Source organism: Actinomycetospora chlora (assembly GCF_039542135.1).
In the GTDB taxonomy this organism is placed as follows: Bacteria; Actinomycetota; Actinomycetes; order Mycobacteriales; family Pseudonocardiaceae; genus Actinomycetospora; species Actinomycetospora chlora.
On sequence record NZ_BAABHO010000035.1, the window covers coordinates 1 to 57223 of the forward strand.

The 57223-nt window shown below is 71.8% G+C and carries 59 protein-coding genes, 3 tRNA genes and 2 pseudogenes; 61 read left to right on the top strand and 3 right to left on the bottom strand.

The genetic code is table 11. The features are described 5' to 3' along the window. From ABD994_RS20230 to ABD994_RS20245, 4 genes are all read left to right on the top strand, one after another. Positions 1-1258: 1-acylglycerol-3-phosphate O-acyltransferase (locus ABD994_RS20230; protein ID WP_345419161.1), on the top strand; the 1258-nt coding region annotated here is incomplete at its 5' end. Then, entirely contained in the window at positions 1255-2685 is a 1431-nt protein-coding gene (locus ABD994_RS20235; protein ID WP_345419164.1) for a wax ester/triacylglycerol synthase domain-containing protein, read from the top strand. The genes ABD994_RS20230 and ABD994_RS20235, both read left to right, overlap by 4 nt. Before the next feature lie 11 nt (positions 2686-2696). After that, complete coding sequence (locus ABD994_RS20240; RefSeq protein ID WP_345419166.1) at positions 2697-3464, top strand: alpha/beta fold hydrolase; 768 nt, start codon at positions 2697-2699, stop codon at positions 3462-3464. Then, positions 3461-4270 (top strand): alpha/beta hydrolase, encoded by an 810-nt coding sequence (locus ABD994_RS20245; RefSeq protein WP_345419168.1) that lies wholly within the window; start codon positions 3461-3463, stop codon positions 4268-4270. Before ABD994_RS20240 ends, ABD994_RS20245 begins: the two co-directional genes overlap by 4 nt. Before the next feature lie 23 nt (positions 4271-4293). On the opposite strand, the gene ABD994_RS20250 is transcribed toward ABD994_RS20245, so the two are convergent. Continuing rightward, complete coding sequence (locus tag ABD994_RS20250; RefSeq protein ID WP_345419170.1) at positions 4294-5592, bottom strand: competence/damage-inducible protein A; 1299 nt, start codon at positions 5590-5592, stop codon at positions 4294-4296. A gap of 328 nt (positions 5593-5920) precedes the next feature. Here ABD994_RS20250 and ABD994_RS20255 point away from each other — a divergent pair, with 328 nt between their 5' ends. From ABD994_RS20255 to ABD994_RS20280, 6 genes are all read left to right on the top strand, one after another. Beyond that, on the top strand, positions 5921-7450 hold the full coding sequence (locus ABD994_RS20255; RefSeq protein WP_345419172.1) for a putative bifunctional diguanylate cyclase/phosphodiesterase: 1530 nt from the start codon (positions 5921-5923) through the stop codon (positions 7448-7450). 37 nt (positions 7451-7487) lie between these two features. Then, positions 7488-7560: transfer RNA gene (locus tag ABD994_RS20260), tRNA-Thr, on the top strand. 62 nt (positions 7561-7622) lie between these two features. Further along, positions 7623-7698, top strand: a tRNA-Met gene (locus ABD994_RS20265). A gap of 55 nt (positions 7699-7753) precedes the next feature. Beyond that, positions 7754-7918: a 50S ribosomal protein L33 gene (gene rpmG, locus ABD994_RS20270; protein ID WP_116708438.1), complete on the top strand. Its 165-nt coding sequence runs from the start codon at positions 7754-7756 to the stop codon at positions 7916-7918. A gap of 3 nt (positions 7919-7921) precedes the next feature. After that, the gene (locus tag ABD994_RS20275) at positions 7922-8368 is read left to right on the top strand and encodes an FAS1-like dehydratase domain-containing protein (protein WP_345419174.1); all 447 of its coding nucleotides are present in this window, start codon (positions 7922-7924) and stop codon (positions 8366-8368) included. Continuing rightward, a complete protein-coding gene (locus ABD994_RS20280; protein ID WP_345419176.1) occupies positions 8365-8784 on the top strand; it encodes a MaoC/PaaZ C-terminal domain-containing protein in 420 nt (139 codons plus the stop codon). Before ABD994_RS20275 ends, ABD994_RS20280 begins: the two co-directional genes overlap by 4 nt. A 125-nt stretch (positions 8785-8909) precedes the next feature. On the opposite strand, the gene ABD994_RS20285 is transcribed toward ABD994_RS20280, so the two are convergent. Next, on the bottom strand, positions 8910-9788 hold the full coding sequence (locus ABD994_RS20285; RefSeq protein ID WP_345419178.1) for an SGNH/GDSL hydrolase family protein: 879 nt from the start codon (positions 9786-9788) through the stop codon (positions 8910-8912). Between the two features lie 59 nt (positions 9789-9847). Beyond that, complete coding sequence (locus ABD994_RS20290) at positions 9848-11095, bottom strand: pyridoxal phosphate-dependent aminotransferase (RefSeq protein WP_345419180.1); 1248 nt, start codon at positions 11093-11095, stop codon at positions 9848-9850. 178 nt (positions 11096-11273) lie between these two features. On the opposite strand from ABD994_RS20290, the gene ABD994_RS20295 reads away from it, so the two are divergent. The 51 genes and pseudogenes from ABD994_RS20295 to rpmJ all read left to right on the top strand — a co-directional run bounded on the left by ABD994_RS20295 (position 11274) and on the right by rpmJ (position 57210). Then, positions 11274-11346, top strand: a tRNA-Trp gene (locus ABD994_RS20295). 66 nt (positions 11347-11412) lie between these two features. Beyond that, positions 11413-11805 carry a preprotein translocase subunit SecE gene (gene secE, locus ABD994_RS20300; protein ID WP_345419182.1) on the top strand — a complete coding sequence of 131 codons (393 nt, stop codon included), beginning with the start codon at positions 11413-11415 and terminating at the stop codon, positions 11803-11805. A 159-nt stretch (positions 11806-11964) separates the two neighbouring features. Beyond that, the gene (gene nusG / locus ABD994_RS20305) at positions 11965-12903 is read left to right on the top strand and encodes a transcription termination/antitermination protein NusG (protein WP_425550093.1); all 939 of its coding nucleotides are present in this window, start codon (positions 11965-11967) and stop codon (positions 12901-12903) included. Positions 12904-12935: 32 nt separating this feature from the next. Further along, positions 12936-13370 (top strand): 50S ribosomal protein L11, encoded by a 435-nt coding sequence (rplK, locus tag ABD994_RS20310; protein WP_345419186.1) that lies wholly within the window; start codon positions 12936-12938, stop codon positions 13368-13370. An 84-nt stretch (positions 13371-13454) separates the two neighbouring features. Continuing rightward, positions 13455-14165, top strand: coding sequence for a 50S ribosomal protein L1 (gene rplA, locus ABD994_RS20315; RefSeq protein ID WP_345419188.1), 711 nt, complete (start codon positions 13455-13457; stop codon positions 14163-14165). 298 nt (positions 14166-14463) lie between these two features. After that, positions 14464-15099 carry a 50S ribosomal protein L10 gene (gene rplJ / locus ABD994_RS20320; RefSeq protein ID WP_345419190.1) on the top strand — a complete coding sequence of 212 codons (636 nt, stop codon included), beginning with the start codon at positions 14464-14466 and terminating at the stop codon, positions 15097-15099. Between the two features lie 46 nt (positions 15100-15145). Continuing rightward, positions 15146-15538, top strand: coding sequence for a 50S ribosomal protein L7/L12 (rplL, locus tag ABD994_RS20325; protein ID WP_345419192.1), 393 nt, complete (start codon positions 15146-15148; stop codon positions 15536-15538). Between the two features lie 424 nt (positions 15539-15962). Continuing rightward, positions 15963-16970, top strand: a pseudogene (locus ABD994_RS20330) (ABC transporter ATP-binding protein); the annotation flags it as partial. Between the two features lie 1046 nt (positions 16971-18016). Then, positions 18017-18811: an MlaE family ABC transporter permease gene (locus tag ABD994_RS20335; protein WP_345419195.1), complete on the top strand. Its 795-nt coding sequence runs from the start codon at positions 18017-18019 to the stop codon at positions 18809-18811. Positions 18812-18881: 70 nt separating this feature from the next. Beyond that, complete coding sequence (locus ABD994_RS20340) at positions 18882-19718, top strand: MlaE family ABC transporter permease (protein ID WP_345419198.1); 837 nt, start codon at positions 18882-18884, stop codon at positions 19716-19718. Next, positions 19715-21196: an MCE family protein gene (locus ABD994_RS20345; protein ID WP_345419202.1), complete on the top strand. Its 1482-nt coding sequence runs from the start codon at positions 19715-19717 to the stop codon at positions 21194-21196. The genes ABD994_RS20340 and ABD994_RS20345 overlap by 4 nt, the downstream gene beginning before the upstream one ends. Then, positions 21193-22224, top strand: coding sequence for an MCE family protein (locus ABD994_RS20350; RefSeq protein ID WP_345419205.1), 1032 nt, complete (start codon positions 21193-21195; stop codon positions 22222-22224). Before ABD994_RS20345 ends, ABD994_RS20350 begins: the two co-directional genes overlap by 4 nt. Then, a pseudogene (locus tag ABD994_RS20355) lies at positions 22221-23180 on the top strand (MCE family protein); the annotation flags it as partial. The gene ABD994_RS20350 and the pseudogene ABD994_RS20355, both read left to right, overlap by 4 nt. A 398-nt stretch (positions 23181-23578) precedes the next feature. Then, positions 23579-24961, top strand: a complete 1383-nt coding sequence (locus tag ABD994_RS20360; RefSeq protein ID WP_345419211.1) for an MCE family protein — start codon at positions 23579-23581, stop codon at positions 24959-24961. After that, positions 24958-26217 carry an MCE family protein gene (locus ABD994_RS20365; RefSeq protein ID WP_345419215.1) on the top strand — a complete coding sequence of 420 codons (1260 nt, stop codon included), beginning with the start codon at positions 24958-24960 and terminating at the stop codon, positions 26215-26217. Before ABD994_RS20360 ends, ABD994_RS20365 begins: the two co-directional genes overlap by 4 nt. Then, a complete protein-coding gene (locus ABD994_RS20370) occupies positions 26214-27500 on the top strand; it encodes an MCE family protein (RefSeq protein ID WP_345419218.1) in 1287 nt (428 codons plus the stop codon). The genes ABD994_RS20365 and ABD994_RS20370 overlap by 4 nt, the downstream gene beginning before the upstream one ends. Positions 27501-27659: 159 nt before the next feature. Further along, complete coding sequence (locus ABD994_RS20375) at positions 27660-28148, top strand: hypothetical protein (RefSeq protein WP_345419221.1); 489 nt, start codon at positions 27660-27662, stop codon at positions 28146-28148. 30 nt (positions 28149-28178) lie between these two features. Continuing rightward, positions 28179-29423 carry a hypothetical protein gene (locus tag ABD994_RS20380; protein WP_345419224.1) on the top strand — a complete coding sequence of 415 codons (1245 nt, stop codon included), beginning with the start codon at positions 28179-28181 and terminating at the stop codon, positions 29421-29423. A 508-nt stretch (positions 29424-29931) separates the two neighbouring features. Then, a complete protein-coding gene (rpoB, locus tag ABD994_RS20385; RefSeq protein ID WP_345419227.1) occupies positions 29932-33417 on the top strand; it encodes a DNA-directed RNA polymerase subunit beta in 3486 nt (1161 codons plus the stop codon). A gap of 91 nt (positions 33418-33508) precedes the next feature. Continuing rightward, on the top strand, positions 33509-37420 hold the full coding sequence (locus ABD994_RS20390; protein WP_345419230.1) for a DNA-directed RNA polymerase subunit beta': 3912 nt from the start codon (positions 33509-33511) through the stop codon (positions 37418-37420). Between the two features lie 614 nt (positions 37421-38034). After that, positions 38035-38409 (top strand): 30S ribosomal protein S12, encoded by a 375-nt coding sequence (gene rpsL / locus ABD994_RS20395; protein ID WP_345419233.1) that lies wholly within the window; start codon positions 38035-38037, stop codon positions 38407-38409. Then, positions 38409-38879 (top strand): 30S ribosomal protein S7, encoded by a 471-nt coding sequence (gene rpsG, locus ABD994_RS20400; RefSeq protein WP_133829623.1) that lies wholly within the window; start codon positions 38409-38411, stop codon positions 38877-38879. The genes rpsL and rpsG overlap by 1 nt, the downstream gene beginning before the upstream one ends. Positions 38880-38982: 103 nt before the next feature. Further along, positions 38983-41088, top strand: a complete 2106-nt coding sequence (fusA, locus tag ABD994_RS20405; protein WP_345419236.1) for an elongation factor G — start codon at positions 38983-38985, stop codon at positions 41086-41088. A 190-nt stretch (positions 41089-41278) separates the two neighbouring features. After that, positions 41279-42472 carry an elongation factor Tu gene (gene tuf / locus ABD994_RS20410; protein ID WP_345419239.1) on the top strand — a complete coding sequence of 398 codons (1194 nt, stop codon included), beginning with the start codon at positions 41279-41281 and terminating at the stop codon, positions 42470-42472. A 436-nt stretch (positions 42473-42908) separates the two neighbouring features. Further along, the gene (gene rpsJ, locus ABD994_RS20415; protein ID WP_116708461.1) at positions 42909-43214 is read left to right on the top strand and encodes a 30S ribosomal protein S10; all 306 of its coding nucleotides are present in this window, start codon (positions 42909-42911) and stop codon (positions 43212-43214) included. 59 nt (positions 43215-43273) lie between these two features. Further along, positions 43274-43927, top strand: a complete 654-nt coding sequence (gene rplC, locus ABD994_RS20420; RefSeq protein WP_345419241.1) for a 50S ribosomal protein L3 — start codon at positions 43274-43276, stop codon at positions 43925-43927. Positions 43928-44148: 221 nt separating this feature from the next. After that, positions 44149-44799 carry a 50S ribosomal protein L4 gene (rplD, locus tag ABD994_RS20425; protein WP_345419320.1) on the top strand — a complete coding sequence of 217 codons (651 nt, stop codon included), beginning with the start codon at positions 44149-44151 and terminating at the stop codon, positions 44797-44799. After that, positions 44796-45101, top strand: coding sequence for a 50S ribosomal protein L23 (gene rplW / locus ABD994_RS20430; RefSeq protein ID WP_285648705.1), 306 nt, complete (start codon positions 44796-44798; stop codon positions 45099-45101). Before rplD ends, rplW begins: the two co-directional genes overlap by 4 nt. 2 nt (positions 45102-45103) lie before the next feature. Then, the gene (gene rplB, locus ABD994_RS20435; protein WP_345419249.1) at positions 45104-45946 is read left to right on the top strand and encodes a 50S ribosomal protein L2; all 843 of its coding nucleotides are present in this window, start codon (positions 45104-45106) and stop codon (positions 45944-45946) included. Positions 45947-45969: 23 nt separating this feature from the next. Further along, a complete protein-coding gene (gene rpsS, locus ABD994_RS20440) occupies positions 45970-46251 on the top strand; it encodes a 30S ribosomal protein S19 (RefSeq protein ID WP_116708465.1) in 282 nt (93 codons plus the stop codon). Positions 46252-46305: 54 nt separating this feature from the next. Continuing rightward, positions 46306-46716: a 50S ribosomal protein L22 gene (rplV, locus tag ABD994_RS20445; RefSeq protein WP_345419252.1), complete on the top strand. Its 411-nt coding sequence runs from the start codon at positions 46306-46308 to the stop codon at positions 46714-46716. Next, the gene (gene rpsC, locus ABD994_RS20450; RefSeq protein ID WP_345419255.1) at positions 46716-47591 is read left to right on the top strand and encodes a 30S ribosomal protein S3; all 876 of its coding nucleotides are present in this window, start codon (positions 46716-46718) and stop codon (positions 47589-47591) included. The genes rplV and rpsC overlap by 1 nt, the downstream gene beginning before the upstream one ends. 4 nt (positions 47592-47595) lie before the next feature. Then, positions 47596-48012: a 50S ribosomal protein L16 gene (gene rplP, locus ABD994_RS20455; protein WP_133829614.1), complete on the top strand. Its 417-nt coding sequence runs from the start codon at positions 47596-47598 to the stop codon at positions 48010-48012. Beyond that, on the top strand, positions 48012-48248 hold the full coding sequence (gene rpmC / locus ABD994_RS20460) for a 50S ribosomal protein L29 (protein ID WP_345419258.1): 237 nt from the start codon (positions 48012-48014) through the stop codon (positions 48246-48248). Before rplP ends, rpmC begins: the two co-directional genes overlap by 1 nt. 143 nt (positions 48249-48391) lie before the next feature. Continuing rightward, positions 48392-48634 (top strand): 30S ribosomal protein S17, encoded by a 243-nt coding sequence (rpsQ, locus tag ABD994_RS20465; RefSeq protein WP_116708554.1) that lies wholly within the window; start codon positions 48392-48394, stop codon positions 48632-48634. A 49-nt stretch (positions 48635-48683) separates the two neighbouring features. Beyond that, positions 48684-49052 carry a 50S ribosomal protein L14 gene (rplN, locus tag ABD994_RS20470; RefSeq protein ID WP_116708470.1) on the top strand — a complete coding sequence of 123 codons (369 nt, stop codon included), beginning with the start codon at positions 48684-48686 and terminating at the stop codon, positions 49050-49052. Positions 49053-49055: 3 nt separating this feature from the next. Further along, positions 49056-49379 (top strand): 50S ribosomal protein L24, encoded by a 324-nt coding sequence (gene rplX / locus ABD994_RS20475; RefSeq protein WP_345419261.1) that lies wholly within the window; start codon positions 49056-49058, stop codon positions 49377-49379. Then, positions 49376-49948 (top strand): 50S ribosomal protein L5, encoded by a 573-nt coding sequence (gene rplE / locus ABD994_RS20480; RefSeq protein ID WP_345419265.1) that lies wholly within the window; start codon positions 49376-49378, stop codon positions 49946-49948. The genes rplX and rplE overlap by 4 nt, the downstream gene beginning before the upstream one ends. A 2-nt stretch (positions 49949-49950) precedes the next feature. Next, positions 49951-50136: a type Z 30S ribosomal protein S14 gene (locus tag ABD994_RS20485; RefSeq protein WP_116708473.1), complete on the top strand. Its 186-nt coding sequence runs from the start codon at positions 49951-49953 to the stop codon at positions 50134-50136. A 238-nt stretch (positions 50137-50374) separates the two neighbouring features. Beyond that, on the top strand, positions 50375-50773 hold the full coding sequence (gene rpsH / locus ABD994_RS20490) for a 30S ribosomal protein S8 (RefSeq protein WP_345419267.1): 399 nt from the start codon (positions 50375-50377) through the stop codon (positions 50771-50773). Positions 50774-50792: 19 nt separating this feature from the next. Then, the gene (rplF, locus tag ABD994_RS20495) at positions 50793-51329 is read left to right on the top strand and encodes a 50S ribosomal protein L6 (RefSeq protein ID WP_345419270.1); all 537 of its coding nucleotides are present in this window, start codon (positions 50793-50795) and stop codon (positions 51327-51329) included. Next, a complete protein-coding gene (gene rplR, locus ABD994_RS20500; RefSeq protein WP_345419273.1) occupies positions 51329-51748 on the top strand; it encodes a 50S ribosomal protein L18 in 420 nt (139 codons plus the stop codon). Before rplF ends, rplR begins: the two co-directional genes overlap by 1 nt. A 40-nt stretch (positions 51749-51788) precedes the next feature. Further along, positions 51789-52430: a 30S ribosomal protein S5 gene (gene rpsE, locus ABD994_RS20505; RefSeq protein ID WP_285648695.1), complete on the top strand. Its 642-nt coding sequence runs from the start codon at positions 51789-51791 to the stop codon at positions 52428-52430. After that, positions 52430-52621: a 50S ribosomal protein L30 gene (gene rpmD / locus ABD994_RS20510; protein ID WP_345419278.1), complete on the top strand. Its 192-nt coding sequence runs from the start codon at positions 52430-52432 to the stop codon at positions 52619-52621. Before rpsE ends, rpmD begins: the two co-directional genes overlap by 1 nt. Continuing rightward, complete coding sequence (rplO, locus tag ABD994_RS20515) at positions 52614-53069, top strand: 50S ribosomal protein L15 (RefSeq protein ID WP_345419281.1); 456 nt, start codon at positions 52614-52616, stop codon at positions 53067-53069. Before rpmD ends, rplO begins: the two co-directional genes overlap by 8 nt. 208 nt (positions 53070-53277) lie before the next feature. Continuing rightward, positions 53278-54597 (top strand): preprotein translocase subunit SecY, encoded by a 1320-nt coding sequence (secY, locus tag ABD994_RS20520; protein WP_345419284.1) that lies wholly within the window; start codon positions 53278-53280, stop codon positions 54595-54597. Positions 54598-54687: 90 nt separating this feature from the next. Beyond that, complete coding sequence (locus ABD994_RS20525) at positions 54688-55245, top strand: adenylate kinase (protein ID WP_345419287.1); 558 nt, start codon at positions 54688-54690, stop codon at positions 55243-55245. A 99-nt stretch (positions 55246-55344) separates the two neighbouring features. Continuing rightward, on the top strand, positions 55345-56109 hold the full coding sequence (gene map, locus ABD994_RS20530; RefSeq protein ID WP_345419325.1) for a type I methionyl aminopeptidase: 765 nt from the start codon (positions 55345-55347) through the stop codon (positions 56107-56109). A 67-nt stretch (positions 56110-56176) separates the two neighbouring features. Continuing rightward, on the top strand, positions 56177-56659 hold the full coding sequence (locus ABD994_RS20535; protein ID WP_345419290.1) for a DUF1707 SHOCT-like domain-containing protein: 483 nt from the start codon (positions 56177-56179) through the stop codon (positions 56657-56659). A 193-nt stretch (positions 56660-56852) separates the two neighbouring features. Further along, a complete protein-coding gene (gene infA, locus ABD994_RS20540) occupies positions 56853-57074 on the top strand; it encodes a translation initiation factor IF-1 (protein ID WP_030532868.1) in 222 nt (73 codons plus the stop codon). Positions 57075-57096: 22 nt separating this feature from the next. Then, positions 57097-57210 carry a 50S ribosomal protein L36 gene (gene rpmJ, locus ABD994_RS20545; protein WP_018330934.1) on the top strand — a complete coding sequence of 38 codons (114 nt, stop codon included), beginning with the start codon at positions 57097-57099 and terminating at the stop codon, positions 57208-57210. Positions 57211-57223: the final 13 nt, after the last annotated feature.

A 57223-nucleotide genomic window follows, 5' to 3' on the forward strand; every position in this document is an offset into this window, starting at 1 on the left:
CCGCACGGCGTGGGGCTCGCTGCCCGGCGACCTCGCGCTGGTCGCGGTCGCGGGCGACGATCTCACCGCCGTGCGCCGCCTCGTCGAGGGCTGGGCCGGCGACGGCGAGGACGCGGTCGCGCGCCGGGCCCGCACGGTGCTGCGCGACGAGCTCGGCGCGCAGCTGCGCCCGGAGGTCTGGTCGCTGGTCGCCCGGCACCGCCGGGCCGGCCACCGCGTCGTCGTCACCGGCCACGCGCCGCGCCCCGTGCTCGCCCCCCTCGTCGAGGACCTCGGCGCCGACGAGCTGGTGGCCACCGAGGTCGCCGTCACCGACCGGGCGCTCACCGGCGAGGTCGACGGCCCGGTGCTGCTGGGCGCGGCGAAGTCCGAGGCCCTGGCGGGGGCGCTCGCGGGGGCGCCCGCGACGTTCGTCTACGCCGGCGACGGCGCGGAGGCGCTGCTCGCCGCGGGCGACCATCCGCTGCTGGTGACGTCGAGCGCCGGCGGCGACCGTGCCGACCGGCCCGTGCTCACCGTCGAGCCCCGCGGCGGCACCCTCGCCACCCCCGGCGACGTGCTGCGCACCGCCGGCTTCTACGGCGCGCTGCTGGGGGCGGCGAGCACCGCGGCGGTCGTCGGGCTCGCCCGGCGCTCGCGGCGCCAGATGGTCGACCTGACGTGCTCGGTCACCGGCGACCTCGGCCTCGCGCTGGCCGGCATCGACGTCGAGGTCCGCGGCACCGAGCACCTGTGGTCGTCGCGGCCCTGCGTGTTCGTCTTCAACCACCAGTCCAAGATCGACGTCGCCCTGCTGATGAAGCTGCTGCGTGGGGGCTTCACCGGTGTCGCGAAGGCCGAGGCGAAGCAGATCCCGCTGTGGGGCGCGATGTTCTCCCTCGCCGGCGTCGCCTTCGTCGACCGCGGCAACACCCGCCAGGCCAAGGAGGCGCTCGAGCCCGCGGTGCGCAAGCTGCGCGACGAGGGCTGGTCGCTCGCCATCGCCCCCGAGGGCACGCGCTCGCCGACCCCGCGGCTCGGGCGCTTCAAGAAGGGCGCGTTCCACATCGCCCTGCAGGCCGGCGTGCCGATGGTGCCGATCGTCATCCACGACGCCGGGCAGGTCATGTGGCGCGGGCACCAGACGCTGCGCGGCGGCACCGTGCACGTCGACGTCCTGCCGCCGATCGACACCGCCGACTGGTCGACCGAGACGATGTCCGAGCACGTCGAGGACGTCCGCAACCGGTTCGTCGCCGTCCTGGAAGGTGGCGCGTGAGCCCCGATCCCACGCCCCCGCGCACCGCGGACGGGCGCCTGCAGTGGTCCCGCTCGGAGGAGCTGACCGGCTTCGAGGCGCTGATGTGGCGGGTCGAGGCCGACCCGCGGATGCGCTCGACGGTCGTCATCGTCGAGACGCTCGACCTCGAGCCCGACTGGGACCGCTTCGTCGCGGCCACCGACTGGGCGTCGCGGGTCGTGCCGCGCTTCCGGGAGCGGATCGTCACGCCGTTCCTCGGCGCGGGCACGCCGCACTGGGCGCTCGACCCGGACTTCGACCTGCATTACCACCTGCGCCGTCTCCGCCTGCCCGAGGGCACGGGGCTGCCCGGGCTGTTCACCCTCGCCGAGCAGACGGCGATGACGCCGCTCGACCCGTCGCGCCCGCTGTGGGAGGCGACGCTGGTCGGCGGCCTGCCCGACGGCGGCGCGGCGCTGCTGTTCAAGCTCTCCCACGTCCTCTCCGACGGGATGGGGCTGGCCCAGCTGCTGGCCGGGCTGCACTCCCGCACCCGCGAGCCGATGACCGACAAGCCCCAGCCCCCGCCGCCGTCCGGCCCGCCCGCGACGTTCACCCGGGAGCTCGTGCGACAGGCGCGCAGCGACCTCGGGCTCGTCGGCGGCGCCGCCCGCGGGGCGCTCGGCGCGGCCGCGTCGCTCGTGCGGCCCGACCGTGCGGTCCGCGACGCCGTCTCCTACGTCGTCTCCGCGCGCCGCGTGCTCTCGCCGCCGCCCGCGCCGCCGCTGCCCGTGCTGTCGCACCGCAGCCCCTCGTGGCGCTTCCGCACGCTGGACGTGCCGTTCGCCGACCTGCGCGCGGCGGGCAAGTCGGTCGGCGGGTCGGTCAACGACGCCTACGTCGCGGGCCTGCTCGGGGCGTTCCGCCGGTACTCGCAGCGGCGCGGGGAGCCGCTTCCGCCCGACCGGCTCATGCCCGTGACGCTGCCGGTGTCGATCCGCCGCGAGGAGCACGAGCCCGGCGGCAACCACTTCGCGCCGGCGCGGCTGTCGGCGCCCGTGGGCATCGCCGACCCGGCGACCCGGGTGACCGAGGTGCGGCGGCGGATGAAGGCGGCGCTCGCCGAGCCGGCGCTGGAGAGCGTCGAGCTCGTCAGCGCGTGGCTCGCCCGGCTGCCCGGGACCGTCGTCGCCGGGTTCGGGGGCGGCGCGACGAAGAGCAACGACCTGCAGGCCAGCAACATCCCCGGCCTGCGCGACGACGCCTTCCTGGCCGGCGCGAAGATCCTGCGCAGCTACCCGTTCGCGCCGCTGCCCGGCTGCGCGGCGATGATCGCGATGGTGACCCACGGCGAGGTGTGCTGCGTCGCGGCCAACCTCGACGCGGCGTCGTTCACCGACCTCGAGGGGTTCGAGCAGGATCTCGCCGACGGGTTCGACGAGGTGCTGGCCCTGGGGCGGGCGTGAGGGAGCCCCTGGTGCTCCTGCACGGGGCGAGCATGTCGGCGCGCGCCTGGGACCCCGTGCGCCCGGCGCTGGAGGCCCACCACGAGGTGCTGGTGCCGACGATGGCCGGCCACCGCGGCGGCGCCGCGTGGCCGGACGGCACGCCGGTGGGCGTGGCCGGGATCGTCGACGACGTCGAGCGCGTGATGGACGCGGCCGGGATGCCGACCGCCCACCTCGTCGGCAACTCCCTCGGCGGCTGGGTCGCCCTCGAGCTCGTCCGCCGCGGCCGCGCGCGCACGGTCGTGGCGCTCTCGCCGGCCGGCGGCTGGGGCACGCGGTGGGACCTGCGCGTGCTGGTCTGGACGTTCCGGCTGGGCTCGGCGCTCGCCGGGTCCCCGACGCTGCGCGCGGCGGCCCGCCGGTCCTGGGTGCGCCGGGTGCTGCTGTCGCGCGTGCTCGAGCGCGGCGACCGGGTGCCGACCGCGGACGTGGGGGAGCTGTTCGACGACCTCGCCGGGTGCGTGGTGCTGCACGAGCTGCTCGACCGCGCCGCCGAGCACGGCGGCGTCGCCCCGTTCGACGACCTGCCGTGCCCGGTGCGCGTCGCGTGGTCCGGGCGCGACCGCCTCATCCCGTGGCGGCGCCACGGCGTCGGGTTGCGCGAGCGGCTGCCCGGCGCCGAGTTCGTCCGCCTGCCCCGCGTCGGCCACGTGCCGATGTGGGACGACCCCGACCTGGTGGTCGACGCCGTCCTCGGCGTCACCGCCGCCCACCGATCCCTGGAGACGCCTGCATGACCGGCACCGAGACCGACCTGGAGATCGACGGCACCCGCGGCCGCGTCGTCGTCCGCCGCCGGGACCCCGACGGCGCGCCGCGCCGCGTGGTGCTCGTCGCGCACGGCTACGGCGAGCACTCCGGGCGCTACGCCCACGTGCTCGACCGCCTGGCCGCCGACGGCGCCGTCGCCTACGCGCCCGACCACCTGGGCCACGGCCGCTCCGAGGGCGAGGCCGTCCTGGTGACCGACGTCGAGGACCTCGTCGACGACCTCGACCAGGTCCGCCGCACCGCGCGCGACGAGCACCCCGACCTGCCGATCGTGCTGCTCGGGCACTCCATGGGCGGGCTCATCGCCGCCCGCTACGCGCAGCGCTTCCCCGACGTCCTCGCCGGCCTCGTGCTCACCGGCCCGGTCGTCGGCGGCAGCCCGGGCATCTTCGGGCTGCTCGAGTACGACGAGATCCCCGACGTCCCCATCGACCCGGCCGTGCTCTCCCGCGACCCGGCAGTCGGCGAGGCCTACGGGAACGACCCGCTCGTCTGGCACGGGCCGTTCAAGCGCCCGACGCTCGAGGCGTTCGTCGCGGCGGTGGACGCGATCGCCAACGGGCCGGGCTTCGGCGAGCTGCCGGTGCTGTGGGTGCACGGCGAGGACGACCAGCTCGTGCCGCTGGACTCCACCCGCCCGGTGATGGACAAGCTGCGCGGCGGCGACCAGACCACCCGCATCGAGCCGGGCGCTCGCCACGAGGTGCTCAACGAGACGAACAAGGACGAGATCCTCGACGACGTCTCCGCCTTCATCGCCCGGGTCACGTAGGTGCCTGCGGCAGGTGAGCGGACCTAGCCGTCGCCGGTGAGCACCCGCCGGATCAGGTGCATCGCCAGCACGACCGAGCGCTCGCGGATGTCGCCGCGCTCGCCCGGCAGGACGGGGTCGCGGGCCAGGGTCCGGCCGTCGGACGTGCGCACGCAGAAGCAGACGTAGCCGACGGGCTTGGCCTCGGTGCCGCCGCCCGGGCCGGCGACGCCGGTGATGGCGACGGCCACGCTCGCGCCGAAGCGGGCCAGCGCGCCGTCGGCCATGGCCTCGGCGACCTGCGGTGACACCGCCCCGTGGGTCTCGATCAGCTCCCGGGGCACGCCGAGCAGGTCGGCCTTCGCGTCGTTGGAGTACGACACGACGCCGCCCGCCACGTGTCCCGACGCCCCGGCGGGGGCGGTCAGGCGCCCGGCGAGCAGGCCGCCGGTGCACGACTCGGCGGTGGCGACGACCTGGCCGTCGAGCAGGTCGAAGAGCAGCTCGTCGATCGTCTGGCCGGTGCGGGAGAACACCGCGCGCCCGTGCCGGCGGTCGATCTCCGCGACGACGGCGTCGCGCGCGGTCGCGGCGGCCGCGGAGCCGGGCGCGTGGCGCAGGTCGACCTCGAGGGTGAAGTCGCGCAGGCAGGTGGTGATCTCGAGCGGCGCGAGGTCGGTGTGCTCTCCGACGTCGCGCAGGGTCGCGGCGATCTCGGACTCGGGGACGCCGAACAGCCGCAGGTGGGTCTCGTCGTACGGGGCCGTCTGCGCCAGCACCGCCCGGACCGGCTCCGCCGCGATCGCCTCGTCCCACATCGCGCGGACCTCGCGCGGCGGGCCGGGCAGCACCAGGACCGTCGGGCCGCCGCGCTCGGGGTGCGGGGGCACGGCGAGGCCGGGCGCGGTACCGGCCGGGTGGATCGGGGTCGCGCCGCGGGGCACCATCGCCTGCTTGCGGTTGGCGACGGCCAGCGCGTCGGCGTCCCAGCGCAGGCGGTCGGCGAACTTCGCGATGATGTCGCCGACGACCTTCTCCATGCGCTCGTCGAGCTCGAGCGGTCGCCCGGTCTCGGCCGCGACGACCTCGCCGGTGAGGTCGTCGGCGGTCGGTCCGAGGCCGCCGGTCGTGACGACGAGGTCGACGCCGTCACCCGCCAGGAAGCGCAGCGCCGCCGCCATGTCCTCGCCGCGGTCGCCGACGAGCACGAGGTGGGACACCTCGACGCCGAGCTCCCCGAGGCGCTCCGCCACCCACGGTCCGTTGCGATCGGTGATGCGCCCGGTCAGCAGCTCGCTGCCCGTCGCCACGATGCCCGCCCGCACGCCACCCACGTCGGCCACGTCCACTCCCTCGTCCCGCGCCCGTCCCGGGCGCCGTCCCCGCCATCCCACCAGAGCGCACCCCGCCGGGCCGTCCGGCGGACGTCCGTCCCCGGACCGTCGGAGATCCGGCGGGGCGCCGTGGGCCACGGATGGGGTGCGTCGCGCATCGCATCTGCCCCGGTGGGTCATCGTTGAGCGAGGCGAAGGGTGCATGATGGTCCGGAGGAGTGAACTACTCATCGGTCGCTCGCCACCGGTTTGTCGCTCAGGGTGAACGAGACGACGATGGGTCCGCTGCTCCGGGGCGCCCGGCCCGGGGTCGACGGTGATCGGAAGGGGTGGTGGTGTGGCGCTGACCGCCGTCGCGTCGACCGCCCCACCCCTCGCCTCCCCGGCGGCCGGCGCCACCGAGGTCGTCGTGCTCGCGACGATGCTCGCGGTGGTCCTCGCGGTCGCCGTGGTGGTGCTCGTCGTGCAGCGGGTCCGGCGACGCCGGGACGACGCCGCGGCCGCCGAGCTCGCCGAGCGCCTGCGCCGCGACGCGCACCACGACCCGCTGACGGGGCTGCTCAACCGCGAGGGCTTCCTGCGCACGGTCACGACGGGGGCCGGGGCGATCGCCATGGTCGACCTCGCGCTGCTCGGCCAGGTCAACGACACCCTCGGGCACGCCCGCGGCGAGGTCTTCGTGCGCCTCGCCGCCGAGCGCCTGTGCTCGCTGCGGCCGGGCGCGCCCGGTGACGGCGTCCCGGTGGTCGCCCGCCTCGAGGGCGACACCTTCGCCGTGCTGCTGCCCGGTGTCGACGGGCACGACGCGCACCTCGCCGCCGAGGCGCTGCGCGAGAGCCTGCTCGCGCCCTACCTCGTCGAGGGCGTGCGCTTCGAGGCGCCGGTCGTCATCGGCGTCGCCGCCGACGGGCCCTGGCTCGCCGACGTCTCCGCCGGTCCCGACCGCACCGCCGCGCTGCTGCGCCGCGCCGACGTCGCCCTGGCCGCGACGCGCGACGGCGGCGAGCCGGTGCGCTGCTACGAGCCGAGCATGGGCGAGCGGGCGGCCCGGCGGCTGCGCCTCATCCGCGGCTTCTCGGCGGCCGTCGCCCGCCGCGACGTCCGCGTCGACTTCCAGCCGGTGGTCTCCCTCGGGACGCGGACGGTCGTCGGGGTCGAGGCGCTCGCGCGCTGGGACCACCCCGAGCTCGGCCTGCTGCTGCCCGACGAGTTCGTCCCCGTCCTCGAGGCCACCGGCCAGATCGCCGAGCTGACGACGTTCGTGCTCGACGAGTCGCTGGCCGCCGCGCGTCGCTGGCTCGACCGCGGCATGCGCCTGTCGGTGGCGGTCAACGTCTCGGTCGGCAACCTCGCCGTCGACGACTTCGCCGAGGAGGTCGCGGCCCTGCTCGCGGTCCACCGCGTGCCCGCGGAGCTGCTGACCCTCGAGCTCACCGAGTCCGGGGTGTCGTCCGAGCGCGAGGTCGCCCTGCCGGTGCTGCGGCGCCTGCACTCCCTGGGCTGCCACCTCGCGGTCGACGACTTCGGCACCGGTCAGTCCTCGCTGGCCCACCTGCGCCGGCTCCCGGTCGACCAGGTCAAGATCGACAAGAGCTTCGTGCTGGGCATGGGCACCGAGTACGGCGACGTCGCCGTCGTCCGCGCGATCGTCGACCTGGGTCATACGCTGGGCCTCACGGTGGTCGCCGAGGGCGTCGAGCAGGCGGCCGTGCGCGTCGCCCTCGCGGAGATGGGGTGCGACGTCGCGCAGGGCTACCTGGTGTCGCGCCCGCTGCCCGCACGCTGCTTCGACACCTGGCTCGAGTCCCTCGACGTGCACCCCGACGAGCCCGGCGCCGCACCCGGACCCCGGACGCTGATCGCGTGACCCGAGGCGGTACTGTGGTGGCCGCCCCCCGGGGCAGGCCCCTTTAGCTCAGTCGGCAGAGCGTCTCCATGGTAAGGAGAAGGTCTACGGTTCGATTCCGTAAAGGGGCTCTCGGTGAGCAGCCGGCGGACACTGGTCCGTCGGCTTCGTCGTGCGACGACGTGCTCACCGCGGCGGTGTAGCTCAGTCGGTAGAGCAAACGGCTCATAATCGTTGTGTCGCCGGTTCAAGTCCGGCCACCGCTACCAGCACGACGCGGGCGGCCTCGTGGCCGCCGGGAACCATCGCTCGAGAGGAACCTCCGTGGCCACCACCGACATCCGTCCGAAGATCACGCTGGCCTGCGAGGAGTGCAAGAACCGCAACTACATCACGCGGAAGAACCGGCGGAACGACCCCGATCGCCTGACGATCAAGAAGTTCTGCCCGCACTGCGGCACCCACCGCGGCCACCGCGAGACCCGCTGACGCGTGCCCCTCGACGCCTCGTTCGTGGGCCGCACCTGGCCCGCGGAGACCTACGAGGTCTCGCTGGAGAAGATCCGGGAGTTCGCGGCCGCCGTCGGCGCCGACGACCCCGTGCACCACGACCGTGAGGCCGCCCGGGCGGCGGGCCACCCCGACGTCGTCGCGCCGACGACGTTCCCGGTGGTGTTCACCTGGCCCGCCACCCGGCGCGTCGTCGACGACCCGGCGCTGGGGCTCGACTTCACGCGCGTCGTCCACCGCGACCAGTCGTTCGAGCTGGCCCGGCCCGTGCACGCCGGCGACGTCGTGACCACCGTCGTGGCCGTCGACGAGATCCGTGATCTCGCGGGCAACGACGTCGTCACCTTCCGCTGCGACGTCACCGACGCCGACGGCGCCGAGGTGCTCACCACCCGCGCGACGCTCGTCGGCCGGGCGGACCCGGCGTGAGCACGCTCGCCGACGCCGGCGAGGGCGACGCCCTCGAGCCGCGCACCGTCACGATCACCCGCGCCGACCTCGTGCGCTACGCGGGCGCCTCGGGCGACCTCAACCCGATCCACTGGAACGAGCGCACCGCGCTCGCCGCGGACCTGCCCGGCGTCATCGCCCACGGCATGTTCACGATGGCCCTCGCCGCGCGCTACGTCGCCGACCTCGCCGGCGACCCGACGGCCGTCGTCTCCTTCTCGACCCGCTTCACCCGCCCCGTCGTGGTCCCCGACGACGACGAGGGCGCGAGCGTCGAGCTCGGCGGCAAGGTCACCGCCGTCGCCGACGACGGCACCCGCACCGTCGCCCTCACCGCCACCCACGGCGGCAAGGGCGTGCTGGGCAAGGCCGTCGCCGTCGTCCGCCCCGCCTGACCTCCTCCCGCCTGCCGCCACCAGGACTACCGGCGTGCGCCGAACGCGCAGACCTCCGATGAACGAACGGCGCCTTCGCTGCTTCGGTAGTAGCGAAGGCGCCGTTCGTTCATCCAGCGGGTGCCTCAGGCGGGGACGGGGACGCCGAGGGTGGCGAGGACGGCCCGGGAGAGCGCCGCCGAGCCCAGGGCGTTCGGGTGCACCGGGTACGCCGGGGCCGTCGGCACGAGGCCCTCGATCCACCGCGTCCCGGGCGGGGTGCAGACGTCGTGCCCGACGGTCGGCGTCGCGGTGTCGACGTAGGTGGCGTCGCCGTCGTCCGCCGCGTCGGCGATCGCCTCGTTCAGGTCGGTGAGCACGCCGCGCAGGTACTCGACGTCGCCCCCGGTGTAGGGCACGACCGGGTAGCAGCCCGGTCCCTCGGCGGGCAGCACCGACGGGTAGCCGACGAGCAGGACCCGGGCGGCGGGGGCACGGCGGTGGACCTCGTCGAGGACGTCGTCGAGACGGTCGCCGAGCGCGTCGATCCGCGCCTCGAGCTCGTCGTGGCTGCCCTGGACGTAGCGGTCGCGGCACGGCGTGCCGAACGGCGTCGGGCTCACGCAGCCCTGCACGATCTCGGAGAAGCCGATGTCGTTGCCGCCGATCCCGACGGTGACGAGCTGCGTGCCGGCGCCGAGGGCGTCGTACTGCGGCGGGTTCTGCCCACCGCCCGAGACCGGCTGCGGGGCCGACAGGTCCCGGGTCCGCGCCCCGCTGCAGCTCACGTCGGTGAGCTGCGCGCCGGTGGCCCCGGCGACGAGGTGCGGGTAGTTGTTCGTCGAGCGCAGGCACCCCGGCGGCGGCCCGGCGAGCGGGCCGGTCAGCGGCGACGCCGTGTAGGAGTCGCCGAGCGCCACGTAGGACTGCCCGTCAGGCGCCGAAGCCGCCGACGCCACCGGGGTGACCAGCAGGGCCGCGAGCCCGAGCAGTGCGGTCAGGGTCAGGCGCGGGACACGGCCCACCGGCGCTCCTCGTCGTGCCGAAGGTGTACGGCAGGTCTACGGCGTGATCGTCGCGCGGATTACGTCGCCTCGGCCAGCAGGTCGGCCATGCGGGTGACGCCGGTGCGCAGGTCGTCGTCGCCGAGGGCGTAGGACAGCCGGAAGTAGCCCGGGGTCCCGAACGCCTCGCCGGGCACGACGGCCACCTCGGCGTGCTCGAGCACGAGCGCGGCGAGGTCGACGCTGGTCTGCGGGCGCTCGCCGCGGATCTCCTTGCCGAGCAGCCCGGCCACCGACGGGTAGGCGTAGAACGCGCCGCGCGGGGTCGGGCAGGTGACGCCCTCGATGCCCGAGAGCAGCTCGACGATCAGCCGGCGCCGACGGTCGAACGCCTCGCGCATCTCGGCCACCGCGTCGAGCGGGCCCGTGACCGCGGCGAGGGCGGCGCGCTGCGCGACGTTGCAGACGTTCGACGTCAGGTGCGACTGCATGTTGATCCCGGCCGCGACGACGTCCGCGGGCCCGATCATCCAGCCGACGCGCCACCCGGTCATCGCGAACGTCTTGGCGACGCCGTTGAGCACGACGCAGCGGTCGGCGACCTCGGGCACGGCCACCGGCATCGAGACGTGCTCGGCGCCGTCGTAGACGAGGTGCTCGTAGATCTCGTCGGCGATCACCCAGATGCCGTGCTCGGCGGCCCAGCGCCCGACGGCCTCGACCAGCTCGCGCGGAGCGACCGCACCGGTCGGGTTCGACGGCGAGCACCACAGCAGCGCCTTGGTGCGCGGCGTGCGCGCGGCCTCGAGGGCCTCGACGGTGGGCAGGAAGTCGGTGGTCTCGTCGGTGTCGATCTGCACCGGGTTCCCGCCGGCCATGCGCACGGCCTCGGGGTAGGTCGTCCAGTACGGCGCCGGCAGGAGCACCTCGTCCTCGGGGTCGATCAGCGTCGCGAACGCCTCGAAGACGGCCTGCTTGCCGCCGTTGGTGACCAGCACCTGCCGGGCCTCGACCTGCCACCCCGAGTCGCGGGCCGTCTTGGCCGCGACCGCGTCCCGCAGCTCGGGCAGCCCGGCGGCGGGGGAGTAGCGGTGGTTCTTCGGGTCCGAGCACGCGGCGATCGCCGCCTCGACCACCGGCTGGGGCGTCGGGAAGTCCGGCTCGCCGGCGCCGAACCCGATGACGGGGCGCCCGGCGGCCTTGAGGGCCTTGGCCTTCGCGTCGACCGCCAGCGTGGCCGACTCCGCGATCCCGCCGACGCGGGCGGAGATGCGGCGGTCGGTCGCGGACGGGGCGAGCGACGTGGACGACGACGTGACCGATGCCATGCCCCGTATTCTGGCAAACGAGCCCGGGCCGCCCGGTCGGCGGCCGTCCCCCGGCGCCGTCGCCCCCGGGTGCTTGCCGTAGCATGGTTCACCGGGCAGTTCGTCCGTCGCTCCCGCGCGCTCACCGGCGTGCTCGGGACGACGCCGGGCCACCCGGGCGGACCTCCGGGACCGCCACAGGGGCGTAGCTCAATTGGCAGAGCAGCGGTCTCCAAAACCGCAGGTTGCAGGTTCAAGTCCTGTCGCCCCTGCACCGACGCGACGGAATGCCCGCCGGCCCGGCGGGGTTGGGTGACGAGGACGGTGAGGACGGCGCAGTGAGCGAGGACAGCAGCCGGCGTCGGCGCGTGAGCGACGACGACGACGCGCGTCCGGTCACCGCCGCGGGCCGTCGACGGCGCGCCGGGGCGGCCGGCAACGGGACCGGCGGGTCGGACGACACCGCGACGGGGCGGGGCGCGACGGCCGGGAAGGCCACCGCGACGCCGACACGCGATCGCGACCGGACGCCGTCGGAGGGCTCGGTGTTCGCCCGCCTCCGGCGCTTCCTGCGCGAGGTGGTCGCCGAGCTCCGCAAGGTCCACTGGCCGACGCGGCGGCAGATCGTGGTCTACACGTTCGTCGTCCTCGTGTTCGTGGCGTTCATGGTGGCCCTGGTGGCGGCCCTGGACTGGGCGTTCGCCAAGGCCGTGTTCGCCCTCTTCGGCTGACCGTTCCGCCGAGCGGCCGGCCGGGCACCGCGCAGCGGTGCCCGCCGTGCAAAGGAAGTGAGACGAGAAGTGACCTCCGCAGGACCCGACGCAGACGACGGCACCACCCCCGACGGCGGCGAGCCCGAGCTCGTCGGCGAGGCGCGCACGCGCGGCGTCATGGTGCGCGAGGGCAGTGGCACGTACGGGGAGCTCAGCACCGAGGAGAACCCCGCCACCCTCTCGGACGGCGAGGTGGCCCGCGCCGCCCGCGAGGCGCGCGAGAACGGTGACACCGAGGTCGACGGCGCCGAGGACGAGGCCGGCGTCGACGCCGAGGCCGAGATCGCGGCCGCCCGCAGCGCCCTGGGGGCCGACGAGGACGACGCCGACCTCCCCGAGGAGTCCGCGGGCACGGCCGACATCGCCGCGCGCGGGGACACCGAGGACGACATCGTCGTCGACGAGACCCCCGCCGTCGCGGAGCCGGAGCCCGAGGAGGAGGTCGACCCGGCCCAGGCCCTCAAGGACTCCCTGCGCCTGGCGCCCGGCGACTGGTACGTCGTGCACTCGTACGCCGGCTACGAGAACAAGGTGAAGGCCAACCTCGAGACGCGCGTCCAGACCCTGGACGTCGAGGACTTCATCTTCCAGGTCGAGGTGCCCACCGAGGAGGTCACCGAGATCAAGAACGGGCAGCGCAAGCAGGTCCAGCGCAAGGTGCTGCCCGGCTACATCCTCGTGCGGATGGACCTCAACGACGCCTCGTGGAGCGCGGTGCGCAACACCCCGGGCGTCACCGGCTTCGTCGGCGCCACGTCGCGCCCGTCGCCGCTGACCCTCGACGAGGTCGTCAAGTTCCTCCTGCCGCGCCAGGAGACGCCGAAGAAGGCCAAGGGTGCCGAGAAGGCCGGCACCGAGGACCTCGGCGGCAAGCCCACGGTCGAGGTCGACTTCGAGGTCGGCGAGTCGGTCACCGTCATGGACGGCCCGTTCGCGACGCTGCCCGCCAGCATCTCCGAGGTCAACGTCGACGCCCAGAAGCTGAAGGTGCTCGTCTCCATCTTCGGCCGGGAGACCCCGGTCGAGCTCGGGTTCAACCAGGTCTCCAAGATCTAGAACCCGAGACCACCAGCAACAACGAGGAAGTCATGCCCCCGAAGAAGCGACGGCTCTCCGCGGTCGTCAAGCTGCAGATCAGCGCCGGTGCGGCGACGCCGGCGCCGCCCGTCGGCCCGGCCCTGGGTCAGCACGGCGTCAACATCATGGAGTTCTGCAAGGCCTACAACGCCGCGACCGAGTCGCAGCGCGGTCAGGTCGTGCCGGTGGAGATCTCGGTCTACGAGGACCGGTCCTTCACCTTCGAGCTCAAGACGCCGCCCGCGGCCAAGCTGCTGCTCGCCGCCGCCGGTGTGAAGTCCGGCAGCGCCACGCCGCACAGCAAGAAGGTCGGCTCGGTGACGCAGGAGCAGGTCCGCGAGATCGCGCAGACCAAGATGCAGGACCTCAACGCCAACGACCTCGACCAGGCCGCCAAGATCATCGCCGGCACCGCCCGCTCGATGGGGCTCACGGTCGCCGAGTGACCCGCCGGCCGGTGACCACCGGCCGGCGACCCGTGGGAGGGCCGCGCAGCCCTGACCACACCTGATCCACACGAAGGACAGCTCATGAAGCGCAGCAAGAAGTACCAGCAGGCCGCCGAAAAGATCGACTTTGACCACCTCTACGCGCCGCTCGAGGGCATCGAGCTGGCCAAGGAGACGTCGACGACGTCGATGGACGCCACCGTCGAGGTGGCCATGCGGCTGGGCGTCGACCCCCGCAAGGCCGACCAGATGGTCCGCGGCACGGTGAACCTGCCGCACGGCACCGGCAAGACCGCCCGCGTCATCGTGTTCGCCACCGGCGACACCGCCGCGGCCGCCGAGTCGGCCGGCGCCGACGTCGTGGGGTCCGACGACCTCATCGAGCGCATCCAGGGCGGCTGGCTGGAGTTCGACGCCGCCGTCGCCGCGCCCGACCAGATGGCCAAGGTCGGCCGCGTCGCCCGCATCCTCGGGCCCCGCGGTCTCATGCCGAACCCCAAGACCGGCACCGTCACCCCGGACGTCGCCCGCGCCGTCGGCGACATCAAGGGCGGCAAGGTGAACTTCCGCGTCGACAAGCAGGCCAACCTGCACCTGATCATCGGGAAGACGAGCTTCGACACCGAGAAGCTCGTCGAGAACTACGGCGCCGCCCTCGACGAGATCCTGCGGGCCAAGCCGGCCGCCGCGAAGGGCCGCTACGTCAAGAAGATCACGGTGACGACGACGATGGGCCCCGGCGTCCCCGTCGACCCGAACCGCACGCGCAACCTGCTCGCGGCCGAGGCCTGAGAGCCGGCCCCGGGGCACCCGCTGCGGAGGGTGCCCCGGGTCGCCACGTAGACTGCTCCGCAGATCGAACCTGAGATCCACCCGAGACCGCTGGTCTCCGCCCGGGCCCGCCCACGTGTCGAGCCCGAGTCGGACGAAGTGCCCCACGACGGGGCGGCCCGCGCAGGAGGACGAGGGTCGTGACGTCTCCCGGGCGCCTGCCGCCCGCGCTCGTCCCGACGCCCCGTGCGACTGCGCACGGGGCGTTCGTCGTTCCCCGGGCTCCCCGCGGTCTCCCGTACGCAGAGAGGAGGCGCGGATGGCTGAGCAGACGAGAGCTCCGGCTGCCGACAAGGTCGCCGCCGTCGCCGAGATCGCCGCGGAGTTCCGCGACGCCTCGGCCATGGTGGTCACCGAGTACCGCGGCCTGTCGATGAAGCAGCTCGCGACGCTGCGTCGCTCGCTGGGCTCGGACGTCACGTACACCGTCGCCAAGAACACCCTGGTCAAGCGCGCCGCCGCGGACGCCGGGGTCGAGGGCCTGGACGACCTGCTGGTCGGCCCGACGGCCATCGCCTTCGTCAGCGGGGAGCCCGTGGACGCCGCCAAGGCGCTCCGCGAGTTCCAGCGCGACAACCGGTCGCTGGTCGTCAAGGGCGGCTACATGGAGGGCCGCGCGCTCTCCGCCACCGAGGTGGAGAAGCTCGCCGACCTCGAGTCCCGCGAGGTGCTCCTCGGCAAGCTCGCCGGCGCGATGAAGGGCAACCTCACGAAGGCCGCCCAGCTGTTCAACGCCCCGGCCTCGCAGATCGCCCGCCTCGCGCAGGCGCTGCAGGACAAGCGTGCCGCCGAGGGCGAGGCGACCACCGAGGACGCCGTGGCCGCGGTCGAGGCCGCGGACGCCCAGGCCGAGGCCGGCGCCGAGAGCGCCGCCGAGGCCACCGCCGACGCCTGAGTCGGCCCCCACCCCCACACCACCCCTGATCGATAGGAGCGCCACCATGGCGAAGATGTCCACCGACGAGCTGCTCGACGCCTTCAAGGACATGACCCTGATCGAGCTCTCGGAGTTCGTGAAGAAGTTCGAGGAGACCTTCGAGGTCACCGCGGCCGCCCCGGTCGCGGCCGCCGCCCCCGCCGCCGGCGGTGCCGGTGCGGCCGCCCCGGCCGAGGAGGAGAAGGACGAGTTCAACGTCGTCCTCGAGGCCGCCGGCGACAAGAAGATCCAGGTCATCAAGGTCGTCCGCGAGGTCGTCTCGGGCCTGGGCCTCAAGGAGGCCAAGGAGCTCGTCGAGAGCGCCCCGAAGCCGATCCTCGAGGGCGTCAACAAGGAGGCCGCCGACGCGGCCAAGGCGAAGCTCGAGGAGGCCGGCGCCAAGATCAGCCTGACCTGATCCGGCGCGCGCCTGCACGCGCACCCTGCCGACGGGGCGGGGACCCTCCGGGGTCCCCGCCCCGTCGTCGTCTCCGGGGCCGGTACGCCGTTCGTGCTCTCCGTCTCACCACGTCGGAGGACGCCGGGGTGTGCTCGGGAACGGGTCTGACGGGGCCTGGTCAACGCGTTCGCCGGTGCGGCGACCGGCAGTGCGCCGTCCGCCGAACGCGTGGGGAGGACCGTCCGTCGCCACCCGCCCGGGGCAACGACGGTCGGTGTCCGGGGGACGACGACCCGGCGGATGCCCTCGTTGCCCGGCGAGTAACCTGCGTCATCACTCCGTCGTTGTAGACGTGACGCCCCTCTCGCGGGGTGCCGGCTCAATGGCGTCGGTAACAACAGGGCGTGCATGTGCGTCGACACCACGACTCGGGGAGGACTCCATGGCTGGCGTCGAGGTCGGCATCAAGAACCTCTCGAAGTCGTTCGGCAGCGCCAACATCTGGTCGGACGTCACGCTGACGCTGCCCGCCGGCGAGGTCAGTGTCCTGCTCGGCCCGTCGGGTACGGGTAAGTCGGTGCTCCTCAAGTCGATCATCGGCCTGCTGAAGCCCGAGAAGGGCTCGATCTTCATCCACGACACCGACCTGGTGCGGTGCTCGGAGTCGAAGCTCTACGAGATCCGCAAGCTGTTCGGCGTCCTCTTCCAGGACGGCGCGCTGTTCGGGTCGATGAACCTGTTCGACAACATCGCGTTCCCCCTGCGCGAGCACACCCGCAAGGGCGAGTCCGAGATCTCCGACATCGTCATGGAGAAGCTCGAGCTCGTCGGTCTCGGCGGCGCGGAGGACAAGCTCCCCGGCGAGATCTCCGGCGGGATGAAGAAGCGCGCCGGGCTGGCCCGCGCGCTGGTGCTCGACCCCGAGATCATCCTGGTCGACGAGCCGGACTCCGGCCTGGACCCGGTGCGCACCGCGTACCTCAACCAGCTCATCGTCGACCTCAACACCCAGCTGGACGCGACGATCCTGATCGTCACCCACCACCTCGGCACCGCACGATCGCTGCCGGACAACATCGGGATGCTGTTCCGCAAGAACCTGGTGATGTTCGGCCCCCGCGAGGTCCTGCTGACCTCCGAGGAGCCCGTGGTCCAGCAGTTCCTCCAGGGCCGGCGCATCGGCCCGATCGGCATGTCCGAGGAGAAGGACTCGGCCCAGATGGAGGCCGAGATGGAGGAGCTGAAGAAGAAGGGCGGCTCGGCGGAGTCCGAGGAGTCCTTCATCGACCCCCAGCTCGACCCCACGGAGGGACTGGGCGAGCGCAAGGCGGTGCAGCGGCGCAAGGACCGCGTCATGCAGGTCCTGCACACGCTCCCCGAGAAGGCGCAGACCGCCATCCTCGAGTCGCTGACCGAGGAGGACATGGAGCGGTACGGCATCTCGAAAGACCAGGACCGCACCGAGCTCATCGAGATCACCTACAACAACCCGCCCGAGGACGCCGACCCCTTCGGCTACAAGGCCATGCAGGAGGCCGAGGACAACTCGATGGTCGAGGAGTCCCCGGCCGGCGAGGGCGAGGGCGAGGGTGACAAGGCCGGCTCGGGCGACCCGGACGCCGACGCCGACGCGCGCCGGGCCCCGCCCGCGCCGCCGGAGTCGGACGAGCCGCTGGTGGGCGTGCCGGCCGACGAGGACGCCGGCGGCACCGTCGTGCTGCCCCAGGCCGGTGAGCACACGAAGAGCGAGGACGAGAAGTCCGACGAGGCCGGCAACGCGCCCGAGGACCAGCAGCAGTCCGACGACTCCGACGAGCAGCAGTCCGACGAGCAGCAGTCCGACGAGCAGCAGTCGGGCGAGCAGCAGTCCGACGAGCAGGACCAGCAGTACCACGAGGACGACGCCAAGACCGAGCAGATCCCGACCGGTCGGGGCGACTCGGAGCAGGGCGGCCAGCAGCAGGACCAGGACCAGCAGGGTCAGGGCGGCCAGCAGGCCGCGGCGGCCGGGGCTGCGGGTGCCGCGGGCGCGGCGGCGGCCTCGGGCGGGTCGGACGACCAGCCCACGGGCCGGCACCACTGGCGCGACGAGCAGTACGCCGAGCAGGGCGCCATCGGCGCCGGCGGCATCGTCCCGATGGAGCGCCGCTCCGAGCGCGAGGGCGGCGACGAGGACCGCACCCAGCAGTACGGCCAGCAGTACGGCGGCCAGCAGCAGGGTCAGCAGCGCACCGGCCGCGAGGCCGAGCGCTCGGGCTGGGCCCAGCCGACGCCCGGACAGGACGCGGTCCCCGACCCGTCGGGCGAGCGTGCCGCCGACGACGCCGGCCAGGGCGGTCCCGGTGACCAGCGGCAGGCGCCGCCGGCCGGTGACGGCTCGGGTCGCCCGCAGGGCGACGGGCCCGGCCACGGACAGCAGGACGTGCCTCGCGGCCGCGAGGACGACGACGACGGACTCATCGGGGGCCTGCGCCGCATGTTCCGCCGGAGCGGCTCGTGAGCAACCGCCTCGCCGCGGGCAACTTCCCCGGCGCCGGAGCGCTCTCGTCCACGGGCAAGCTCTTCGCCCTGGGACTCGACGTGGTCGTCGGGATCTTCCAGCGGCCGTTCCAGACGCGCGAGTTCATCGACCAGTGCTGGTTCATCTCGCGGGTCTGCATCCTCCCCGCGGCGCTGGTGTCGATCTCGTTCGGCTCGGTCATCTCGCTGCAGCTCGGGTCGCTGATCCGGCAGTTCGGCGCCCAGTCGTTCTCCGGCGCGGCGAGCACGCTGGCCGTCATCCAGCAGGCCGCGCCCGTCATCTGCGCGCTGCTGGTGGCCGGGGCCGGCGGGTCGGCGATCTGCGCCGACCTCGGCGCCCGCACCATCCGCGAGGAGATCGACGCCATGGAGGTCCTCGGCGTCAACCCGATCCAGCGCCTGGTGGTGCCCCGCGTGCTGGCGTCGATCCTGGTGTCGGCGCTCCTCTTCGGTCTCGTGTCGATCGTCGGTGTCGCCGGCGGTTACTACTTCAACGTCGTGCTGCAGGGCGTCACCCCGGGCGCCTACGTGCAGGGCTTCTCGGCGCTGTCGAAGCCGACCGACCTCGTGGTCGGGTTCATCAAGGCCGCGCTGTTCGGGCTCGCGGCGGGCATCGTCGCCGCCTACCGCGGGCTCAACCCCTCCGGCGGCCCCAAGGGCGTCGGCGACGCGGTCAACCAGGCCGTCGTCATCACGTTCATCCTGCTGTTCGCGATCAACGTGATCGTGACGGCCGTGTACCTGAACCTCGTTCCCCCGAGCAAGTTCTGACCCTCCCCGTCCTCACCCCGTTCCCCACGCAGTCCCACGTTCTGACCGCCGCTCCCCAGGCCAGGATTACATGACGATCACTTCACGGGTGCGCAGCGCCGCGAGCGCGCCGCTGGGTGTCCTCGACACCCTCGGCGACCAGGCGTCCTTCTACACGCGCACGATCGGCTGGATACCGAAGTCGGTCACGCGGTACCGGCGTGAGGTCCTGCGCCTGCTCACGGAGGTCGCGTTCGGCTCGGGCGCGCTCGCGCTCATCGGCGGCACGGTCGTCATCGTCGCCACGCTGACGTTCTTCACCGGGTCGGTCGTCGGTCTGCAGGGCTACTCGGCCCTGAACCAGATCGGGACCTCGGCGTTCTCCGGCTTCGTCACCGCCTACTTCAACACCCGCGAGGTGGCGCCGCTGGTGTCGGCGCTGGCGCTCTCCGCGACGGTCGGCGCCGGCTTCACCGCCCAGCTCGGCGCCCAGCGGGTGTCGGAGGAGATCGACGCGCTCGAGGTCATGGCGGTGCCCTCGCTGCCGTTCCTCGTGACCACCCGCGTCGTCGCCGGCTTCATCGCCGTCATCCCGCTCTACGTCATCGGCCTGGTCAGCTCGTACCTGGCCTCGCGGCTGCTGGTCACGAACTTCTACACACAGTCGCCGGGCACCTACGACCACTACTTCAACCTGTTCCTGCCGCCGCAGGACGTCATGTACTCGTTCCTCAAAGTGCTGATCTTCGCGTTCGCGATCATCCTCGTGCACTGCTTCTACGGCTACAACGCCAGCGGCGGCCCCGCCGGCGTGGGCGTCGCGGTCGGCAACGCGGTGCGGAACGCGATCGTGATCTTCACCGTCCTGGACAACCTGCTGACGCTGGCCATCTGGGGCACGACGACCTCGATCAGGATCGCCGGATGACCGCCACCCAGGACATGGAGCGCGAGGAGTACGCGCCGCCGGTCAAGGACAAGCGGCCGCCGCTGAGCCCGCTGCGCCGCCGGCTGATGGGCCTCGCGCTGGTCGCCCTCATGGTCTTCATCGTCGCGTTCTGCCTGGCGCTGTTCAACAAGGCGTTCAAGCCCACCGACACCGTCTACCTCAAGACGACCACCGTGGGGAATCAGCTCTCCAAGCAGGGCGACGTCAAGGTCCGCGGCGTCATCGTCGGCGAGATCACCTCGGTCGACAGCGACGGCACGGGCGCGACCGTCGAGCTGGCCATGGACCCCGACTTCCTGCCGACGATCCCGAGCAACACCACGGCGATGCTCATCCCGAAGACGCTCTTCGGCGAGCGCTACGTGTCGCTGTCGATCCCACCGAACGCGAGCTCGCGCCCGCTGCAGGAGGGCGACACGATCTCGCAGGACCGCTCGCAGAACGCCACCGAGACCGAGCAGGTGCTGAACAACCTGCTGCCGGTGCTGACCGCGGTGCAGCCGCAGAAGCTCTCGGACACCCTCGGCGCCGTCTCGCAGGCGCTCTCCGGCCGCGGCGAGCAGCTCGGCAACACCCTCGTGCTGCTCAACCAGTACGTCGAGGGGATCATCCCGGCGCTGCCGGACCTGCAGGCCAACCTGCGGGCCCTGGCCCCGACGGCGGACATCTACAACGCCGCGTCGCCGGACCTCATCACCGCCCTCGACAACCTGGTGACGACGAGCCGCACGCTCGTGGAGCAACGGGCGGCGTTCGAGTCGACGTTCCGGACGGTGACGTCGGCGGCGGACACCACCACGGCGTTCCTGGCCGCGAACCGGGACAACATCATCGAGCTGGCCGCGACGGCCCGCCCGACCCTCGAGCTCCTGGCGCGCTACAGCTCGGAGTTCCCGTGCCTGTTCCGCCAGCTGACGGACGTCACGCCGAAGATCAACAACGTGCTGAGTCCGACGACGGGTGTCCAGATCGAGGCCGAGCTGACGATCGACAACGGCAAGTACGTCCCGGGTGACCAGCCGATCTACGGCGACACCCGCGGGCCGCGTTGTTACACGATCATCGGGCAGGCGCCGCAGTTCCCGCCGGGCGGCCCGATCATCGACGGCTCCACCCCGCCGGATCCGTCCCGCGGCACCCAGGACGCCTACGCGGGCGGCCAGGCCGGTCAGATCGACGGCGAGTCGAACACCGGCAACGAGGCCGCAACCACCCGGACCGGCGCGCGCAGCACCGCCGACCGGACCGGCGGCGGGCAGACGGAGGGCCAGGCGGCCCCCGGCCGCGTGGACGGCGCCAACATCGGGCTGCCGAACACCCCCAACTCACCCGAGGAGCAGCGCCTGGTGACCGAGGTGACGGCCATGCAGATGGGGGTCACCCCGGCGCAGGTGCCGACCTTCGCGCCCTACCTCACCGCGGCGACGCTGCGCGGGGCGCCGGCGGTGGTCCGGTGAGCGTCAAGTCCCAGCTGATCAAGCTGGCCATCTTCACGATCGTGACGGTGCTGTCGGTGGCGGTGCTGCTCACCGCCATCCAGAACTCCTACTTCGGCAGCACCGAGGACTACAAGGCGCGGTTCACCGACGCCTCCGGCCTCATCGCGGGCAGCGACGTCCGCATCGCCGGGGTGCGGGTCGGCCAGGTCACCGAGGTCCAGCTCGTCGACCGCGACACCGCCGAGGTGACGTTCAAGGTCGACGAGAGCCGGCGGCTGCCGGTCGGATCGATCTTCGCGATCAAGTACCAGAACCTGGTCGGCCAGCGGTACCTCGAGATCTCGCGGGGCAACGGGCCGATGAACGCGGTGCTGCGGCCCGGCGCGACGATCCCGCAGAGCCAGACGCGGCCGCCGCTGAACCTCACGGTCGTGTTCAACGGCTTCAAACCGCTGTTCCAGGCCCTGAGCCCGAACGACATCAACCAGCTGTCGTTCGAGATCATCCAGGTGCTCCAGGGCGAGGGCGGCACGGTGAACTCCCTGCTCGCCCGCACCGCGTCGCTGACGTCGACCATCGCCGACCGCGACGCCGTGATCGGTTCGCTGATCAACAACCTGAACCTGGTGCTCGACACCGTCAACGCCCGGGACGACCGGCTCTCGGGGCTGATCGTGTCGTTGCAGCAGCTGGTCAGCGGCCTCGCCGCCGATCGCGTGGCCATCGGTTCGACACTCCAGCCGATCGCCGACCTGACCACCACCACCGCCGGCCTGCTCGCCGACGCCCGCCCGCCGCTCGCGGACGACATCGTCCGGCTGGGCCAGCTCTCGGCGAACCTCAACGACAACCGGGGCCTCGTGGAGAACTTCCTGCGACTCACGCCGCAGAAGGCGAACAACTTCGGCCGGGCCGGCAGCTACGGCTCCTGGTTCAACTTCTACCTCTGCCGAGCGGGCGGGACCCTGAGCTTCTCCCCGCTGCCGATCCCGGACCAGACCTTCGAGCTGCCGATCCCCGGAGGGGGGTACCGGTGCAGCGGATGAAGCCGTTCCGGAAACGGAACCCCCTCCCCATCGGCGCGGCGAGCATCGCCATCATCCTGCTGCTCGTCGCGGCGTCGCTGAACATCAAGGACCTGCCCCTCATCGGGCAGGGCCCGACGTACACGGCGCACTTCAGCGAGTCCGCCGGGGTGCTCCCCGACGACGACGTCCGCATCGCGGGCATCCGGATCGGGACGGTCACCGACCTCACGCTCGAGGGCAACGACGTCGTCGTCTCGTTCAAGGCCCCGGACGCCTGGATCGGTGACCGGACCTCGGCCTCGATCGAGATCAAGACGGTGCTCGGCCAGAAGTACATCGAGCTGGAGCCGGCCGGGGACAAGCCGCTCGACCCGGACCAGGCGATCCCGCGGGAGCGCACCCGGGCGCCGTTCGACGTCATCCAGGCGTTCTCGCAGCTCTCGACGACGGTCGAGGACCTCAACACCGACCAGCTCGCCCAGAGCCTCGGTGTCCTCTCCGCGACCCTCGACGGCGCCGCCGGACCGGTCCGGGGCGCGCTCGACGGCCTGAGCCGGCTCTCGCGCACGATCTCCTCGCGCGACCAGGAGCTCGCCCGCCTGCTGGCCAACACCCGGGCCACCACCCAGGTGCTCGCCGACCGCGACGCCGAGGTCGAGCGCCTGATCAACGACGGCAACCTGCTGCTCGGCGAGCTCCGCGCCCGCAAGGCCGCGATCGACAACCTGCTGAACGGCACGATCGCGCTGTCCCAGCAGCTCTCCGGCCTGGTCCGCGACAACGAGGCGACCCTCGGCCCGACGCTCGCCCAGCTCAACGGCGTGCTCTCGGTCCTCGAGGAGAACTCGGCGAACCTGGAGAACGGGCTGCGGCTGCTGGCGCCGTTCGTGCGGGTGTTCGCCAACGTCGTCGGCAACGGCCGGTGGTTCGACGCCTACATCTGCAACCTCGACCCGCCGATCGACCCGGGCTGCGAACCGGGTTCGGCCGGCCCCGGTGCCGGCGGTCTCGACCTCACCAGCCTGATCAACCCGGCGCTGCTCACACAGAGCCTGCAGAACGCGCTGGCCCAGCTCGGTGCGGGCGGGCTCCCGGCCACGCCGGCCGCGCTGGCCCAGGCGGTGGCCGGTCTCAGCCCGGCGCAGCTCACGCAGTTGACGACGCTGCTCGGGGGCGGTGGCCCGCCCAACGGGCTCACGCCGCAGCAGCTCCAGATCCTCTTCCCGAACGGGGTGCCGAACCTGAACGCGTTGACCACGGCGCTCGCCGGCGCAGGGGGCGCTGGTGCGCTCCCCGGTGCCGCACCCGCCGGTGCCGCACCGGCCGGTCAGGCCGGCGGCGGCGCCGCGGGCGGCAACGGCGGGGGCAACTGATGTCGGACCGTCTCGTCACGTTCTTCGAGAGCGCGTCGCGCACCCTGGCCGCGGCGCTGGTGATCGCCCTGCTGGCGACGCTGGGGCTCTGGTACGCGCTCCAGCGCGGCAGCCAGCGCACCGTCACCGCCTACTTCGACAACACGGTCGGCCTCTACGTCGACAACGAGGTGACGATCCAGGGCATCCCGGTGGGCTCGGTCGACGCGATCGTGCCCCAGGGCAACGTGGTCCGGGTCGTGCTGAAGGTCGACAACGACGCCCCGGTCCGTGCCGACGCGCAGGCCGTCATCGTCGCACCGACGCTGGTCAGCGACCGGTACGTGCAGCTGGGCCCGACCTACGACGGCGGGCCGCAGCTCGCCGACGGCGCGGTCATCCCCGAGGAGCGCACCGGCACGCCGGTCGAGCTCGACCGCGTCTACCAGAGCCTCGACACCATCGCGAAGTCGCTGGGCCCCAACGGCGCGAACCAGTCGGGCGCGCTCAACCAGCTGCTCCGCTCCTCGGCCGGCGCCCTCGGCGGCAACGGCGAGCTGCTCAAGCAGACGATCACCGAGCTGGGCGGCGCGGTCGGCACCCTCGCCGACAACCGCGACAACCTGTTCGCCACGGTCGACAACCTCGGGCAGTTCACGAACATGCTCGCGCGCAACGACGGCGCCGTGCGGGACCTGAACAACCAGCTCGCCGACATCTCGTCGTTCCTCGCCTCGGAGCGAGGCAACCTGTCGACGGTGCTGGCGACCCTGCCGACGGCGCTCGACGACGTGGCCCGGTTCGTCCGGGAGAACCGTGACGGCCTGCGCACCGACGTCGGCCAGCTCGCCCGCATCACCGACATCCTGGTGCGCCAGCGGGCGGCGCTGACGGAGTTCACCAACGTTGCCCCGCTGGCCCTGGGCAACCTCACGAACTCCTACAACGCCAAGTCGGGCACGCTCGACGTGCGCCCGGTGCTCTCACCCGAGCTGCTCGGTGCCGGCCTCGACCCGCGGGCGCTGCTCTGCAGCCTGCTGGTCAACCAGCCCGGGCTCCCGAACGCCCTGGCCGCTCCGGCAGACCCGCTCCTGACGAACGTGGCGCGGGCATCGGTGGTCTGCGGGGCGCTGCTCGGGGGCACCAACAAGCAGGGCGAGATCGTCGGGAACTCGCCCCTGGGCGTCTCGCTGGCTCCGGTGCAGAACCTCCTGGACCTGTTCAAGAACCAGCAGACGCTCAACGCGCTCGTCCCGATCACCGCACAGCCGGCGCCACAGGCGGGCGCAGCGGGAGGCGGGACGACTGCCGGTGACGGTGCCGCCGGCGGTGGCGCCGGAGCCACCCCGACCCAACCGGGCAGCGGGATCCTCGGGTTCGACACCACCGGAGGTGGCCGGTGACGCGGCCGACGTCGCGACCCGGCGGCCTGCCGCGGCGCCGCACCCGGGTCCTCACGCTGCTCGTGGTCGCGCTCTTCGCGCTGACCGGCTGCGGCGTGCAGTCGCTCCAGGAACTCCCGCTGCCCGGCGGCGCGGCCCTCGGGCCGGACCCCTACACGGTGACCGCGCAGTTCACCAACGTCGTCGACCTCGTGCCGAACAACAGCGTGCGCGTCAACGACGTCCCGGTCGGCGTGGTCCGCGACGTCAGCCTCGCACCCGACGGGTGGACCGCCCAGGTGACGGTCGAGGTCAACGGCGCCGTGGTGCTGCCGGCGAACGCGACCGCCCGCCTGCGCCAGACGAGCCTCCTCGGCGAGAAGTTCGTCGAGCTCCTGCCCTCGCCGATGGAGCCGCCGCAGGGCCGCCTCGGGCCCGGCGCCGTCATCCCGGTCGACCGCACGGACGTCGGCGCGCAGGTCGAGGAGGTCCTCGGGGCCCTCTCGCTGCTGCTCAACGGCGGCGGCGTCGAGAAGATTCAGACGATCTCCCGCGAGCTGAACGCGGCCACCACGGGCAACGAGGCGCAACTACGCTCGCTGCTGACGAACCTCGACACGCTCGTGGGCACGCTCGATCGGCAGAAGGCGGACATCGTCCGGGCCATCGACTCGCTCGAGCGCCTCACCCGGACGCTGGTCGACCAGCGCGCCAAGATCGCGAACGTCATCGACAACCTCGGGCCCGGGCTCGACGTGCTCAACCAGCAGCGGGGCCTGCTCGTGCAGACCCTGCAGTCGCTGAACCGGCTCTCGGACGTCGGGGTGGACGTCATCCGGCGCAGCCAGGCGAACACGGTGGCGGACCTGCGGGCCCTGCAGCCGATCCTGGCCAACCTCGTCGAGGCCGGCGACGCCCTGCCGGGGTCGCTGCAGATCCTGTTGACGATCCCGTTCGCGGACAACTCGCTCAACGTCATCAAGGGCGACTTCGCCAACATCGACGTGAGCCTGCAGATCAACCTGCAGCAGCTGCTGACGACGCTCCTCAACAGCCCCGAGGTCCCGGGCGTGGACGCGATCTTCAAGCTGCTCCAGGCGCCGGGCACGACACCGCAGGCGGGCTCCGGCGCCGCCGCGCGGAACACGCCCGGCCTGGTGCCCCAGCTGCCGGGTCTCGGCGGCACCGGCACGGCGACGGAGACCGGTGGCGCGAACGGTGGCGCAGACGGCGGTGCCGCCGGCGGCGCGGCGAACGGCGGGGGGACCGGCGGATGATCGGCACGAAGACGCTGCGCCTCGTGGCGCTGTTCGCGGTCATCTCGATCGTGGGCATCGGCTACGTCGGCCTGCGCTACGTCGGCGCCGACTCGCTGATCGGCCTCGGCCCGTACACGGTCAAGGTCGAGCTGGCCGACTCCGGTGGCATCTTCCCGGACGCCTCGGTGAGCTACCGCGGCGTCGAGATCGGCAAGGTCGGGGACATGCGGGTCACGCCGCAAGGCCTCGAGGTCGACCTCGAGATCGAGCAGGACTCCCCGCAGGTGCCGGCCTCATCGATGGCCGTGATCGCCAACCGCTCGGCCGTCGGTGAGCAGTACGTCGACCTCCGTCCGCCGAACAACGACGGGCCGTTCCTCGACGAGGACTCGGTCATCCCCGTGCAGCAGACCCGCACCCCCGTTCCGGTGGACGAGCTGCTCGCCGACGTCAACGCCCTGGCGACGTCGGTGCCCCTGCCCGAGCTGCGCACGACGGTCGACGAGCTCTACAACGCGTTCGACCGCGCCGGGCCGTCGCTGCAGCGCCTGCTCGACGCCAGCAACGTGCTGATCCCGGACGCCATCCGCAACCTGCCGCAGACGACGCAGCTGCTGCGCGACGGGCGGGTCGTGCTGACCACGCAGGCCTCCCTGGGTCCGCAGATCATCTCGTTCAGCCGCGACCTGCAGCTGTTCACCGCCCAGCTGAAGGCCGACGACCCGAACCTGCGGCGCCTCGTCGCGTCCGCCCCGCCGGCCGCGACGGAGCTCGAGGGCCTGATCCGCGACGTCGGGCCGGACCTGAGCCGCACGATCGCCAACCTGCTGACGGTGACGCGCATCCTCGAGCCCCGGCAGTCGGCGATCGAGCAGGTGCTCGTCACCTACCCGGCGCTGTCCGCCGCGGCCCCGTCGGTACTGCAGGACGCCGGCGACCCCGGTCCCGACGGCCGGGTGCACTTCGGCCTCGTGCTCAACCTCGCCGACCCGCCCTACTGCACCAACGGCTATCTCCAGCCCGACGCGGGCTGGCGGCCGGCGACGGACCAGACCTTCATCCCGATGGACACCAGCGTCCGCTGTAACGAGGCGCCGCCGGTGAACGTCCGCGGGGCCCAGAACCTGCCCGCGCCCTACAACTCGGAGAACCCCGGCAGCCCCGCTGCCGCCGGCGGATCCGGGGCGTCGCAGAATAACCAGCAGGACACGACGGCGCTGGCCTCGCTGCCGGCGGGCGGTGTCCTCGCGGGCAGTGAGCGCGGCGCACCTCCGGTGATCATTCCGGGGCTGGGCGGCTGACCCGAGCACGACCCGCCGGGAACCCCGAGCCCCGGCGGACGACCTGAGGAGCTGAGCGCCACGTCCGCGACGGAGACGGCCCCCGAGGCCACCGAGAACGACGAGGGCACCCCCGACGCCGCCACGACGGCCGAGAGCCGCCGGCGGCGGACCATCACGGTGCTGGCGATCCTGACCGTCCTCGCCCTCGCGGCGGCGATCGGGACCGGTTACTACTGGTGGGACGGCACGCAGAGCGAGAACGCGAGTGCCGCCGCGATGCGCGACGAGGCGGTCGACGCCGCCACGCAGATCGTCGTCAACATCAACACCGTGCGCCCGAACACGCTCGAGGCCGACATGGACGCGGCCCAGTCGTCGCTCACCGAGCCGATGCTCGGTGAGTACCAGCGGGTGCGGCAGCAGTTCACCGAGAACCTGCGCCAGGCGCAGGCCGAGGTCGTCGCCACGCCGGCCTCCGCGGCCCTGACCGCCTTCGACCCGCTCCACGACCCGCCGACGGCCTCGGCGATCGTCGCGATCGACGTCAACGCCCGCAGCGCCACGGCGCCTCCCCAGACCAAGCAACAGCTGTTCCTCGTCGAGATGGTCCGTACGCCGGACGGCTGGAAGGCCGCCAAGGCGACGCCCTCGACCGGCCAGCAGTAGCGCGGCGACCCAGAGAAAGGGGGAGTGACCGTGCCACCCCGCTCCCGCACCAAGCCCGGTTCCACGACCCGCCGTCCGAAGGTCGCCGGCCTGCGTCAGCACGCCCACGCCGGCGCGGCCGGCCCCGACCTCGACGGCCCCGACGCCTCCGACCTCCACGACGAGGTGGAGGCGCCCAGGACGGTGCTGGCGACGTCGGCGCCCCCGGTCGAGCCCGAGGTCGAGACCGAGACCCGGCCCGAGACCCCGGCGACGGCCGCCGAGCCCGCCGAGCCGGCCACCGCGACGACCGCGACCACCGAGGTCCCGGCCGCGCCGGTCGCCGAGGAGCCCGGCGCCCCCACGGCGACGGACACCGAGGCCCTGCCGGCCGCGGCGCCCGACGAGGCCCCGGCGACGGGGGCCACCGACGCGCCGGCAGCCATCGAGGCCGCGGAGACGACGGCGACCACGGAGTCCACGGAGACCGCGGCCGCCGACGAGGACGCGACGACGACCGCGGCCGCGGCGACCACGACGACGGCCACCACCACCAAGGGCGCCGACCGCACGCGCCGCCGCACGGGCATGACGCCGCGGCCCGGCGGTGCGCCCACCACCGAGCGTCCGGGGCGCCGCGACCGCGGCGGTGACACCGCGTCGCCCACGCGCGCCTCCCGGCCGGTCCGCACCGGGGGACGCCGGGCGATGGCCGAGCCCGAGGCGGCGCCGCAGCGCCGGTTCGCGAAGGGCCGCGACGCGCTGTCGCGCTTCGCCGGCTCGCGGGCCCTGCCGATCACCCTCGTCGTCGTCATCGTCGTGTGCCTCGCGGTGGCGGGCCTGGCGTTCTGGCAGGGCCGCAAGGCGTGGACCGACGGCCCGGTGAGCAACCAGGCCGTCGTCGACGTCGGCGGCACCGCCGAGCTCGTCGGGCAGAGCCGGGAGGCCATCGAGAAGATCTTCTCGTACGACTTCACGCGCCTCGACGACTCGGCCGAGGCGGCGCGGACCATGTCCACCGGCGACTTCACCAACCGGTACATGGCCGTGTTCGACCAGACGATCCGCCAGCCGGCGCTGCAGCAGCAGCTCAAGCAGTCGGCGACGGTCGTCAACATCGGCGTGGTGTCGATGCGCGGCGACCGCGCCGAGGTCATGGCGCTGACGCAGTTCTCGGCCCAGCGCACGACCACGGGCCAGTCGACCAACGCCCCGGGCCTGCTGCGCCTCGACATGCAGCGCGTCGACGGGCGCTGGAAGCTCGCCGAGCTGACGCCGCTGACCGCCAACCGCTGACCGCCGGCGCCCGACCGGTCGCCGACCTCCCGCGGCAGCACGCACGACCCCACCGGGCGGGCCACCCCATCGAGGGTGGCCCGCCCGGTTTCGTCGCGTCGGGGACAGTGCGCGCGCCGCCGCCGGAGACCGTGCCCGCCACGTCCGGGGCTCACGTGTGCCCTGACCTGCACCGGGAAGGACCGGCCGAGCGGACGACACCCTGCGCGTCCCACTTGACTCCGGGGGCACGGGCGGTCACTCTGTTCGCAGCGCGGCACCCCGCGTCAGACCCCCGGAGGTCGATCCCGCCGCTCGGCGGAGCATCCCTCCCGGCGCGTCACGAGGGGGGCCGTTCGACAGGTGCCATCATGCGTGGCTAGACTGTCGGATCGCGCTGCCCTACGTCTGTTCGCCCACCCGTGTGCCGACGCCCGGGCCGCGTCACCGCCGCCCGGGCCGCTGCGCTGCTCCCGGACGGTACAGCTACTGACAGCGTTCAGACAGCGTTGTTCCGGAAGGACGCATCTTGGCAGTTACCCGCGCCACCAAGGTCTCGAACCACCACGCGTCGTTCCCCGGGGCACCCACCCGGGTCTCCTTCGCCAAGCTGGACCAGCCCCTCGAGGTTCCCGACCTGCTCGCCCTGCAGACCCAGTCCTTCGAGTGGCTGGTCGGCAGCGAGGAGTGGTTCGAGCGTCGCGTGGAGGCGGGTGAGGAGCTCCCCGTCGGTGGCCTGGAGGAGGTCCTCTCCGAGATCTCCCCCATCGAGGACTTCTCCGGTTCGATGAGCCTGTCCTTCTCCGACCCGCGCTTCGACGAGGTCAAGGCCTCCGTCGAGGAGTGCAAGGACAAGGACATGACGTACTCGGCGCCGCTGTTCGTCACCGCCGAGTTCACCAACAACACCACCGGTGAGATCAAGAGCCAGACGGTCTTCATGGGCGACTTCCCCGTGATGACCGACAAGGGCACCTTCATCATCAACGGCACCGAGCGCGTCGTCGTCTCGCAGCTCGTCCGTTCCCCCGGGGTGTACTTCGACCGCACGGTCGACAAGACGACGGACAAGGACGTCTACAGCGTCAAGATCATCCCCAGCCGCGGCGCCTGGCTGGAGTTCGACGTCGACAAGCGCGACACCGTCGGTGTCCGCATCGACCGCAAGCGCCGCCAGCCCGTCACCGTGCTGCTGAAGGCGCTGGGCTGGACCACCGAGCAGATCCAGGAGAAGTTCCACTTCTCCGAGACGCTGCTGGCCACCCTGGAGAAGGACTCCACGGCCGGGCAGGACGAGGCCCTGCTCGACATCTACCGCAAGCTGCGTCCGGGCGAGCCGCCCACGCGCGAGAGCGCCCAGACGCTGCTGGAGAACCTCTTCTTCAAGGACAAGCGCTACGACCTCGCGAAGGTCGGCCGCTACAAGGTCAACAAGAAGCTGGGCTCCGACGTCGAGCCGTCGACCGGCACGCTGACCGAGGACGACATCATCAACACGATCTCCTACCTCGTGCGCCTGCACGCGGGGGAGACCGAGTCCGAGGCGCCCGACGGCTCCGGCCCGATCCCGGTCGAGACCGACGACATCGACCACTTCGGCAACCGTCGCCTGCGCACCGTCGGCGAGCTCATCCAGAACCAGATCCGGGTGGGCCTCTCCCGCATGGAGCGCGTCGTGCGCGAGCGCATGACGACGCAGGACGTCGAGGCCATCACGCCGCAGACCCTGATCAACATCCGGCCGGTCGTGGCCGCGATCAAGGAGTTCTTCGGCACCTCGCAGCTCTCGCAGTTCATGGACCAGACCAACCCGCTCGCGGGCCTGACCCACAAGCGCCGGCTCTCGGCGCTGGGTCCGGGCGGTCTGTCGCGTGAGCGCGCCGGCATGGAGGTCCGCGACGTCCACCCGTCGCACTACGGCCGCATGTGCCCGATCGAGACGCCGGAGGGCCCGAACATCGGCCTCATCGGGTCGCTGTCGAGCTTCGCGCGCGTCAACCCGTTCGGCTTCATCGAGACGCCGTACCGCAAGGTCGTCGACGGGGTCGTCATCGACCAGATCGACTACCTCACCGCGGACGAGGAGGACCGCTTCGTCGTCGCGCAGGCCAACGCGCCGCTCGACGAGGACGGCCACTTCTCCGAGGAGCGCGTCCTCGTCCGCCGCAAGGGTGGCGACGTCGACCTCATCGCGCCGACCCGCGTCGACTACATGGACGTCTCGCCGCGCCAGATGGTGTCGGTCGCGACGGCCATGATCCCGTTCCTCGAGCACGACGACGCCAACCGCGCGCTGATGGGCGCCAACATGCAGCGCCAGTCGGTGCCGCTGCTGCGCTCGGAGTCGCCGCTGGTGGGCACGGGCATGGAGCTGCGGGCCGCCGTCGACGCCGGTGACGTCATCGCCACCGACCGCGCCGGCCTGGTCGAGGAGCTCAGCGCGGACTACATCACGATCATGGACGACGAGGGTCAGCGCACGACCCACCGTCTCCACAAGTTCACGCGCTCCAACCAGGGCACGTGCATCAACCAGAAGCCGATCGTCTCCGAGGGCGACCGCGTCGAGGCCGGACAGGTCCTCGCCGACGGGCCGTGCACCGAGGACGGTGAGATGGCCCTGGGCAAGAACCTGCTCGTGGCGATCATGCCGTGGGAGGGGCACAACTACGAGGACGCGATCATCCTGAGCCAGCGCCTGGTGCAGGACGACGTGCTCACCTCGATCCACATCGAGGAGCACGAGATCGACGCCCGCGACACCAAGCTGGGTGCCGAGGAGATCACGCGGGACATCCCGAACGTCTCCGAGGAGGTCCTGGCCGACCTCGACGAGCGCGGCATCATCCGCATCGGCGCCGAGGTCGCGGACGGCGACATCCTCGTCGGCAAGGTGACCCCGAAGGGCGAGACCGAGCTGACCCCCGAGGAGCGCCTGCTGCGCGCCATCTTCGGTGAGAAGGCCCGCGAGGTGCGCGACACCTCGCTGAAGGTCCCGCACGGCGAGACCGGCAAGGTCATCGGCATCCGCGTGTTCTCGCGCGAGGACGACGACGAGCTGCCGCCCGGGGTCAACGAGCTGGTCCGCGTCTACGTGGCCCAGAAGCGCAAGATCTCCGAGGGCGACAAGCTCGCCGGCCGCCACGGCAACAAGGGCGTCATCGGCAAGATCCTGCCGGTCGAGGACATGCCGTTCCTCGCCGACGGGACGCCGGTCGACATCGTCCTCAACACCCACGGCGTGCCGCGACGCATGAACATCGGCCAGGTGCTCGAGACCCACCTCGGGTGGATCGCGAAGAGCGGCTGGGAGGTCGACCCGGACAACACCGCCGAGTGGGCCGTGAACATGCCCGACGACATGCGCTACGTCGAGCCCGACACGAACACCGCGACGCCGGTGTTCGACGGCGCCCGGCAGGCCGAGATCTCGGGGCTGCTCGGCTCGACGCTGCCCAACCGCGACGGCGTCCGGCTGGTCGGCGAGGACGGCAAGGCGCAGATCTTCGACGGACGTACCGGTGAGCCCTACCCGCACGCGATCGCGGTGGGCTACATGTACATCCTCAAGCTGCTGCACCTCGTGGACGACAAGATCCACGCCCGGTCCACCGGCCCGTACTCGATGATCACCCAGCAGCCGCTGGGCGGTAAGGCGCAGTTCGGTGGCCAGCGCTTCGGCGAGATGGAGTGCTGGGCGATGCAGGCCTACGGCGCGGCGTACACGCTGCAGGAGCTGCTGACGATCAAGTCCGACGACGTGCTCGGCCGCGTCAAGGTCTACGAGGCGATCGTCAAGGGCGAGAACATCCCCGAGCCCGGCATCCCCGAGTCGTTCAAGGTGCTGCTCAAGGAGCTCCAGTCGCTGTGCCTCAACGTGGAGGTGCTGTCCTCGGACGGCGCCGCCATCGAGATGCGCGACGGCGACGACGAGGACCTCGAGCGCGCGGCCGCCAACCTCGGCATCAACCTCTCGCGCAACGAGTCGCCGTCCGTCGACGACGTCGTCAACTAGCGCCTCGCCTCCCCGGGCCGGGGCCGACCGCGCCGGCCCGGGGAACGCGGACCCTCTTCACGAAACAGCTCACCCATCCAGGGGAGAACCTTTGCTCGACGTCAACTTCTTCGACGAGCTGCGGATCGGTCTGGCCACCGCCGACGACATCCGCCAGTGGTCCTTCGGCGAGGTCAAGAAGCCCGAGACCATCAACTACCGCACGCTCAAGCCCGAGAAGGACGGACTCTTCTGCGAGAAGATCTTCGGTCCGACGCGGGACTGGGAGTGCTACTGCGGCAAGTACAAGCGCGTCCGCTTCAAGGGCATCATCTGTGAGCGCTGCGGCGTCGAGGTGACCCGGGCCAAGGTGCGCCGCGAGCGCATGGGCCACATCGAGCTGGCCGCGCCGGTCACGCACATCTGGTACTTCAAGGGCGTCCCGTCGCGCCTGGGCTACCTGCTCGACCTGGCGCCCAAGGACCTCGAGAAGATCATCTACTTCGCGGCGTACGTCATCACGGACGTCAACAAGGACCAGCGCCACAACGACCAGTCGACGCTCGAGAACGAGATCGTCGGCGAGCGCAAGCGCCTCGAGACCCAGCGCGACAACGACCTCGAGGCCCGCGCGCAGAAGCTCGAGTCCGACATCGCCGAGCTGGAGGCGGAGGGCGCCAAGTCCGACGTCCGGCGCAAGGTGAAGGAGGGCGGCGAGCGGGAGATGCGCCAGCTGCGCGACCGTGCGCAGCGCGAGATCGACCGCCTCGACGAGGTCTGGACCACGTTCACCAAGCTCGACCGTGCCCAGCTGATCTCGGACGAGACGCTCTACCGCGAGCTCTACGACCGCTACGCGGACTACTTCACCGGCGCCATGGGTGCCGAGGCGATCCAGAAGCTCCTGGAGACCTTCGACATCGAGGCCGAGGCCGAGAACCTGCGCGAGACCATCCGCTCGGGCAAGGGGCAGCGCAAGCTGCGCGCGCTCAAGCGCCTCAAGGTCGTCGCGGCCTTCCAGGCCACCGGCAACCGGCCCACCGGCATGGTGCTCGACTGCGTCCCGGTCATCCCGCCGGACCTGCGCCCGATGGTGCAGCTCGACGGTGGCCGCTTCGCGACGTCGGACCTCAACGACCTGTACCGCCGGGTCATCAACCGCAACAACCGCCTCAAGCGACTGATCGACCTCGGCGCGCCCGAGATCATCGTCAACAACGAGAAGCGGATGCTGCAGGAGGCCGTCGACGCGCTGTTCGACAACGGCCGCCGCGGCCGGCCGGTGACCGGGCCGGGCAACCGCCCGCTCAAGTCGCTGTCCGACCTGCTCAAGGGCAAGCAGGGTCGGTTCCGTCAGAACCTGCTCGGCAAGCGCGTCGACTACTCGGGCCGCTCGGTCATCGTCGTCGGCCCGCAGCTCAAGCTGCACCAGTGCGGCCTGCCCAAGCAGATGGCGCTCGAGCTGTTCAAGCCGTTCGTCATGAAGCGGCTGGTCGACCTCAACCACGCCCAGAACATCAAGTCCGCGAAGCGGATGGTCGAGCGTCAGCGCGGCCAGGTCTGGGACGTGCTCGAGGAGGTCATCAACGAGCACCCGGTGATGCTGAACCGGGCGCCCACGCTGCACCGCCTCGGCATCCAGGCCTTCGAGCCGCAGCTGGTCGAGGGCAAGGCGATCCAGCTGCACCCGCTCGTCTGCGAGGCGTTCAACGCCGACTTCGACGGTGACCAGATGGCGGTCCACCTGCCGCTGTCCGCCGAGGCGCAGGCCGAGGCCCGCATCCTCATGCTGTCGGCGAACAACATCCTGTCGCCGGCGTCGGGCAAGCCGCTGGCCATGCCCCGCCTCGACATGGTGACCGGCCTGTACTACCTCACCCAGCGCCGCGAGGGCACCACGGGCGAGGGCCAGGCGTACTCGTCGTCGGCCGAGGCGATCATGGCCTACGACCTGGGGTCGCTCGATCTCCAGGCGCCGATCAAGATCCGTCTCGACGGCTCGGTCGTGCCCGGTCCGGGCATGACCAACGGTTCCTACGAGCCCGGCAAGCCGTGGCTCGCGGACACCACGCTCGGCCGGGTGCTCTTCAACGAGCTGCTGCCGGAGGACTACCCCTTCGTCAACGACCAGCTCCCGAAGAAGCGCCAGGCCGCGATCATCAACGACCTGGCCGAGCGCTACTCGATGACCGAGGTCGCGATGACCCTGGACCGGCTCAAGGACGCCGGCTTCCACTGGGCCACGCGCTCCGGGGTCACGATCGCGATCGACGACGTCGTCGTGCCGCCGCGCAAGCAGGAGATCCTCGACGAGTACGAGGGTCGCGCGGAACAGGTCAACAAGCGCTACCAGCGCGGTGCGCTCTCCTACCAGGAGCGCAACGACGAGATGGTGCGCATCTGGGGTCAGGCCACCGAGGAGGTGGCGAAGGCGATGGAGGAGAACTTCCCGGAGGACAACTCCATCTCCAAGATCGTCGCGTCCGGCGCGGCCGGCAACATGACCCAGGTGCGCCAGCTCGCGGGCATGAAGGGCCTGGTCGCGAACCCGAAGGGTGAGTTCATCCCGCGGCCGATCAAGTCCAACTTCCGCGAGGGCTTCTCGGTGGTCGAGTACTTCATCTCGACCCACGGCACCCGCAAGGGTCTCGCCGACACCGCGCTGCGCACGGCCGACTCGGGCTACCTGACTCGGCGCCTCGTCGACGTGTCGCAGGACGTCATCGTCCGCGAGGTCGACTGCGGCACCGAGCGCGGCATCCCGATGCCGATCGGCGAGGAGGGCCCGGACGGGACCCTGGTGCGCGACATCCACGTCGACACCAGCGTCTACACCCGCACGGCGGCCTCGGCCGTCACCGACGACGCGGGCAACGTCCTGCTCGAGCGCGGCGGCGACATCGGCCAGCAGGCGATCGACGCCCTCCTGGGCGCGGGCGTCGGCAAGGTCCGGGTCCGCAGCGTCCTGACCTGCGACTCGGCCCAGGGCGTCTGCGCGATGTGCTACGGCCGCTCGCTGGCGACCGGCAAGCTCGTCGACGTCGGCGAGGCGGTCGGCATCGTCGCCGCCCAGTCGATCGGTGAGCCCGGCACGCAGCTGACGATGCGCACCTTCCACACCGGTGGCGTCGCGGGTGAGGACATCACCACGGGTCTGCCGCGTGTGCAGGAGCTCTTCGAGGCCCGCGTCCCGAAGGGCAAGGCGCCCATCGCCGACGTGGACGGCCGCATCCAGCTCGAGGACGGCGACAAGTTCTGGAAGATCACCCTCATCCCGGACGACGGGAGCGAGGAGGTCGTCTACGACAAGCTGTCCAAGCGCCAGCGGCTCGCGACCATCGCGGCCGACGGGTCCGAGCGCCCGCTGCAGGACGGCGACCACGTCGGCGTCGGTCAGCAGCTGCTCGAGGGCACGGCCGACCCGCACGAGGTGCTGCGCGTGATGGGCCCGCGCGAGGTGCAGCTGCACCTAGTCGACCAGGTGCAGAAGGTGTACCGGTCGCAGGGTGTGTCCATCCACGACAAGCACATCGAGGTCATCGTCCGGCAGATGCTGCGCCGGGTGACGATCATCGACTCGGGCGCCACCGAGTTCCTGCCCGGTGGTGTCGTCGACCGCGCCGAGTTCGAGGCGGCCAACCGCAAGGTGGTCTCCGAGGGCGGCGACCCGGCGGCGGCCCGCCCGGTGCTCATGGGCATCACGAAGGCCTCGCTCGCCACCGAGTCGTGGCTGTCCGCCGCCTCCTTCCAGGAGACGACGCGCATCCTGACCAACGCGGCGATCGAGGGGAAGTCCGACAGCCTCGTGGGGCTGAAGGAGAACGTGATCATCGGCAAGCTGATCCCGGCCGGCACCGGCATCAACCGGTACCGGAACATCCAGGTCCAGCCGACCGAGGAGGCCCGCGCGGCCGCCTACGCCCTGCCGAGCTACGACGACGGCTACTACGCCCCCGACGTGTTCGGCTCCGGCACCGGTGCCGCGGTCCCGCTCGACGACTACGACTTCGGGCAGTTCCGCTGACCCCGATCTAGTCCCGCAGGACACCGGAGGGCGTCCCCGCCACGGCGGGGGCGCCCTTCGTCGTGTCCGGGCCCCCTCGGTCCCGAGCGAGGGGCACCCTCTCGGGTAGACGGGCGAGGGGCGCCCCTCGCCGGATCACGGGCGAGGCCGTTCCGAGCGAAGGGGCCCCTCGCTCGGAATGCGGGCCGGACGTGGCGCGTTGCACATCTCGTGTGGCGGGGGTAGGAGTCGCTTGCCGCGACGGGGCGCGGGGGTATCCTCGCGAACAGCCCGGTCGTCGCGGTGACTCCTCCCGTGTCGGCATGGCCATCGGCGACGGTGGTCGAGGGCGTCCGAGGGGCCGCGGCGAGGACACCGACGGCGCCGCCGGGCCGCTGCAGGCGGCGTCCGGCACCCTGATCCGACCCGCTGCCATGCGCCCTCGTGCGGGCGCGTACCCTGGTGGGCAGTGCCCGACGTGGTCGGGTCGCTCCGCGTGCCCCGGACGTGCGGTGCGCCGGTCCGAGCCCTGGACCCTGGCGCCCCCGGAGACGGGCCGGCCACCGCAGGTGTGCCGGACGCGGGGCAGGCGAGCCCGAACAGAGCGCAGCAGAGGAACGGAAACAACCGGTCGAATGCCCACCATCCAGCAGTTGGTCCGACGGGGCCGCGAGGACAAGGTCGAGAAGACCAAGACCGCGGCTCTGAAGGGGAGCCCGCAGCGCCGTGGCGTCTGCACGCGCGTCTACACGACCACGCCGAAGAAGCCGAACTCCGCGCTGCGCAAGGTCGCCCGCGTCCGGCTCTCGAACGGCATCGAGGTCACGGCCTACATCCCCGGTGAGGGCCACAACCTCCAGGAGCACTCGATCGTGCTCGTGCGCGGCGGTCGCGTGAAGGACCTGCCGGGCGTTCGCTACAAGATCATCCGCGGCGCGCTGGACACCCAGGCGGTCAAGAACCGCAAGCAGGCCCGCAGCCGCTACGGGACGAAGAAGGACAAGGCCTGATGCCGCGCAAGGGACCCGCTCCGAAGCGTCCGCTCGTCGCCGACCCGGTCTACGGGTCGCCGCTGGTGACGCAGCTGGTGAACAAGGTGCTCGTGGACGGGAAGCGCTCGCTGGCCGAGCGCATCGTCTACGGCGCGATGGAGGGCTGCCGGGAGCGCAACGGCGCCGACCCGGTCGTCACGCTCAAGCGCGCGCTGGACAACGTCAAGCCGGCCCTCGAGGTGCGCAGCCGCCGCGTCGGTGGCGCCACCTACCAGGTGCCGATCGAGGTCCGCGCCGGGCGCTCGACGACGCTGGGCCTGCGCTGGCTGATCACGTACTCCCGGGCCCGCCGCGAGAAGACGATGATCGAGCGGCTCACGAACGAGCTGCTCGACGCCTCGAACGGCCTGGGTGCGGCGGTCAAGCGCCGCGAGGACACGCACAAGATGGCGGAGTCGAACAAGGCGTTCGCGCACTACCGCTGGTGACCGGCGGGGCCCGGGTGGGTGCGATCCACCCCTCGGGCCCGCACGGTCGGAGAACACCCCGCCGCGGGACCCGCGGCGACGAACCGACGGGAAGAGGAATTCCGTGGCACGCGACGTGCTGAACGATCTGGGCAAGGTCCGCAACATCGGGATCATGGCCCACATCGACGCGGGCAAGACCACCACGACCGAGCGCGTCCTGTTCTACACCGGCATCAACTACAAGATCGGTGAGGTCCACGACGGCGCGGCCACGATGGACTGGATGGAGGAGGAGCAGAAGCGCGGCATCACGATCACGTCCGCCGCGACGACCTGCTTCTGGAAAGACCACCAGATCAACATCATCGACACGCCGGGCCACGTCGACTTCACGGTCGAGGTGGAGCGCTCGCTGCGCGTCCTGGACGGCGCCGTCGCCGTCTTCGACGGCAAGGAGGGCGTCGAGCCGCAGTCGGAGACGGTGTGGCGCCAGGCCGACACGTACAACGTCCCGCGCATCTGCTTCGTCAACAAGATGGACAAGCTCGGCGCGGACTTCTACTTCACCGTGCAGACGATCAAGGACCGCCTCGGCGCCAAGCCGCTGGTCGTCCAGCTGCCGATGGGGTCGGAGTCGGACTTCTACGGTGTCGTCGACCTGGTCCGGATGCGCGCGCTGACGTGGCGCGGCGAGGTGTCCAAGGGCGAGGACTACGCGGTGGAGGAGATCCCCGCGGAGATGGCCGACCGGGCCGAGGAGTACCGCACGGCGCTCATCGAGGCGATCGCCGAGAACGACGACGCCCTGATGGAGAGCTACTTCGCCGGTGAGGAGATCACCGTCGAGCAGATCGAGCACGGCATCCGCGCCGTGACGGTCACGGGCGAGTACTACCCGGTGCTGTGCGGCTCGGCGTTCAAGAACAAGGGCGTGCAGCCCATGCTCGACGCCGTCATCGCCTACCTGCCGGCGCCGACCGACGTCCCGCCGGTCAACGGCACGCTGCTCGACGGCGAGACCCCCGTGCAGCGCAGCGCGACCACGGAGGAGCCGTTCTCGGCCCTCGCGTTCAAGATCGCCGCGCACCCGTTCTACGGGAAGCTGACCTACGTCCGCGTGTACTCGGGCAAGCTCGCCCAGGGCACGCAGATCATCAACTCGACCAAGGACCGCAAGGAGCGCATCGGCAAGCTCCTGCAGATGCACTCCAACAAGGAGAACCCGGTCGACGAGGCCCGCGCCGGCCACATCTACGCCGTGGTGGGCCTCAAGGACACGACGACGGGCGACACCCTCTGCGACCCGCAGAACCCGGTGATCCTCGAGTCGATGACCTTCCCGGAGCCGGTCATCTCCGTCGCGGTCGAGCCGAAGTCGAAGGCCGACCAGGAGAAGCTCTCGACGGCGATCCAGCGGCTCGCCGACGAGGACCCGACCTTCCGCGTCCACCTGGACGAGGAGACCGGTCAGACGATCATCTCGGGGATGGGCGAGCTCCACCTCGACGTGCTGGTCAACCGGATGAAGTCGGACTACAAGGTCGAGGCCAACATCGGCAAGCCGCAGGTGGCCTACCGCGAGACCATCCGCCGGCCGGTCGAGAAGTTCGAGTACACGCACAAGAAGCAGACCGGTGGTTCGGGCCAGTTCGCGCGAGTGATCATCTCGCTCGAGCCGCTCCCGCGCGGACCGGAGCAGCCGCTGTACGAGTTCGACAACAAGGTCACCGGTGGCCGCGTGCCGCGGGAGTACATCCCGTCGGTCGACGAGGGCGCCCAGGACGCGATGCAGTACGGCATCATGGCCGGCTACCCCCTGGTCGGCCTCAAGGTGACGCTGCTCGACGGCCAGTACCACGAGGTCGACTCGTCGGAGATGGCGTTCAAGGTGGCCGGGTCGATGGCGCTCAAGGAGGCGGCCCGCAAGGCCGACCCCGCGCTGCTCGAGCCGGTCATGTCGGTCGAGGTGTCCACGCCCGAGGACTACATGGGCGACGTCATCGGCGACCTCAACTCCCGCCGTGGCCAGATCCAGGCCATGGAGGAGCGGACCGGCGGCGGGCGCATCGTGCGCGCGATCGTCCCGCTCTCGGAGATGTTCGGCTACGTCGGCGACCTGCGGTCGCGGACCCAGGGCCGGGCGAACTACTCCATGCAGTTCGACTCCTACGCGGAGGTCCCGGCCAACGTGGCCAAGGAGATCATCGCCAAGGCGACCGGCGAGTGACGCGGGTCCGTGACCCGGGTGCAAGCTCGGGTCGCGGACCAGGTCGCGGGCCGGCACCGGGGCTTCGCTAGCCTCGTGTCGGCCCTCTCGGTCCTCCGAGACACGGCAGGACCCACACCGACGAGCACCACCCGGCCCGACCCACGACACGGGGCGGACCAGGAAAGAACAGTCCAGGAGGACGAGAGCAGTGGCGAAGGCCAAGTTCGAGCGGACCAAGCCGCACGTCAACATCGGCACCATCGGTCACATCGACCACGGTAAGACGACGCTCACCGCGGCGATCACCAAGGTGCTGCACGACAAGTACCCCGACCTCAACCAGGCCTCGGCGTTCGACATGATCGACAAGGCCCCCGAGGAGCGGCAGCGCGGCATCACGATCTCGATCGCGCACGTCGAGTACCAGACCGAGAAGCGCCACTACGCGCACGTCGACTGCCCCGGGCACGCCGACTACGTGAAGAACATGATCACCGGCGCGGCCCAGATGGACGGCGCCATCCTCGTGGTGGCCGCCACCGACGGCCCCATGCCGCAGACCCGCGAGCACGTGCTGCTCGCCCGCCAGGTCGGCGTGCCCTACATCGTGGTGGCGCTGAACAAGGCGGACATGGTCGACGACGAGGAGATCATGGAGCTCGTCGAGATGGAGGTCCGCGAGCTCCTGTCCTCGCAGGACTTCCCCGGCGACGACCTCCCCGTCGTCCGCGTCTCGGCGCTCAAGGCGCTCGAGGGCGACGCCGAGTGGGGCAACGCGATCATGTCGCTGATGGACGCCGTCGACGACGCCATCCCCTCGCCGGAGCGCGACACCGACAAGCCGTTCCTCATGCCCGTCGAGGACGTCTTCACCATCACCGGTCGCGGCACCGTCGTGACAGGCCGCGTCGAGCGCGGCATCGTCAAGGTGAACGAGGAGGTGGAGATCATCGGCATCCGCGCGAAGTCGACGAAGACCACCACCACGGGCATCGAGATGTTCCGCAAGCTCCTCGACGAGGGGCGCGCCGGCGACAACGTCGGCCTGCTCCTGCGCGGCATCAAGCGCGAGGACGTCGAGCGCGGCATGGTCATCGGCAAGCCGGGCTCGATCACCCCGCACACGGAGTTCGAGGGCCAGGTCTACATCCTGGGCAAGGACGAGGGCGGACGGCACACGCCGTTCTTCAACAACTACCGCCCGCAGTTCTACTTCCGGACCACCGACGTCACCGGCGTGGTGACGCTGCCGGAGGGCACCGAGATGGTCATGCCCGGTGACAACACCGAGATGTCCGTCCAGCTGATCCAGCCGATCGCCATGGAGGAGGGCCTCCAGTTCGCCATCCGCGAGGGTGGCCGGACGGTCGGCGCCGGTCAGGTCACGAAGATCCACAAGTAGGTCCGGCGGGACCGCGAGGTCCTGCCGGGACCCCGGTGTCGGGTCGCTCCGGCGGCCTGTGCGACACTGGAGTCCTAGCTCGCACGGGGCGGCCGGCTCATGCGGTATCGAGCCGGCCGCCCTGCTGTGAGCGGGGTCCGAGAGCCACACCGACGGATCCGGATCACCGGCAGCACGCCGGGGGTCGACCGTGCCGCTCCCTCCCGGGCGCGGGACGGACACACGTTGAACAGCGCGGGGTCCGCGGGGCCGTGAGCGTGCGAGAGCACGCGGCGGAGCCTGGCCACGGATTCGACACGCCCGACCGCGTGGACCGGACACGGTCTCGCTCGGGGGTTCGGACAGGTCAGCACCGGGGCGTCTCGAGAACCACACAGGCCAGCCGCCGGGGGTGCACACCCCCGGGCGGGACGAGAAGAGGAACGGCGAAGCCACCATGGCGGGACAGAAGATCCGCATCCGGCTCAAGGCCTACGACCACGAAGCGATCGACGCGTCGGCTCGGAAGATCGTCGAGACCGTGACGCGCACCGGCGCCTCCGTGGTCGGGCCGGTGCCGCTGCCGACCGAGAAGAACATCTACTGCGTCATCCGCTCGCCGCACAAGTACAAGGACTCGCGCGAGCACTTCGAGATGCGCACGCACAAGCGACTGATCGACATCGTCGACCCGACGCCGAAGACGGTGGACGCGCTCATGCGCATCGACCTGCCGGCGAGCGTCGACGTGAACATCCAGTGAGGTCGGCAGTGACTCCAGCGACTGCAGCGAACGCCGCCCCGGCCCGGCCGGAGCGGAAGATGAGCGGCGTCCTCGGCACCAAGGTCGGGATGACCCAGGTGTTCGACGAGGCGAACCGCGTCGTCCCGGTGACCGTCGTCAAGGCCGGTCCCTGCGTGGTCACGCAGGTCCGCACCCCGTCGGTGGACGGCTACAACGCCGTCCAGATCGCCTACGGCGCCATCGACCCGCGCAAGGTGAACAAGCCGGAGACCGGCCACTTCTCGAAGGCCGGCGTGACCCCGCGGCGCCACCTCGCCGAGCTGCGCACGAGCGACGCCGGCGAGTACGAGATCGGCCAGGAGGTCACCGCCGAGGTGTTCTCCGCCGGTGCCGTCGTCGACGTCTCGGGCACCAGCAAGGGCAAGGGCACGGCGGGTGTCATGAAGCGCCACGGCTTCGGCGGCCTCGGGGCCAGCCACGGCACGCAGCGCAAGCACCGCTCGCCGGGCTCGATCGGCGGCTGCGCCACCCCGGCGCGCGTCTTCAAGGGCACGCGCATGGCCGGCCGCATGGGCCACGTCAAGACCACCACGCAGAACCTGACCGTGCACGGCGTCGACGCCGACGCGGGCCTGCTGCTCATCCGCGGCGCCGTCCCCGGCCCGCGCGGCGGCCTGGTCCTCGTCACCACGGCGTCGAAGGCCGAGACCGCGAAGGGCGGTGCCCAGTGACCTCTCCCGACGGACACACGCCCGGCGTGACCGACACCGAGGGCCACGACGGCGGCGAGCAGGTCGCCGCCGGCACGGGCTCCGCGACGGCCGCCGCCACGGCGACCCTGCGGACCGCGCGCCGCGGCGACACCGCCCGCCGCACGGGCTACTCGGCCGGCGAGGGCCGCCGTCTCGCGCGCCGCGACGCGCAGGCGCACTCCGCCGGCGAGACCCGGTCGGTGCCGGTGCACACGCCCACGGGCGGCACCGACGGCACCGTCGAGCTCCCCGGTGAGCTGTTCGACGCGCCCGCCAACACGGCGCTGATGCACCAGGTCGTCACCGCGCAGCTCGCCGCGGCCCGCCAGGGCACGCACGACACCAAGACGCGCGGCGAGGTCCGCGGCGGCGGCAAGAAGCCGTACCGCCAGAAGGGCACCGGCCGTGCCCGCCAGGGCTCGGTGCGCGCGCCGCAGTTCACCGGCGGCGGCACCGTGCACGGCCCGACGCCGCGGGACTACGACCAGCGGACCCCGAAGAAGATGAAGGCGGCGGCCCTGCGCGGCGCGCTGTCGGACCGCGCCCGCCACGAGCGCATCCACGTCTTCTCCGCGCTGGTCGACGGCGACGCCCCGTCCACCAAGGGCGCGCGCAGCGCGCTCGAGGGCGTCGTCGAGCCGAGCCGGCAGCGCCGCACGGTGCTCGCCGTCATCGCGCGCGACGACGAGGCCGCCCGCCGCAGCGTGGCGAACCTCCCGACGGTGCACCAGCTCGCGCCGGACCAGCTGAACACCTACGACGTCCTGCGCGCCGACGACGTGGTCTTCACGTCCGCCGCGCTGGAGACGTTCGTGGCCTCGCGCCTGCGGGGACAGGAGGACGACAAGTGATCACCGACCCGCGAGACGTGATCATCGCGCCGGTCATCTCCGAGAAGAGCTACGGCCTGCTCGAGGAGCGCCAGTACACCTTCCTGGTGCGCCCGGACGCGAACAAGACGCAGATCAAGATCGCCGTTCAGGAGATCTTCGACGTGCAGGTGGCCAGCGTGAACACGCTGAACCGCGAGGGCAAGCGCAAGCGCTCCCGCCGCGGCTTCGGCAAGCGCAAGGACACCAAGCGCGCGGTCGTGACGGTGACGCCCGAGAGCCGGACCATCGACGTCTTCGGCGCACCCGGGGCAGGGAGCTGACCATGGGAATCCGCAGGTACAAGCCGACGACCGCCGGGCGGCGCGGCGCGAGCGTCTCGGACTTCGCTGAGATCACGCGCGACCACCCGGAGAAGTCGCTGGTCCGCCCGCTGCACAACAAGGGCGGCCGCAACGTCCACGGCCGGATCACCACCCGGCACCAGGGCGGCGGCCACAAGCGGGCCTACCGGGTCATCGACTTCCGCCGCCACGACAAGGACGGCGTGCCGGCCAAGGTCGCGCACATCGAGTACGACCCCAACCGCAGCGCCCGCATCGCCCTGCTGCACTACCTCGACGGCGAGAAGCGCTACATCATCGCGCCGGAGCGCCTCGGGCAGGGCGACACGGTGGAGGCCGGCCCCAAGGCCGACATCAAGCCGGGCAACAACCTGCCGATGCGCAACATCCCCACCGGCACGGTGATCCACGCGATCGAGCTCCGCCCCGGCGGCGGCGCGAAGATCGCCCGCTCGGCCGGCGCGCGGGTCCAGCTCGTCGCCAAGGACGGGCCGTACGCCCAGCTGCGGATGCCCTCGGGCGAGATCCGCAACGTCGACGTCCGCTGCCGCGCCACCATCGGCGAGGTCGGCAACGCCGAGCACTCGAACATCAACTGGGGCAAGGCCGGCCGCAACCGCTGGCGCGGCAAGCGCCCGACGGTCCGCGGTGTCGTCATGAACCCCGTCGACCACCCGCACGGTGGTGGCGAGGGCAAGACGTCCGGTGGCCGCCACCCGGTGAACCCGGCCGGCACGCCGGAGGGCCGCACCCGCGGCCGCAAGGAGAGCGACCGCCTCATCGTGCGTCGCCGCCGCACCGGCAAGAACCGCAAGAAGCGCTGACGAGAGCAGGAGGGAGCGAAGCGATGCCACGCAGTCTCAAGAAGGGCCCGTTCGTCGACGACCACCTGCTCAAGAAGGTGGACGCGCTCAACGAGGCCAACCGCAAGACCGTCATCCGGACCTGGTCCCGGCGGTCGACGATCATCCCGGACATGATCGGCCACACGCTGGCGGTCCACGACGGGCGCAAGCACGTCCCGGTGTTCGTCTCGGAGTCCATGGTCGGGCACAAGCTCGGCGAGTTCGCCCCGACCCGCACGTTCCGCGGGCACGTCAAGGAGGACCGCCGCTCCCGTCGCCGCTAGGCGACGGCGCAGCGCGGGACCCCTCATGGCCCAACACCTGGAAGGTACGTCCGAATGACCGCAGCAGCCGACACCGCCGCGGCCCCCCGCGGGGCCGTCGCGCGGGCGCGCTACGTGCGCATGTCGCCGATGAAGGTCCGCCGCGTCGTGGACCTCGTGCGCGGCATGCCCGTCGGCCAGGCCGCCTCGGTGCTCCAGTTCGCCCAGATGAAGGCGGCCCAGCCCGTGGCCAAGCTCGTGGCGAGCGCGGTGGCCAACGCCGAGAACAACTTCGACCTGGACGCCTCGAACCTGGTGATCTCCACGATCACCGTGGACGAGGGTCCCACCATGAAGCGGTTCCAGCCCCGCGCGCAGGGCCGGGCGTACCGCATCCGGAAGCGGACCAGCCACATCTTCGTCGAGGTGACCGAGGTCGCCCAGACGCAGGGCGGCCGTCCGCGCGCGAAGAGGAGTGGCCGCTGATGGGCCAGAAGATCAACCCGCACGGCTTCCGCCTCGGCATCACCACCGACTGGAAGTCGCGCTGGTACGCCGACAAGCAGTACAGCGACTACGTCGCCGAGGACGTCAAGATCCGTCGCATGCTCTCCAAGGGCATGGAGCGCGCCGGCATCTCCAAGGTCGAGATCGAGCGCACCCGCGACCGCGTCCGCGTCGACATCCACACCGCCCGCCCGGGCATCGTCATCGGCCGCCGCGGCGCCGAGGCCGACCGCCTGCGGGGCAACCTCGAGAAGCTGACCGGCAAGCAGGTCCAGCTCAACATCCTCGAGGTCAAGGGCGCCGAGGCGGACGCGCAGCTCGTCGCGCAGGGCGTGGCCGAGCAGCTGTCCAACCGCGTGTCGTTCCGCCGCGCGATGCGCAAGGCCATGCAGTCGGCCATGCGCTCGCCGGGCGTGAAGGGCATCCGGGTGCAGTGCTCGGGCCGGCTCGGCGGCGCGGAGATGTCGCGCTCCGAGTTCTACCGCGAGGGGCGGGTGCCGCTGCACACACTGCGCGCGGAGATCGACTACGGCCTGTTCGAGGCCCGGACCAACTTCGGCCGCATCGGCGTGAAGGTCTGGATCTACAAGGGCGACGTCGTCGGCGGCAAGCGCGAGTCGGAGCGCCAGGCCGCGCTCGACGCCGCCACCCGCGACCCGCGCGGTGGCCGTGGCCGCGGTGGCGGCGGCGACCGCCCGCGTGGCCGTCGCTCCGGCGCCTCGGGCACGACCGCGACGAGCACCGAGGCCGGGCGCGCCGCCGCCGAGCAGGCCAACGCCCAGACCGCCGGTGCCAGCACGGGTGGGGCCCCCGCGGGCGCCGCCCCCGAGGCGAGCACGCAGACGGAGTCGTAGAGCCATGCTGATCCCCCGCAAGGTGAAGTACCGCAAGCAGCACCGGCCGGACCGGACGGGCGCCGCCAAGGGCGGCACCCAGATGTCCTTCGGTGACTACGGCATCCAGGCCCTGGAGCACGCCTACGTCACCAACCGGCAGATCGAGTCCGCCCGTATCGCCATCACGCGGCACATCCGCCGTGGCGGCAAGGTGTGGATCAACATCTTCCCGGACCGGCCGCTGACGAAGAAGCCGGCCGAGACCCGCATGGGTTCCGGGAAGGGCTCGCCCGAGAAGTGGGTGGCGAACGTGAAGCCGGGCCGGGTCATGTTCGAGATGAGCTACCCCAACGAGGCCACGGCCCGCGAGGCCCTGCGCCGCGCGCAGCACAAGCTGCCGATGCGCTGCCGCATCGTGAGCCGTGAGGAGACGTTCTGATGGCCGCCGGAATCCCCGCCAGCGAGCTGCGCGAGCTGACCGGAGAGGAGCTCGTCGCCCGGGCCCGCGAGGCCAAGGCGGAGCTGTTCAACCTCCGGTTCCAGATGGCCACCGGGCAGCTGGACAACAACCGTCGACTGCGGACCGTGCGTCACGACATCGCGCGCATCTACACGGTGATGCGCGAGCGTGAGCTCGGCCTGTCGGTCGCCCCCGATGAGGAGGGAGCGGCATGAGCGAAGAGCCCCAGGGATCCACTCCGTCCAGCTCGGGGGCGACGGCCCCGGAGCGCGACGAGCAGGAGCAGGTCCGCGCCGAGGTCAAGCAGGGCGAGAACGCCCAGCAGAGCCCGGCGTCGGAGCGCAACGACGACCGGGGCCTGCGCAAGGTGCGTGAGGGCCTGGTCGTCTCCGACAAGATGGCCAAGACCATCGTCGTCAGCCTCGAGGACCGGGTGAAGCACCCGCGCTACTCGAAGGTCATCCGGCGCACGAAGAAGGTCAAGGCGCACGACGAGGAGAACACCGCCGGCCCCGGCGACCGCGTGCTCCTGATGGAGACCCGGCCGCTGTCGGCGACCAAGCGGTGGCGCCTCGTCGAGATCCTCGAGAAGGCCAAGTAATCACCACCCGAAACCATCCGCCCGGTGCGGGTAGGTCAGGAGAGAAGCAGTGATCCAGCAGGAGTCGCGCCTCCGGGTCGCCGACAACACCGGTGCACGGGAGATCCTGTGCATCCGCGTGCTCGGTGGCTCGTCCCGGCGCTACGCGGGGATCGGCGACGTCATCGTCGCCACGGTGAAGGAGGCCATCCCGGCGTCCGGTGTGAAGCGCGGTGACGTCGTCAAGGCCGTCGTCGTGCGCACCCGCAAGGAGAAGCGCCGCCCGGACGGCTCGTACATCAAGTTCGACGAGAACGCCGCGGTGATCATCAAGAACGACCGTGAGCCCCGCGGGACCCGCATCTTCGGCCCCGTGGGCCGCGAGCTGCGCGACAAGAGGTTCATGCGGATCATCTCGCTCGCGCCGGAGGTGCTGTAGCAGATGAAGGTCAAGAAGGGCGACACGGTCGTCGTCATCGCCGGCAAGGACAAGGGCGCCAAGGGCAAGGTCATCCAGGCCTACCCCGAGCGCGACCGTGTCCTCGTCGAGGGCGTCAACCGCGTCAAGAAGCACACGGCCCAGTCGGCCAACCAGCGCGGCGCGCAGAGCGGCGGGATCGTGACGCAGGAAGCGGCGATCCACGTCTCGAACGTGCAGGTCGTCGACGCGGACGGCAAGCCGACCCGCGTGGGCACCCGCGCCGGCGGCGACGACGAGCCGAAGCGCGTGCGCATCTCCCGCCGCACGGGGAAGGACCTCTCGTGACCACGACCGAAGCTCCCGAGACGACCCGTCCCCGGCTGCAGCAGCGCTACCACGACGCGATCAAGGACGCGCTGCAGGAGCAGTTCGGCTACGCGAACCCGATGCTCATCCCGGGCGTCGTCAAGGTCGTCGTGAACATGGGCGTCGGCGAGGCCGCGCGCGACTCGAAGCTGATGGAGGGCGCGGTCCGCGACCTCACCCTCATCGCCGGCCAGAAGCCGGAGATCCGCCGGGCCCGCAAGTCGATCGCGCAGTTCAAGCTGCGCGAGGGCATGCCGATCGGTGCCCGCGCCACGCTGCGCGGCGCGCGGATGTGGGAGTTCCTGGACCGGCTGCTGACCATCGGGCTGCCGCGCATCCGCGACTTCCGCGGCCTGTCGCCCAAGCAGTTCGACGGCTCGGGCAACTACACGTTCGGTCTGAGCGACCAGACGATGTTCCACGAGATCGACCAGGACTCGATCGACCGGCCGCGGGGGATGGACATCACCGTGGTCACCTCCGCGACGACCGACGAGGAGGGCCGGGCGCTGCTCCGTCAGCTCGGCTTCCCGTTCAGGGAGAACTGAGAATGGCGAAGAAGGCACTGGTCAACAAGGCGGCTCGCAAGCCGAAGTTCGCGGTGCGCGGCTACACCCGCTGCAACCGCTGCGGGCGGGCCCGCGCGGTGCTGCGGAAGTTCGGTCTCTGCCGCGTCTGCCTGCGCGAGATGGCGCACCGGGGCGAGCTCCCGGGCGTCAGCAAGGCGTCGTGGTGAGCGACGAGACCACCGCCCCGCGCGAGGACGTCGTCGGGGAGGGCGCGAACGCCGTGTCCCCCGAGCTCCTGCGCCTGATCCAGCGCGTGGCGCACCGCGAGTACCTGCTCGACGGTGCCGCCCACGCCCATCTGGCTGCCCGTACCGCTCCGAGGAGCCCCGCACGCCGCAGGCCCGCCATTGGGAGCACGCACGCTCGTGCCACCCGGGGAACCACGGTGAGGAAGGTGACCTGGTCATGACGATGACCGACCCCATCGCGGACATGCTGACGCGCATCCGCAACGCCAACTCGGCGTTCCACGAGAGCGCGACCATGCCGCACAGCAAGCTCAAGGCCCACGTGGCGCAGGTCCTGCTGGACCAGGGCTACATCTCGGGCTACCGCACCGAGGCCGCGACCGTCGGCCAGTCGCTCGTGGTCGACCTCAAGTACGGCCCGAACCGCGAGCGCAGCATCGCCGGCATCAAGCGGGTCTCCAAGCCCGGCCTGCGGGTGTACGCGAAGTCGACCGAGCTCCCGCGCGTGCTCGGCGGCCTCGGCGTCGCGATCATCTCGACGTCCTCGGGCCTGCTGACCGACCGGCAGGCCTACCAGCGACGGATGGGCGGGGAAGTCCTCGCCTTCGTCTGGTAACGGGAAGGGGAACCGAACCATGTCACGCATCGGCAAGGCCCCGATCACCGTGCCGTCGGGCGTCGACGTCTCCGTCGACGGCCGCAAGGTCACCGTGAAGGGCCCCAAGGGCACCCTGAGCCACGAGGTCGACGAGCCGATCACGGTCTCGCTCGACGACGGCGTCCTGTCCGTCCAGCGCCCCGACGACGAGCGGGAGAGCCGCGCGCTGCACGGCCTGTCGCGCTCGCTGCTCAACAACCTGGTGCAGGGCGTCTCGCAGGGGTACGAGCGCAAGCTCGAGATCCACGGCGTCGGTTACCGCGTCCAGCTGCGCGGCTCGGACCTCGAGTTCGCGCTCGGGTTCAGCCACCCGGTGAAGATCACCCCGCCGGACGGCATCACGTTCGCGGTCGAGAGCCCGACCCGGTTCTCGGTCCAGGGCATCGACAAGCAGCTGGTCGGCCAGGTGGCCGCCAACATCCGGTGGCTGCGCCGTCCCGACCCCTACAAGGGCAAGGGCGTCCGCTACGCCGGCGAGCAGATCCGCCGCAAGGTCGGGAAGACGGGCAAGTGATGGCTGCAGACACAGCGAACAACGGCACGACCACCAAGGCGCGCGGCCACCTGGGCAAGAACGTCTCCGAGACGCGCCGCGCGGGCCGCACGAAGCGGCACCTCCGGCTGCGCAAGAAGATCGCCGGGACGCCGACCCGTCCCCGCCTGGTGGTCACGCGATCGACGCGGCACATCACCGCCCAGGTCGTCGACGACATCGCCGGCCACACCCTGGCGCACGCCTCGACCCTCGAGGCGGACGTGCGGGGCATGGAGGGCGACAAGAAGGCCCAGGCCGCGGAGGTCGGCAAGCTCGTCGCTTCCCGCGCCAAGGACCAGGGCATCGACGCGGTCGTCTTCGACCGCGGCGGTCGCCGGTACCACGGCCGCATCGCGCAGCTCGCGGATGCGGCCCGCGAGGGGGGGCTGCAGTTCTGATGAACCCAGCCCTCGTGAACAGCAACGGAAGGAACTCCTGATGCCGGGACGTGCACGGCGCGACGGCCAGCAGGGCCCGGCCGGCTCCGGGCAGCAGGGCGGCGAGCGCCAGGGCGGCAGCGCCGGCCGCGACCGCCAGCAGGGCGGCCGCGACCGGTCGCAGGACCGCACCCCGCACCTCGAGCGGGTCGTCGCCATCAACCGCGTGGCCAAGGTCGTCAAGGGCGGCCGCCGCTTCAGCTTCACCGCCCTGGTCGTCGTCGGTGACGGCGACGGCATGGTCGGTGTCGGCTACGGCAAGGCCAAGGAGGTGCCCGCCGCGATCGCGAAGGGCGTCGAGGAGGCGAAGAAGAACTTCTTCCGCGTCCCGCGCGTCGGCGGCACCATCACGCACCCCGTGCAGGGCGAGGAGGCGGCGGGCGTGGTCCTGTTGCGTCCGGCCAGCCCCGGTACCGGCGTCATCGCCGGTGGCCCGGTGCGCGCCGTGCTGGAGTGCGCGGGGATCGCCGACGTGCTGTCCAAGTCCCTGGGCAGCCAGAACGCGATCAACATCGTGCACGCGACCGTCGCGGCGCTGAAGGCCCTCCAGGTGCCCGAGGCCGTCGCCGCCCGTCGCGGCCTGCCGATCGAGGACGTGGCGCCGGCCCGGATGCTGCGCGCCCGTGCCGGGCAGGGGGCGTGATGGCCGACCTGAAGGTCACGCAGACCCGCTCGGAGATCGGCGGCAAGCGCAACCAGCGTGAGACGCTGCGGACGCTGGGCCTCCGGCGCATCGGCGCGACCGTCGTGCGCCCGGACACCCCCCAGAACCGCGGCCTGATCAACACCGTGCGTCACCTCGTGACGGTGGAGGAGGTGTCCGGCAATGGCTGAGTCGCCCATCAAGCTGCACCACCTGCGCCCGGCGCCGGGGTCGAAGACCGAGAAGACCCGTGTGGGTCGCGGTGAGGCCTCGAAGGGCAAGACCGCCGGTCGCGGCACGAAGGGCACGGGCGCCCGCAAGAACGTGCCCTCGTCCTTCGAGGGCGGCCAGATGCCCCTGCAGATGCGTCTGCCGAAGCTCAAGGGCTTCCGCAACCGCAACAAGGTCGTCGCGCAGGTCGTCAACGTCGGCGACCTCGCCCGGCTGTTCCCCGACGGCGGCGAGGTCGGCCCGGCCGAGCTCGTGGCCGCCGGCGCGGTCCGGCCCGGGCACCCGGTGAAGGTGCTCGGGACGGGCGAGGTCGGCTCGGTGGCGCTGCGCGTCACCGCGCACGCCTTCTCGGGCTCGGCGAGCGAGAAGCTCGCCGCCGCCGGCGGCAGCGCGACCGTCGCCGAGTAGACGGCCCACCGGCCCCGCGGCCGCACCCCGCCGAGCAGGCGGAGGAGCGGCCCGGGGCCGGTGGTGTCTGCCCGTGTAGTCTCGCCCCGGGTCTGCTCCACGAGACCCGGCCCGGCCCGGCGCACCGCCCCGCGGTGGCGCGGCCGGTGGAACCCGGCCCGCGCGGCTCCCCGTCCGCGACGCGGCCGAACGACATCTGGAGGTCCGAGTGCTCGGCGCCGTGCGGTCAGCCCTGACCACACCGGACCTGCGCAAGAAGATCCTGTTCACGCTGGGGATCGTCGCGGTCTACCGCCTCGGGGCCACGCTCCCGGCGCCCGGCGTCTCGTACTCCAACGTGCAGGAGTGCCTGCGGCAGGTCCAGGGCAGTGACGCCGCGAGCGTCTACTCGCTGATCAACCTGTTCTCCGGCGGTGCGCTGCTCCAGCTGTCGATCTTCGCGCTGGGCATCATGCCGTACATCACGGCCAGCATCATCATCCAGCTGCTGACCGTCGTGATCCCCCGCTTCGAGCAGCTGAAGAAGGAGGGGCAGAGCGGTCAGGGCAAGCTCACGCAGTACACGCGCTACCTGACGATCGCGCTCGCCATCCTCCAGTCGACCGGCATCGTCGCGCTGGCGGACCGCAACCAGCTCTTCCAGGACTGCGACCCGTCGCAGTTCCCGATCCTGCCGAACGCCGACATCTTCGACCTCGCGGTCATCGTCATCGTCATGACGGCCGGCACCGCGGTCATCATGTGGTTCGGCGAGCTCGTCACCGAGCGCGGCGTCGGCAACGGCATGTCGCTGCTGATCTTCACGTCGATCGCGGCGCGCATCCCGGCCGAGGGCAACACGATCCTGTCGAACGCCGGCGGCATCGCCTTCACGGTGGTCTGCGCGTTCGGCCTGGTCATCATCGCGAGCGTCGTGTTCGTCGAGCAGGGGCAGCGGCGTATCCCCGTGCAGTACGCCAAACGCATGGTCGGGCGGAGGATGTACGGCGGGACGTCGACGTACCTGCCGCTGAAGGTCAACCAGGCGGGTGTCATCCCCGTCATCTTCGGGTCGTCCCTGCTCTACCTGCCCGACCTGCTCAGCCGGATCACGGGCAACCAGAACTCGGGCTTCTCCCGCTTCGTGCAGACCTACCTGGCCAACCAGTCCAACTGGCTGCACATCGTGCTGTACTTCGCGCTGATCATCTTCTTCACGTACTTCTACGTCTCGATCACGTTCAACACCGAGGAACGTGCCGACGAGATGAAGAAGTTCGGCGGGTTCATCCCCGGCATCCGGCCCGGGCGGCCCACGGCCGAGTACCTGAGCTACGTCCTGTCGCGCATCACCTTGCCGGGCTCCATCTACCTCGGCATCATCGCCGTCCTGCCGAACTTCTTCCTCGGCCTGACCGGTCAAGGACAGAACCAGAACTTCCCCTTCGGGGGCACGGCTGTTCTGATCATGGTGGGCGTCGGGCTGGACACGGTGAAGCAGATCGAGAGCCAGCTGATGCAGCGCAACTACGAGGGCTTCCTGCGCTGATCGGGTACCGCTTCGGTACGCGGCGGTCGGCGCGGAGTGCAGGGTCGCAAGGTCGGGGTTCACCAAGGTGTCGGGCGAAGGAGTGTCGTCGTGAGGATCGTGCTGGTCGGCCCGCCGGGAGCGGGCAAGGGAACGCAGGCGGCCCGGCTGTCCGAGCGTCTCGACGCGCCGCACATCTCCACCGGCGACATCTTCCGCGAGAACATGAAGAACGAGACGGAGCTGGGCAAGGAGGCCCAGCGCTACGTCGACGCGGGCGACCTCGTGCCCGACGAGGTCACCGTCAAGATGGTCAAGGACCGTCTCGCGCAGTCCGACGCGCAGGAGGGCTTCCTGCTCGACGGCTTCCCGCGCAACGCGGCGCAGGCCCGGGAGCTCGAGGACGTCCTCGGTGAGCTCGGCCAGCGGCTCGACGCCGTGCTGGTCTTCGAGGTCGACGACGAGGAGCTCGTCAAGCGCCTCATGAGCCGGGGCCGCTCCGACGACACCGAGGAGACCATCCGGCACCGCCAGGAGGTCTACCGCTCGGAGACCGAGCCGCTGATCGAGCACTACCGCGACATCGCGGTGCGCGTCGACGCCGTCGGATCGGTCGAGGAGATCACCGACCGCGCCATGGACGCGCTCGCCGACGAGCCCGACGACTGAGTGGGCAGTACCGGCCGCCGGCTCACCGAGGCCGTCTCGGGGATCGTCTCGGACGGTGTCGGCGGCCTCGCCGATCGCGTGCGGGGGCGGTTCGTGGAGATGAAGACGCCCGGCCAGGTCGAGGCCATGCGCGCCGCGGGCCTGGTCGTGGCCGCGACGCTGGCCGCGGTGACCGAGGCCGCGACGCCCGGCGTCAGCACGGCCGACCTCGACGAGGTCGCCGAGGCGACGATCCGGGACGCCGGCGCGGTGCCGTCGTTCCTCGGCTACCAGGGCTTCCCGGCCTCGATCTGCACCTCGGTCAACGAGCAGGTCGTGCACGGGATCCCCGCGCCGACGCAGGTCCTCGCCGACGGGGACCTCGTCTCGATCGACTGCGGCGCGATCCTCGAGGGCTGGCACGGCGACGCGGCGGTGACACTGCTCGTCGGCACACCGGCGGCCGGTGACGAGGAGCTGTCGGCGGCCTGCCGGGCGGCCATGGAGGCGGGCATCGCGACGCTGGTGCCCGGCGGCCGGCTCGGCGACGTGGGCCACGCGATCGAGGAGGAGGCGCGCCGCCGAGCGGGCGCCGACGGTCGCGAGTACGGGATCGTCGCGGACTACGGCGGGCACGGGATCGGCACGTCCATGCACATGGAGCCGTTCGTGCCCAACCTCGGGCGCGCGGGCAGCGGGATGCGCCTGCGCACGGGGATGGTGCTGGCCATCGAGCCCATGCTCACCGGGGGCACCGACGAGACCACCGAGCTCGAGGACGGCTGGACCGTGGTGACCGCGGACGGCAGCCGGGCGGCGCACTGGGAGCACTCCGTGGCGGTCACCGACGACGGACCCCGGGTCCTCACGGCGCCTGCGGAGTGAGATTCGGATAGCAGAACTATCTGCTAGCTGCTAACCTCGGCCGTAGTCGAGGAACGGGGTGGTCGTGGTGGCCGGGACCGAGCAGCTGCGGGTGGGCGACGCCGAGCGCGGGCGCGTGGCGGACCAGCTGGCGCGCGCGCACGCGGAGGGGCGGCTGACGCTCGCCGAGTACGACGAGCGCGTCCGGGCGGCGCACGGTGCGGTGGTGGCGGCCGACCTCGCCCCGCTCACCGCGGACCTGCCCGTCCCGGAGTCGACGTCGCGGACGGCGGACGCGGTGGGTGCCGGCGACCGCGGGTCGCGGCGCGCGGGCCGGCAGGCCGCGGCGCTGCGGCGGGCCGTGGCGGTCTGGGCGGCGGTGTCGGTGCTCAACCTCGTGATCTGGGTGGCGGTGTCGGTGGGCACCGGCGGGGTCGTAAGCCCGTGGTGGATCTGGGTCGCCGGCCCGTGGGGCGCCGTGCTCGCGCTGGGCGCCCTCGCGCAGCGCGCGGGGCTGCCGTTCCCCGCGCCGGTGCCGTTCGGCTGCGTCCCGCACCCGTCGCGGCGCTGAACCCCCCGGTGGTCGGGCTCTCGACACGCCGCGCGTACACTTGACGTTTGGCGCGCGTGGCGTGCCGGCATGCGCGCGTTCTCGCGTCGCGCCCGCCGGCGGACACGGCGCCGGTCTCCTGGAGGGCCTCGCCGTTCCTCGGCGTGGGCTCGCCCGCGGGACGACAGCGTACGTCGAGAAGAATGCGGAGGACATGGCGAAGAAGGACGGCGCCATCGAGGTCGAGGGCCGGGTCATCGAACCCTTGCCCAACGCGATGTTCCGGGTGGAGCTCGAGAACGGGCACAAGGTCCTGGCGCACATCAGCGGCAAGATGCGTCAGCACTACATCCGGATCCTCCCCGAGGACAAGGTCGTCGTGGAGCTGTCGCCCTACGACCTGTCGCGCGGCCGGATCGTCTACCGCTACAAGTAGTCCGAGCAGCGAGGAAGAGGACGTGAAGGTCCAGCCGAGCGTCAAGCGCATCTGCGCGAAGTGCCAGGTGGTCCGCCGTCACGGGCGGGTCATGGTCATCTGCGACAACCTGCGCCACAAGCAGCGCCAGGGCTGACGCAGCCGGCCAC

Coding starts and splice junctions, on each gene's coding strand:
- rplO (WP_345419281.1), top strand. CDS start 52,614: ATGGCTGAGTCGCCCATCAAGCTGCACCACCTGCGCCCGGCGCCGGGG.
- rpsG (WP_133829623.1), top strand. CDS start 38,409: ATGCCGCGCAAGGGACCCGCTCCGAAGCGTCCGCTCGTCGCCGACCCG.
- ABD994_RS20485 (WP_116708473.1), top strand. CDS start 49,951: ATGGCGAAGAAGGCACTGGTCAACAAGGCGGCTCGCAAGCCGAAGTTC.
- rpsC (WP_345419255.1), top strand. CDS start 46,716: ATGGGCCAGAAGATCAACCCGCACGGCTTCCGCCTCGGCATCACCACC.
- ABD994_RS20345 (WP_345419202.1), top strand. CDS start 19,715: ATGACCGCCACCCAGGACATGGAGCGCGAGGAGTACGCGCCGCCGGTC.
- ABD994_RS20245 (WP_345419168.1), top strand. CDS start 3,461: ATGACCGGCACCGAGACCGACCTGGAGATCGACGGCACCCGCGGCCGC.
- rplK (WP_345419186.1), top strand. CDS start 12,936: ATGCCCCCGAAGAAGCGACGGCTCTCCGCGGTCGTCAAGCTGCAGATC.
- rpsL (WP_345419233.1), top strand. CDS start 38,035: ATGCCCACCATCCAGCAGTTGGTCCGACGGGGCCGCGAGGACAAGGTC.
- rplX (WP_345419261.1), top strand. CDS start 49,056: ATGAAGGTCAAGAAGGGCGACACGGTCGTCGTCATCGCCGGCAAGGAC.
- rpsS (WP_116708465.1), top strand. CDS start 45,970: ATGCCACGCAGTCTCAAGAAGGGCCCGTTCGTCGACGACCACCTGCTC.
- rpsJ (WP_116708461.1), top strand. CDS start 42,909: ATGGCGGGACAGAAGATCCGCATCCGGCTCAAGGCCTACGACCACGAA.
- rplC (WP_345419241.1), top strand. CDS start 43,274: ATGAGCGGCGTCCTCGGCACCAAGGTCGGGATGACCCAGGTGTTCGAC.
- rpsH (WP_345419267.1), top strand. CDS start 50,375: ATGACGATGACCGACCCCATCGCGGACATGCTGACGCGCATCCGCAAC.
- rpsE (WP_285648695.1), top strand. CDS start 51,789: ATGCCGGGACGTGCACGGCGCGACGGCCAGCAGGGCCCGGCCGGCTCC.
- ABD994_RS20370 (WP_345419218.1), top strand. CDS start 26,214: ATGATCGGCACGAAGACGCTGCGCCTCGTGGCGCTGTTCGCGGTCATC.
- infA (WP_030532868.1), top strand. CDS start 56,853: ATGGCGAAGAAGGACGGCGCCATCGAGGTCGAGGGCCGGGTCATCGAA.
- ABD994_RS20290 (WP_345419180.1), bottom strand. CDS start 11,095: ATGGCATCGGTCACGTCGTCGTCCACGTCGCTCGCCCCGTCCGCGACC.
- ABD994_RS20360 (WP_345419211.1), top strand. CDS start 23,579: ATGTCGGACCGTCTCGTCACGTTCTTCGAGAGCGCGTCGCGCACCCTG.
- rplP (WP_133829614.1), top strand. CDS start 47,596: ATGCTGATCCCCCGCAAGGTGAAGTACCGCAAGCAGCACCGGCCGGAC.
- map (WP_345419325.1), top strand. CDS start 55,345: ATGAAGACGCCCGGCCAGGTCGAGGCCATGCGCGCCGCGGGCCTGGTC.
- rplF (WP_345419270.1), top strand. CDS start 50,793: ATGTCACGCATCGGCAAGGCCCCGATCACCGTGCCGTCGGGCGTCGAC.
- rplB (WP_345419249.1), top strand. CDS start 45,104: ATGGGAATCCGCAGGTACAAGCCGACGACCGCCGGGCGGCGCGGCGCG.
- rpmD (WP_345419278.1), top strand. CDS start 52,430: ATGGCCGACCTGAAGGTCACGCAGACCCGCTCGGAGATCGGCGGCAAG.
- rplJ (WP_345419190.1), top strand. CDS start 14,464: ATGGCTGAGCAGACGAGAGCTCCGGCTGCCGACAAGGTCGCCGCCGTC.
- rplL (WP_345419192.1), top strand. CDS start 15,146: ATGGCGAAGATGTCCACCGACGAGCTGCTCGACGCCTTCAAGGACATG.
- rplV (WP_345419252.1), top strand. CDS start 46,306: ATGACCGCAGCAGCCGACACCGCCGCGGCCCCCCGCGGGGCCGTCGCG.
- ABD994_RS20340 (WP_345419198.1), top strand. CDS start 18,882: ATGACGATCACTTCACGGGTGCGCAGCGCCGCGAGCGCGCCGCTGGGT.
- rplR (WP_345419273.1), top strand. CDS start 51,329: ATGGCTGCAGACACAGCGAACAACGGCACGACCACCAAGGCGCGCGGC.
- rplA (WP_345419188.1), top strand. CDS start 13,455: ATGAAGCGCAGCAAGAAGTACCAGCAGGCCGCCGAAAAGATCGACTTT.
- nusG (WP_425550093.1), top strand. CDS start 11,965: ATGGTGCGCGAGGGCAGTGGCACGTACGGGGAGCTCAGCACCGAGGAG.
- rpmC (WP_345419258.1), top strand. CDS start 48,012: ATGGCCGCCGGAATCCCCGCCAGCGAGCTGCGCGAGCTGACCGGAGAG.